Annotated in this window: 46 protein-coding genes; 17 read left to right on the top strand and 29 right to left on the bottom strand. The window is 50.4% G+C overall.

Going from position 1 to position 53,095, the window contains the following annotated elements; translation table 11 throughout:
• Positions 1-482 precede the first annotated feature (482 nt).
• The 5 genes from PsWM33_RS04660 to PsWM33_RS04640 form a co-directional block, all read right to left on the bottom strand.
• Positions 483-1,436, bottom strand: coding sequence for a branched-chain amino acid ABC transporter permease (locus tag PsWM33_RS04660; protein WP_063299396.1), 954 nt, complete (start codon positions 1,434-1,436; stop codon positions 483-485).
• Positions 1,436-2,323, bottom strand: a complete 888-nt coding sequence (locus PsWM33_RS04655) for a branched-chain amino acid ABC transporter permease (protein WP_063299395.1) — start codon at positions 2,321-2,323, stop codon at positions 1,436-1,438. The genes PsWM33_RS04660 and PsWM33_RS04655 overlap by 1 nt, the downstream gene beginning before the upstream one ends.
• On the bottom strand, positions 2,320-3,045 hold the full coding sequence (locus PsWM33_RS04650) for an ABC transporter ATP-binding protein (RefSeq protein ID WP_063296532.1): 726 nt from the start codon (positions 3,043-3,045) through the stop codon (positions 2,320-2,322). The genes PsWM33_RS04655 and PsWM33_RS04650 overlap by 4 nt, the downstream gene beginning before the upstream one ends.
• Positions 3,038-3,814 (bottom strand): ABC transporter ATP-binding protein, encoded by a 777-nt coding sequence (locus PsWM33_RS04645; RefSeq protein ID WP_063296533.1) that lies wholly within the window; start codon positions 3,812-3,814, stop codon positions 3,038-3,040. The genes PsWM33_RS04650 and PsWM33_RS04645 overlap by 8 nt, the downstream gene beginning before the upstream one ends.
• A gap of 115 nt (positions 3,815-3,929) precedes the next feature.
• Positions 3,930-5,135, bottom strand: coding sequence for an ABC transporter substrate-binding protein (locus tag PsWM33_RS04640; RefSeq protein WP_063299394.1), 1,206 nt, complete (start codon positions 5,133-5,135; stop codon positions 3,930-3,932).
• 346 nt (positions 5,136-5,481) lie between these two features.
• Here PsWM33_RS04640 and PsWM33_RS04635 point away from each other — a divergent pair, with 346 nt between their 5' ends.
• From PsWM33_RS04635 to PsWM33_RS04625, 3 genes are read left to right on the top strand one after another with little or no spacing between them, the layout of a single operon-like run.
• Positions 5,482-6,150, top strand: coding sequence for a helix-turn-helix domain-containing protein (locus PsWM33_RS04635; protein WP_063296535.1), 669 nt, complete (start codon positions 5,482-5,484; stop codon positions 6,148-6,150).
• 54 nt (positions 6,151-6,204) lie between these two features.
• A complete protein-coding gene (locus tag PsWM33_RS04630; protein ID WP_063299393.1) occupies positions 6,205-7,329 on the top strand; it encodes a cupin domain-containing protein in 1,125 nt (374 codons plus the stop codon).
• Positions 7,330-7,376: 47 nt separating this feature from the next.
• Positions 7,377-8,591 (top strand): aminotransferase class V-fold PLP-dependent enzyme, encoded by a 1,215-nt coding sequence (locus PsWM33_RS04625; RefSeq protein WP_063299392.1) that lies wholly within the window; start codon positions 7,377-7,379, stop codon positions 8,589-8,591.
• A 239-nt stretch (positions 8,592-8,830) separates the two neighbouring features.
• Here the strand turns inward: PsWM33_RS04625 and PsWM33_RS04620 are convergent, their stop codons facing one another.
• From PsWM33_RS04620 to PsWM33_RS04600, 5 genes are read right to left on the bottom strand one after another with little or no spacing between them, the layout of a single operon-like run.
• Positions 8,831-10,615, bottom strand: coding sequence for an IucA/IucC family protein (locus tag PsWM33_RS04620; RefSeq protein ID WP_063299391.1), 1,785 nt, complete (start codon positions 10,613-10,615; stop codon positions 8,831-8,833).
• The gene (locus tag PsWM33_RS04615) at positions 10,612-11,670 is read right to left on the bottom strand and encodes a GNAT family N-acetyltransferase (RefSeq protein ID WP_082826879.1); all 1,059 of its coding nucleotides are present in this window, start codon (positions 11,668-11,670) and stop codon (positions 10,612-10,614) included. Before PsWM33_RS04615 ends, PsWM33_RS04620 begins: the two co-directional genes overlap by 4 nt.
• On the bottom strand, positions 11,657-13,492 hold the full coding sequence (locus tag PsWM33_RS04610) for an IucA/IucC family protein (RefSeq protein WP_082826878.1): 1,836 nt from the start codon (positions 13,490-13,492) through the stop codon (positions 11,657-11,659). The genes PsWM33_RS04615 and PsWM33_RS04610 overlap by 14 nt, the downstream gene beginning before the upstream one ends.
• Positions 13,493-13,535: 43 nt before the next feature.
• A complete protein-coding gene (locus PsWM33_RS04605; RefSeq protein ID WP_063299388.1) occupies positions 13,536-14,876 on the bottom strand; it encodes a lysine N(6)-hydroxylase/L-ornithine N(5)-oxygenase family protein in 1,341 nt (446 codons plus the stop codon).
• A 22-nt stretch (positions 14,877-14,898) separates the two neighbouring features.
• Positions 14,899-16,080: an MFS transporter gene (locus tag PsWM33_RS04600; protein ID WP_063299387.1), complete on the bottom strand. Its 1,182-nt coding sequence runs from the start codon at positions 16,078-16,080 to the stop codon at positions 14,899-14,901.
• Between the two features lie 1,083 nt (positions 16,081-17,163).
• Here PsWM33_RS04600 and PsWM33_RS04595 point away from each other — a divergent pair.
• A complete protein-coding gene (locus PsWM33_RS04595; RefSeq protein WP_063299386.1) occupies positions 17,164-17,616 on the top strand; it encodes a hypothetical protein in 453 nt (150 codons plus the stop codon).
• A gap of 79 nt (positions 17,617-17,695) precedes the next feature.
• Here PsWM33_RS04595 and PsWM33_RS04590 read toward each other — a convergent pair whose 3' ends face one another.
• Positions 17,696-19,582 carry an ATP-binding cassette domain-containing protein gene (locus tag PsWM33_RS04590; RefSeq protein ID WP_063299385.1) on the bottom strand — a complete coding sequence of 629 codons (1,887 nt, stop codon included), beginning with the start codon at positions 19,580-19,582 and terminating at the stop codon, positions 17,696-17,698.
• A 503-nt stretch (positions 19,583-20,085) separates the two neighbouring features.
• Positions 20,086-21,212 (bottom strand): IS3 family transposase gene (locus tag PsWM33_RS04580; protein ID WP_153039898.1). Its coding sequence is split into 2 segments (ribosomal slippage): positions 20,086-20,948 and positions 20,948-21,212, totalling 1,128 coding nucleotides; the frame shifts between segments, so codons are not numbered across the junction.
• Positions 21,213-21,272: 60 nt separating this feature from the next.
• On the opposite strand from PsWM33_RS04580, the gene PsWM33_RS04570 reads away from it, so the two are divergent.
• The 11 genes from PsWM33_RS04570 (at position 21,273) to PsWM33_RS04520 (ending at position 33,510) form a co-directional block, all read left to right on the top strand.
• Complete coding sequence (locus PsWM33_RS04570) at positions 21,273-21,755, top strand: hypothetical protein (protein ID WP_208994394.1); 483 nt, start codon at positions 21,273-21,275, stop codon at positions 21,753-21,755.
• Positions 21,756-21,758: 3 nt separating this feature from the next.
• Positions 21,759-24,989 (top strand): efflux RND transporter permease subunit, encoded by a 3,231-nt coding sequence (locus tag PsWM33_RS04565; RefSeq protein WP_063299383.1) that lies wholly within the window; start codon positions 21,759-21,761, stop codon positions 24,987-24,989.
• Positions 24,990-25,361: 372 nt separating this feature from the next.
• A complete protein-coding gene (gene napE, locus PsWM33_RS04560; protein ID WP_057462105.1) occupies positions 25,362-25,541 on the top strand; it encodes a periplasmic nitrate reductase, NapE protein in 180 nt (59 codons plus the stop codon).
• A gap of 9 nt (positions 25,542-25,550) precedes the next feature.
• Positions 25,551-26,060: a ferredoxin-type protein NapF gene (gene napF / locus PsWM33_RS04555; RefSeq protein ID WP_063299382.1), complete on the top strand. Its 510-nt coding sequence runs from the start codon at positions 25,551-25,553 to the stop codon at positions 26,058-26,060.
• Entirely contained in the window at positions 26,053-26,391 is a 339-nt protein-coding gene (locus PsWM33_RS04550; protein ID WP_063299381.1) for a chaperone NapD, read from the top strand. The genes napF and PsWM33_RS04550 overlap by 8 nt, the downstream gene beginning before the upstream one ends.
• Positions 26,388-28,886 (top strand): nitrate reductase catalytic subunit NapA, encoded by a 2,499-nt coding sequence (napA, locus tag PsWM33_RS04545; protein ID WP_063299380.1) that lies wholly within the window; start codon positions 26,388-26,390, stop codon positions 28,884-28,886. The genes PsWM33_RS04550 and napA overlap by 4 nt, the downstream gene beginning before the upstream one ends.
• Positions 28,887-28,894: 8 nt before the next feature.
• A complete protein-coding gene (locus PsWM33_RS04540) occupies positions 28,895-29,356 on the top strand; it encodes a nitrate reductase cytochrome c-type subunit (protein WP_063299379.1) in 462 nt (153 codons plus the stop codon).
• Positions 29,357-29,367: 11 nt separating this feature from the next.
• Positions 29,368-29,958 carry a cytochrome c3 family protein gene (locus PsWM33_RS04535; protein ID WP_057462110.1) on the top strand — a complete coding sequence of 197 codons (591 nt, stop codon included), beginning with the start codon at positions 29,368-29,370 and terminating at the stop codon, positions 29,956-29,958.
• A gap of 570 nt (positions 29,959-30,528) precedes the next feature.
• Complete coding sequence (locus tag PsWM33_RS26670; RefSeq protein ID WP_153039897.1) at positions 30,529-31,620, top strand: YadA C-terminal domain-containing protein; 1,092 nt, start codon at positions 30,529-30,531, stop codon at positions 31,618-31,620.
• Between the two features lie 14 nt (positions 31,621-31,634).
• Complete coding sequence (locus PsWM33_RS04525; RefSeq protein WP_082826877.1) at positions 31,635-32,147, top strand: invasion associated locus B family protein; 513 nt, start codon at positions 31,635-31,637, stop codon at positions 32,145-32,147.
• A gap of 532 nt (positions 32,148-32,679) precedes the next feature.
• Positions 32,680-33,510, top strand: a complete 831-nt coding sequence (locus PsWM33_RS04520) for a methyltransferase domain-containing protein (RefSeq protein WP_063299378.1) — start codon at positions 32,680-32,682, stop codon at positions 33,508-33,510.
• A gap of 18 nt (positions 33,511-33,528) precedes the next feature.
• On the opposite strand, the gene eat is transcribed toward PsWM33_RS04520, so the two are convergent.
• From eat to PsWM33_RS04490, 6 genes are all read right to left on the bottom strand, one after another.
• Positions 33,529-34,896 (bottom strand): ethanolamine permease, encoded by a 1,368-nt coding sequence (gene eat / locus PsWM33_RS04515; protein WP_208994392.1) that lies wholly within the window; start codon positions 34,894-34,896, stop codon positions 33,529-33,531.
• Positions 34,897-35,105: 209 nt separating this feature from the next.
• The gene (locus tag PsWM33_RS04510; RefSeq protein ID WP_063299376.1) at positions 35,106-35,879 is read right to left on the bottom strand and encodes a class I SAM-dependent methyltransferase; all 774 of its coding nucleotides are present in this window, start codon (positions 35,877-35,879) and stop codon (positions 35,106-35,108) included.
• A gap of 298 nt (positions 35,880-36,177) precedes the next feature.
• Positions 36,178-37,926 (bottom strand): SulP family inorganic anion transporter, encoded by a 1,749-nt coding sequence (locus PsWM33_RS04505; protein WP_063299375.1) that lies wholly within the window; start codon positions 37,924-37,926, stop codon positions 36,178-36,180.
• 89 nt (positions 37,927-38,015) lie between these two features.
• Positions 38,016-39,689: a bifunctional protein tyrosine phosphatase family protein/NAD(P)/FAD-dependent oxidoreductase gene (locus PsWM33_RS04500; protein WP_063299374.1), complete on the bottom strand. Its 1,674-nt coding sequence runs from the start codon at positions 39,687-39,689 to the stop codon at positions 38,016-38,018.
• A 27-nt stretch (positions 39,690-39,716) separates the two neighbouring features.
• Positions 39,717-40,601 (bottom strand): MBL fold metallo-hydrolase, encoded by an 885-nt coding sequence (locus PsWM33_RS04495; RefSeq protein ID WP_063299373.1) that lies wholly within the window; start codon positions 40,599-40,601, stop codon positions 39,717-39,719.
• A gap of 148 nt (positions 40,602-40,749) precedes the next feature.
• A complete protein-coding gene (locus tag PsWM33_RS04490; protein ID WP_244276652.1) occupies positions 40,750-40,866 on the bottom strand; it encodes a YgaP family membrane protein in 117 nt (38 codons plus the stop codon).
• A gap of 365 nt (positions 40,867-41,231) precedes the next feature.
• Between PsWM33_RS04490 and PsWM33_RS04485 the strand changes: the two genes are divergently transcribed.
• A complete protein-coding gene (locus PsWM33_RS04485) occupies positions 41,232-42,437 on the top strand; it encodes a glycosyltransferase family 29 protein (RefSeq protein WP_208994390.1) in 1,206 nt (401 codons plus the stop codon).
• Between the two features lie 107 nt (positions 42,438-42,544).
• On the opposite strand, the gene PsWM33_RS04480 is transcribed toward PsWM33_RS04485, so the two are convergent.
• The 5 genes from PsWM33_RS04480 to PsWM33_RS04460 all read right to left on the bottom strand — a co-directional run bounded on the left by PsWM33_RS04480 (position 42,545) and on the right by PsWM33_RS04460 (position 46,951).
• Positions 42,545-43,213, bottom strand: a complete 669-nt coding sequence (locus PsWM33_RS04480; protein ID WP_063299371.1) for a Crp/Fnr family transcriptional regulator — start codon at positions 43,211-43,213, stop codon at positions 42,545-42,547.
• A 146-nt stretch (positions 43,214-43,359) separates the two neighbouring features.
• Complete coding sequence (locus tag PsWM33_RS04475) at positions 43,360-44,517, bottom strand: protein kinase domain-containing protein (protein ID WP_063299370.1); 1,158 nt, start codon at positions 44,515-44,517, stop codon at positions 43,360-43,362.
• A 245-nt stretch (positions 44,518-44,762) separates the two neighbouring features.
• Complete coding sequence (locus tag PsWM33_RS04470; RefSeq protein ID WP_063299369.1) at positions 44,763-45,536, bottom strand: crotonase/enoyl-CoA hydratase family protein; 774 nt, start codon at positions 45,534-45,536, stop codon at positions 44,763-44,765.
• 108 nt (positions 45,537-45,644) lie between these two features.
• On the bottom strand, positions 45,645-45,854 hold the full coding sequence (locus PsWM33_RS04465; protein WP_063299368.1) for a hypothetical protein: 210 nt from the start codon (positions 45,852-45,854) through the stop codon (positions 45,645-45,647).
• 215 nt (positions 45,855-46,069) lie between these two features.
• Positions 46,070-46,951, bottom strand: coding sequence for a hypothetical protein (locus PsWM33_RS04460; protein ID WP_063299367.1), 882 nt, complete (start codon positions 46,949-46,951; stop codon positions 46,070-46,072).
• Positions 46,952-47,247: 296 nt separating this feature from the next.
• Here PsWM33_RS04460 and PsWM33_RS04455 point away from each other — a divergent pair, with 296 nt between their 5' ends.
• Positions 47,248-48,270, top strand: a complete 1,023-nt coding sequence (locus tag PsWM33_RS04455; protein WP_063299366.1) for a GSU2403 family nucleotidyltransferase fold protein — start codon at positions 47,248-47,250, stop codon at positions 48,268-48,270.
• Between the two features lie 131 nt (positions 48,271-48,401).
• Here PsWM33_RS04455 and PsWM33_RS27280 read toward each other — a convergent pair whose 3' ends face one another.
• The 6 genes from PsWM33_RS27280 to cyaB all read right to left on the bottom strand — a co-directional run bounded on the left by PsWM33_RS27280 (position 48,402) and on the right by cyaB (position 52,999).
• Positions 48,402-48,632, bottom strand: coding sequence for a hypothetical protein (locus PsWM33_RS27280; RefSeq protein WP_193778361.1), 231 nt, complete (start codon positions 48,630-48,632; stop codon positions 48,402-48,404).
• A 461-nt stretch (positions 48,633-49,093) separates the two neighbouring features.
• Positions 49,094-50,170, bottom strand: a complete 1,077-nt coding sequence (locus tag PsWM33_RS04445; RefSeq protein ID WP_063299364.1) for an alpha/beta hydrolase — start codon at positions 50,168-50,170, stop codon at positions 49,094-49,096.
• Positions 50,171-50,410: 240 nt separating this feature from the next.
• A complete protein-coding gene (locus tag PsWM33_RS04440) occupies positions 50,411-50,695 on the bottom strand; it encodes a hypothetical protein (RefSeq protein ID WP_063299363.1) in 285 nt (94 codons plus the stop codon).
• A 144-nt stretch (positions 50,696-50,839) separates the two neighbouring features.
• Complete coding sequence (locus PsWM33_RS04435; RefSeq protein WP_063287863.1) at positions 50,840-51,103, bottom strand: hypothetical protein; 264 nt, start codon at positions 51,101-51,103, stop codon at positions 50,840-50,842.
• Positions 51,104-51,136: 33 nt separating this feature from the next.
• On the bottom strand, positions 51,137-51,874 hold the full coding sequence (locus PsWM33_RS04430) for a helix-turn-helix transcriptional regulator (protein WP_208994389.1): 738 nt from the start codon (positions 51,872-51,874) through the stop codon (positions 51,137-51,139).
• Positions 51,875-52,405: 531 nt separating this feature from the next.
• On the bottom strand, positions 52,406-52,999 hold the full coding sequence (gene cyaB / locus PsWM33_RS04425) for a class IV adenylate cyclase (protein WP_063299362.1): 594 nt from the start codon (positions 52,997-52,999) through the stop codon (positions 52,406-52,408).
• Positions 53,000-53,095 lie beyond the last annotated feature (96 nt).

Here is a 53,095-nt window from a genome sequence, read left to right as displayed (position 1 = left end):
TGTATCTGGTGCGGAGCCAATACGAAGTCCTTTTTGCTCAACAAGCTTAAGCAGGGCCTGTCCTTCCTTCAAAGAAAGAACAGACAGCTTTTCTGAATAAATGTGTTTGCCAGATTCGAGTATCTGGCGGCTTATGTCCTAGTGGATAGATTGGTCTCTTGGTCGACTACAATAACAATCATCGCTATCACGAGAGCCTTGAAAAGGTGATGTGGGCTGAGACCTATTTCTAACAAGATAGTTAGATTCGATAACACAGGCAAATGAATAAACGTCGAACACCCTGTTATTTGAATGCCAATCTTGTCAAACTTCATTTGATGGCGGACAGTTTAACTATGATGTGGAATTTGCTCTCTGGCTTTTGGCTGTTAAGTCAACATTTTCCTGAAGTGCTGCCGTTGATCACCAGCATTGGATGCTGCTGGTGATTGACTGTCGCGTTGATACCACGTTTTCTAAGAATTTCGACCTCCAGCAAGCTAAGAGCGTCTCAACTTGTCCAGTTTTGGCGCTCTTTCTGGTAGCAAGCCGGAGCGATATCGTTGCAGAACGAACTGCAGGAATAGGCCAATAAGCAGCATGCGCATGTAGGAGGATCGGGTTGCCCACTCAGAGGGGAGGAAGCCTGTTAGGATCTCTGTCATTGACCAGATCGCCCAAACGACCAGTGCCCCTGCAATGGCCCCTTTGTTGTTTCCACTTCCTCCGGCAATCAACATCACCCAAGCAAGAAATGTTATCAGAATTGGCTCAGTTGCGTCGGGGCTGAAATATTTGAAGTAGTGCGCACTCAGCGCTCCTGCCAACGCCATAAAGATTGCCCCGATTACAAACGTTTGCGTGCGGAAAGAGTGAGTGTCCTTGCCGATGGATTCTGCTGCATCTTCATTATCGCGGATTGCTCGCAAAACCCGGCCCCACGGACTTTTGTGGAGGCGCTGAGAAATGAAATAAGTCAGCAACACGATTATCCAAACGAAAAGAACAAAGACAATTTCGGCTGTTTGTCCTTTGAACATCCCTTCAAAGGGACGTGGGATGTTGGAAACTCCCAAACTCCCGTTAGTCAGCCACTCCTCGTTTACAATGACAAGCCGGATGATCTCTGCAATTCCAATTGTTGCCATGGCGAGGTAATCGCTTTTGAGAGAAACGCAAAGCCGTGCAATGCCCCAGCCAACAAGACCTGCAATGACAGCTGCAACGGCCATGCCTACAAAAATGGGTTGCTGTAACCCTCCAACATTGTTTGATGCTGCCGTGGAGGTGATAATAGCTGCTGAGTATGCGCCGATAGCGTAAAAGCCAGCAATCCCGGCATTAAACAAGCCGCCAAACCCCCATTGGATGTTAAGCGCAAGGCAAATTACAGCATAAATGCCAGCCATGGTGAGGAAGGAAACGAAATAGAAGAACAGCCCTGTGAGTTCCATCAAAGTACCCTTCCTTTTAGTAGGCCTTGCGGACGGAACAACAACAGCGCCAACATGATGATAAAGGCAATTGCGCTCTTATAACTGGGCGAGATGATCTCTATCTCCATGATTGGAAACGTGCAAATCTCTTCTGCAACGCCAATAATCAAGCCTCCCAGCATAGCTCCTAAGGGGCGGCCAATTCCGCCCAACAAAGCTGCTGCAAACATAGGTAACAGCAAGTTCCAACCCAGGTTTGTATGGATGTCCGTATCCAACCCCACAAACACACCACCAATGGCAGCCAGGCCACCTCCAATTAGCCAAGTCCATCGAATGATTTTTTCCGTATCCAGCCCGGCAATCCGCGCCAGTTCTGGGTCATCCGCAACCGCTCGCATGGATTTCCCCGTTTTAGAATAAGAGAGGAAGAAATGCAGCGTGATGGCAATAACGACTGTAAACGCGATGATTTGCATATGCCGAAGAGCGATGCGGAGACTATCAAAAAAGATAAGCGGTTTTTGAAAGCCGACCACATAGACTTGAGAGTCTGTGCCCCACAATAACTGGATGGCTGAACGCAAAATTAGAGCAACCCCAAAGGATGCGATGACAGTGTAGATGCTCGGTAGATCTCTCAGTGGTTTATAGAAGGCCTTATCCAAAAGCACTGCCACCAGAGCCGTCCCGACAACGGCGATCGGAATAGCGGCAAGTGCTGGAACACCAAGTGTCCAAACAGCAGTCAGCGCTATGTATGCGCCAGTCGTCATTAAGTCGCCATGAGCAAAGTGTGCAAAGCGCAGAATGCCAAAAATCATTGAGATCCCGACAGCGCCCAATGCATAAATGCTGCCAAGAGTTATGCCCGGTATGAGGTAATAGTTGATGAAATCAATCATGCTGGCAGCCCCCCACCGAGAAACGCATGCCGCACCTCATCATTGGCCAGAAGGTTTTTGCCCGTATCCGTATATCCGTTCTTGCCGTTCACCAGCACATATCCCATATCAGCGATGCGCAGGGCTTGTTTTGCGTTTTGCTCAACCAGCAACACAGAGATGCCGGCTTCGCGAATTTGCTGGATCAGATCAAAGATCCGTTCCAGATAAGCAGGCGACAACCCAGCTGTCGGTTCATCCAACAGCAACAGCTTTGGATCGCTCATCATCGCTCTTCCGATGGCAACCATTTGTCGTTGGCCACCAGAGAGCTGCCCCGCTGGCTGGTTCAGTTTTTCTCGAAGGTCTGGAAACAGTGTGAGGATCATATCCAATGTCGCAGCTGGATTTTTCGGTGGTGCTGCATACGTTCCCACCTGCAAGTTTTCACGCACTGTCAAGTTTGCAAATACATTGCTGGTTTGCGGAACGGCAGAAATGCCCATGGGAACGAGGTCCGCAGTTTTAACGCCAACAATCGATTGCCCCATGAACTCTACGGAGCCAGAAAAATACTTATTGAGTGCGAAGACTGATTTTAACAAAGTGGACTTGCCAGCCCCATTTGGTCCCACAATTACCACTATTCCTTTCAAATGAACGCACAAATCAACGCAATGAATAATAGGCGTTGCACCATAGCCTGCAGTTAGATTCTGGATGCTCAAAATCGGATCAGGCATGGGCACCCTCATATTTGCCGCCACCGAAGTAGGCCTCTACCACGCGCTCATCACGCTTAATTTTCTCGATGGTTCCTGTTGTTAAAACAGTGGCCTGTGCCAGTACGACAACCTCGTCGCAAAGCCGCGAGACGTAATCCAGATCATGTTCAATCAGGCAGAAGGTGTAGCCGAAATCGTCATTCAGCTGTTGGATCTTCACAGCGATCTTACTAAGTAGGCTGCGGTTTACGCCTGCGCCGATTTCATCCAGCAAGATGACTTTTGGTGTCTGCATCAAGGTTCTGCCAAGTTCGAGCAGCTTCTTTTGTCCACCAGAAAGGTTTCCTGCTAGTTCATCTTGCAGTTTCTCAATCTCCAGAAAGCGCAGTGTTTCCATAGCTTTATCGTATGCCGCATGCTCTTGCTTTTGAAAGATGGAGGGGCGGAAAATTGCATTGAACACATTCTCTCCGATGGAGCTATCCGCTGCGACCATCAGGTTCTCAACCACAGTCATACGTGAGAATTCGTGTGCTAGTTGGAAAGTCCGATAAAGCCCTTTGCTCTGACGTTTGTGTGCTGGCAAGGAAGTAATGTCTTCTCCATCAAGAAAAATTTGGCCGCTGCTTGGCTGAAGTAGGCCAGCTATCATATTGAAAACAGTAGTCTTACCCGCGCCATTCGGCCCGATGACTCCCGTAATTTGGCCCGTCGGAATTGAAAATGAGCAGTTGTGAACGGCAGTTAATCCACCAAATCGTTTTGATACATTCTCAAGCTGGATCATTTGTATTCCCAAAATCTCATTGACTGCACCATCATGACACGGTCCAACATGACCAGGCCCAGAAGAGCCCGGTCATTACTCGGTGAAATTCAACCTCTTGTGGTAGAGGTCTGAACTAATTGAAGATTTTGGTTTGCTTGTAGCTGTCGCCTTCGACGACATACTTGCCGATATAACCCGCTACATCTCCATTCTCATCAAACTCGTGGGCCCCAGAAACGCCCTCGTAATTGATGTCTTTGCCCGCAGAGATCAATTCACGGGCTTTCGCCCATTCACCCGGACCAACAATCTCACCTGGTGCATTGGCAACCGAACGAAGTGCATTTTTTACGGCGGCGCGATCGGTTGAACCTGCTTGTTGAATTGCCAACGCAATCAACATGGTAGCGTCATAGGCCTGATCAACAAATGGCTTGTCAGATCCGCCGCCAAATGTCTCGTCAAACCGAGCATGGAACGCTTCTGTAGCTGCATTTGAGCTCGGGGAACTTGGTGAGGTAAAGAAGGAACTGGCAAGAGCTTCTGCACCAATTTGCTGAATTAAGATGTCATCCCGTAGACCGTCTGTACCAATGAACTTCTCGAAGAAGCCATTTTCCAATGATTGCTTGACGATCTTCGCGCCACTGCCAGCTGCATAAGCAATGACGACAAGTGCATCAGCACTGCTGGATGCCAAGGTCGCCAACTCACCACGGTATGAGTTTTTCTTGTCTTCATGCTTGGAGAATTTGGTGACTACCCCTCCCAACTTCTCGTATTCAACCTTAAAAGTGTTACCTATGCCGACGCCGTAGTCATTGTTAACATATGTAATTGCAACCTTTTTAAAGCCTTCTTCCAGAACTGCACGCGCCAGCACTTTACCTTGATAGTTGTCGCTTGGAACAATGCGGTAGACATAGTCGTTGTCTTCCAAATTGGTCATGCTTGGTGCTGTCGCTGTTGGAGAAACCTGAAGCACGCCGTTTGGAATAGCAACCGCATTTGCCGCAGCGATGGTGGCGCCAGAAGACAGTGCCCCCATGATCGCAACAACGTTCTCAATGTTTACCAGTTTACCTGCAGCATCAACCGATGGCTGTGCAGATGCTTGACTGTCCGCAACAACAAGCTTCATGGTTTGCCCATCCAACAAACCGCCGCCTTTGTTCACGTCCGCCTCTGCCAGTTTTGCCCCGTTGAGGATTGGTGGAATAAAGTTGGCAAGAGGCCCCGTCACGCCCATCAATGCCCCAACTTTAATATCTTCGGCCCCAGCCAAACCTGCAAATGTTATGCATGCTGCTGTCGTCAGCATCAAAAGAGTCTTATTCATAAATCCCTCCCATTGCATTGCACCGTCGGAAGGCTTTGGCCTCATTGATTTCAGCTATCTCCTCCAATATCGGAGATTCTTACTGCTACAAACGGCGTAATACGTAAAAACACTTGCATATGCGCAAGATGCTGTCAATCACCTCTCCAGAAGTGCAAGTGTCCTCACAGACAGCTGTTTTCCTGTTTTGATGGTAGGGAAATATCATCAGAAGTCACTCACTTGTTCTGACCTCTGAGCCAAATACTATTTCATATTTCAATTATGAAATTCTCTTGCACTAATGAAATTAGTCATTCTATTGTGTGGCACAACACTTATATGCACGAACAAACAAGTAATCAAAATGAGCGAGGCGTTATCTATTTTGCGACGTGAAACAAGTAATACGGCAGCGATCTCTCGGAAGCCTACGAACGCAAAGAGGCAAGAGAAACTGCACATTGGCGAGCGTGTGAAAACCTTCCGCAAAGCATTGCAGTTATCACTCAGTGAGCTCTCAATACAGACTGGGATTTCAGAGGCGACATTGTCCCGAGTGGAGAATGATCAAACGCTGATGAGTGCTGCTAATCTTTATGTTTTGTCGCAAGCTCTCAATGTAGATATGTCTGCATTTTTTGAAAACCCGGCAAGTCCGGCTCGCAGTGGTATTCGCAGTATCACGCGCAAAGGGCAGGGCGTTTTTCTGGAGACAGAACGCTATAGTGCGCAGGTGTTGAGTAACGACATCACCAACAAAATGATGAACCCAGCCATTGATATTGTAGCAGGGCGAACTCTGGAAGAGGTTGGCGGATTACATGCTCATCCGGGTGAAGAGTTTTTGATTGTGCTGGAGGGAAACTTGCATTTGCATTCAGAACACTATGGCCCTCTGCTCCTGGAGGCTGAAGACTCCATCTATTTCGATAGCTCAATGAAGCATGCTTACGTTTGTGCAGGCGATACTCCGGCGCGTATTTTGGTAATCGCGACGATTGATGCCACACACCTCAAAAGTGAGGGTGAATAAGCACCACGCGTTCAATTTTATTTATCACATTTGAAATTCTGGGAGGGACGTCAAGTGGCACAATTAGAAACCAAGACAGATCATATTGCATCTGCTGAAATACGGTTGCCAACCAACGATCTAAAGGAGGACTTGCCGTTTTTCAGCAAGATCCTCGGTATGAAGCTGGATATGATTTTCCCAGCTGACAATCCTGCCATTGCGGTGATGTCTGGTCACGGTCTTCGGGTACGCCTGGAAAAAGGAGCATCAGAACAACCAGGAACACTGCGTTTGCTATGCAAAGAGCCTGCTGATTTTGCTGAAGGGCAAACCGAACTAATCGCGCCGAATGGCACTAAAATTGAGATTGTTGACGCCTCTCCAGCACTGGAAATGCCCAAAACCCAACACTCTTTCATAGTCAGGCATATGATTGACAATGATCCTTGGGTGATTGGTCGCGCTGGTATGCAGTATCGTGATCTGATCCCGGATCGTCTGGGTGGCAGTATTATTGCCTCTCACATCCGCATTCCAGATGCAGGTCCTGTTCCGGATATGGTGCATTATCACACCGTTGGGTTTCAGTTGATATTTTGCTATCGCGGCTGGGTCCGGCTTGTTTATGAAGATCAAGGTGAGCCATTTATCCTCAAAGCTGGTGACTGTGTTATCCAACCTCCAGAGATCCGGCATCGTGTACTGGAATCCTCTGGTGAGCTCGAAGTAATTGAAATTGGCGTTCCGGCAGAACATATTACCAGCATTGATCACGAGATGGACTTACCGAATGGAACCGTCAATCCAGAGCGTGAGTTTCAGGGCCAAAAATTTGTTCATCATCAATTAGATAGTGCCATATGGCAGCCCCATCGCCTTGACGGCTTTGAATGCAGAGATACAGGCATTGGCTTAGCAACTAAACAGGTTGCCAATGTACAAGTCGCCTGTGCAACGACGGGGCCAACTGGGGCTGTTACCAGTCACACCTCGGATATCTTGTTTTCTTTTGTCATGGAAGGCAGCGTTACGCTGGTCAATGAAGAGGGTAAAGCCCATCAACTCAAAGCTGGAGATGCGTTTGTCATACCACCGGCGATGAAAACATCACTGTTGAATGGTTCTGATGATCTCGAGATTTTGGAGGTTTCTTTGCCGGGAGGCTTTGAGACCAAGCTTCATGACGCTACCTCCTAAACGGCTTCGCTGCCTCCATACATCCTATTGTGAAGATTGGAAATTCAGTGAATTATCAAGATATTATAGCTCTTGACGACAATGATCCGCTCAAACACTGCAAGGAGTTGTTTGAAGAACGGCCTAGCGTCATACATTTAGACGCGAACTCTCTTGGATCTATGCCAAAGTCAGTTCCGGCGCACCTTGCACAGGTGTTTCAAAGTGAATGGGCTGATGAACGCAGCGCGAGTTGGGCAGCGGCCAGCTGGATGGCCCGGCCTATGCAAATTGGTGCTGCGATAAGTCGCTTAATTGGTGCTGCTCCAGAAGACACGCTTGCCTATGATAATACCACTCTAAACTTGTTTAAGTTGCTGACGGATGCGCTGAAGCTTAATCCGGATCGCCAGGTGATTTTGAGCGAGAAGACCACATTCCCTACCAATCTTCACGTAGCGCAAGGCTTGGAGAACGCACACAGCGACCAGCTGAAAGTTGCCTATGCGGACCCAGATTTGGACATTCTTGATGCCATCACTGAGGATGTTGCAGTCGTTTATCTGTCACAAGTGGATTACCGCTCTGGGCGTCGTTTCAACATGGAGCAAATCAACACCAAAGCCCGTTCTGTGGGTGCATTAACACTTTGGGATCTTTCTCATTCTGCGGGTGCTATTCCGCTGGATGTTGAGGGCACACAAACAGATTTTGCGGTTGGATGTGGTTATAAGTATTTGTGTGGCGGTCCCGGTGGTCCTGCATGGTTATACATCAACAAAAAGCATCAGAATAAGATTTGGCCGGAGATCTCAGGTTGGATCGGTCATGCAGATACATTTTCATTTTCTGAGCAATTTGAACCAGCTGAAGGTGTTCTACGCCACATGACCGGATCTCCGCAGGTGATTGCAAATGAGATTTTTTGGTGTGCAGCAGAGATCTGGAATTCGGTTGACCCGCATCAGGTTTGGGCTAAGCATCGTTCTTTGAGTGAAACACTGGTTACGCTAATCAAAGAACAATGCGGTGATTTTGGTGTCCAACTTGCGTCCCCTGAAAATTACGATGAACGCGGCGGGCATGTATGCGTTCGCATTCCGGGAGATGGGAGCAAAATCGTTGAAGCGCTTAAGAAGAAGAACATAACCTCTTCTTTCCGTTCTCCGAATGCAGTGAGATTTGGTCTGTCACCGCTCTATCATTCACACGCAGATTTGTGGGAGGCAACACAACAACTTCGTGCTGTTCTGGAAGAGCAGGCAATGGCTACGCAAGCCTGATTTGTAAGAGGGGCGTTTCTGCGAGACGACAATTTCGTTGATTGCAGCTCTCCTCTGATCGAGTTTGCTAATGTTTGATTACTGAGAAGAACAGTGTTCAGGCGGTGAGAACAGGTTATTATGATCAGCAAAGATCAACTTACCACAACAGTTATCTTGTTGGGTTCTAACAGATTTCTTCATTGTCAGAGATTAGGAAGAGAGGCAGCTCTATCAGATCGCAGAGCTGCCTTTTCTTCTTAGCAGAGTAGGGGATTACTCAAATCCATACCAAGCGCAGGCAACGGGCGTTCAGCGCTGTCACCATATCCAATTTCAAAGCGTACTTTGTTGATACACACTCTGGGAATGGTCGGCGCAAACAACTCAAATGTCTTAAAGCGTGCACTATATTCCGGGTTAGCGGCAATATAGCTCTTCAGCGTATCTGTAAGAATTTGGTAGAAACATGTCTCAGTCATCTGCCCAGCTTGTGCCAGCGAAGATGAAAGAAATCTAAGCACCGTGACGAAATGAGCAGTTTGAATGTCATGTACAATGTAAGCTGGTGGCTTTGCTGGTAGTAATGCGCGCAGTTCGTCACTTAGATCGCACTGTTCAGGGTAAATCTCATTTACGAGATCGACATCTCCTTGCAAATCCTTGATTGCCATACCGACAGGTACGTTGTCTTCTAGGACAACTGTTATATTCTGTCCGTGAGCAATAAAACCAAGCCCATATACGCAGAGCATGTGATAAAGTGGCACAACGGTAACTTCAAACAACTTTTGCAGCCAATCCGTTAAATCAAGATCTGCCTTTTGCGCGAGATGAGCAGCCAGGGGAACGCCTGAACCATCTTTGTGCAACAATGCAGCGTAAAGATAAGCTCTGCGATTTGGTCCCACTTTGTAGTCTGCAGGTTCCCGCCAGATTACACCCAGAGTTTCATCATGCTGATAGGGAATATCGCGAAGCTGCTGGTAAAACGGATGGCGATACCATACACCGCGTAGTTCTTTTAGAATGATAACCTTATTCTTCAAGTGATCATCTGCTTGAACGATGCCATCCAACCACTCAGACAAGTCAGATCCATGAGCGATGTATTTTCCAGGAATTCCTCGCCAAGCGGAAGTATTCAGGATCGTCAGAGCAACCTTTACATCCGGGCTTTCAGGACGATCCAGACTGGTGAGTGTCCGCAAAGATGGGCCAGAAACATAACGTCCGCCAAAACTACCGAGTATGATCAGATCTGCTGTTTGTAGATCATTGATGTACGTTTGCTGGAGCACGTGATCCCATTGCCAGGGGTGTACAGGAACGAGACAGTAGCTTTCTAAGGTACCTCCTTTGTTTCTCAGAGTGTCCATTAGATGCGTCATTTCTGTTGCGCCTAAGGTGTCTTTTAGAAAGCTTTTTTCTGTTTGGATATCGCTATCACTGATCTCGCAATTCTCACGGCGAGCAGCAAGCCATAATAACTCGATCGGTTGTCGGCTCTCCGGCGCAAAGCGGGCGACATCCTTAGCTCCCCAGCCAAGGCGCCCTTTATTCGCTACGGCTTTTGGGTGGCCTTCCAGCAGAGCGTGTAACTCATATGGCTGCATTTGGAGGAGTGTGTCAGCATCATAACCTTCGCAGGATTGCGCCAGAAATAAATCCTGACGCAGAGTGTTGGACATTTCACGCAAAAAGGTGGCCAGTGTTTCCGGTTTCATGCCAAGTTCGGCCTGTGCATCCACTGAGAATTGAAGAGGAGACAATGGAAGTGTCGATGCGGGAGCCCGGGTGATACGACCTGCATCCACCCAGAGGTTCCCCCAGATCATGGTTTGTGCCTGAAACGTGTAGAGGACACCAGAGGCAAGGCGTAGTTCAAAAGATTCACCGCCAGTATAAGTGGGGTCTAAAACCTCTTCATAAGTTAGCTCGCTAAGTAATTTTGCGAGCGCTGCCCTGCAGATTTTTGGCCACAAGGACGAGGGACTCGTCGCATCCGCCACCATTGTGCTGCAATACTGTTTGTCGAGGATCATAAGCGAAGCTCCTCAAAAAAACGCTCCCGCCGACAGCACATGAGTGCTGAGCGTTTATGCGGGAAATCGAATTCCATAAGTTTTTCATAGGCAAGAGAATCTGCGTAGGAAAGCAGTTTGGCGTTATCCACCCGAGGCTCACCCATTATGTTATTAGTCAACTGGCAATCCAAGAAAAGATAGTGTGTCAGCCCGCGCAACCAAGCGCCGGTTTTCACTTTGCCTAGGTGCCTGCGTTCGCCAATCAGGCCATGCCAGCCTCTGTCGTAACTTTGCGAGGCGTAATAAGGGCCAAGACGGTCCTCTCGCACCCAGTAAGTTTCGAAGTAGCCTGCTTCCTCACCATTAAAACAACCAATTAGTGGATAGGTGTGGGGTTTGGCCTGGAATGTTTCCAGGTATGCCTTCAGCTCATCTTTAGATTTTGCCAGCTCCCAGAAATATGCGACACGGCCATCGTTCATCCAGCGATGAAACCTGTCCAGATCACGGTCGATGTCAACGGCACGAAACGATACGACAACGTCAGCAACGGGGTCATAACGCTCGTAGCACAGCCCGGTTGGATGTGGTGGTCTTAATGGATGATCCCGACCATCTGGCCCTTCGACCAAACCGGTGCGAAGACGACCTGTGGATCTGTGAAGGAGCCAGAGCTGTGGGTTTTGATAGAAGCCGGAGCGATACACTTGATACTGCCCATTTGCTACCGCAAGAAATGGCAGGTCTCGCGGATCAATAGTATCTGCAGGAAGGCTGACTTTCAAAGTTTCTATCTCTGGATGCGCCGAAAAGCATGCCTCCAGACTCAGCAATACTGCCCCAAGTTTTTCTTCTTCAGAACCTTCCAAATAGAATGAAAAACTAAGGTTTGCCTCTGTCGCATTCTCCAGATGAGCACAAGCAAAAGCTTTGGTGTCTCGCAACACGGTTAGCTGTCCATTACTCCAATCTCCGGATGTAACAACGCGAGCAAATCTGCAATCAGAGGAGCCATCATGCGTTTCATGGGCAATCGAAAGTGATGAGCCAATAGGCATCCTATGCAATGTCATCGTTATTTCTCTTGTTACTAAATGGGTTGGCTATTTTGAAGAATGTTGCGAGCTGGCCAGCTCCGTCGCCTGATGCTTCGTTTACGTTGCTAAGGCTAGTGCGATAGTTACCCTTACTGACCAATGTTGGAGAGGTCAGCAGATAGTCATAAAAGGCTGGATCGCCGGTCGTACTTTGAGCTGTAGCTTTAAATCTTCTGCGGAGCGTGTCATAGGCGCGCGCCTCGTCCATCAAGCCATCAATCACCAGAGTGCTCACGGTATGGAGTAGGTTATTGACAATCACGTAATAGCAAAGAAGCTCATCACCAATTTCCGGGGGGACCACATTTTCGGCATTTTTGCCAATGTCAGGTACGTATGCAGATAGGACATCATGATGGGTCGTTAAGTGACCTGTCCCCTGACAATCCCTGACATAAAGATGAGCGGGCATGCCATCTTTCAGTGCAATCATCATATTTTGCTGATGAGAGCCGAACAGCAGACCATGTCTGGCGCGAATATCAAGCAGAGGCAGGATAGCCACTTGCATGAATGCATCCAGCCAGCGTTCTGCCAATCCCTGAGGGAAGAGCCCTTTTTGTGCCGCCTGCCTATAAATTAAGTCACCAAGTGGGGATGGAGCACCAAGTTGGGGTTCACATAAACTGGCGAGCATGGCGGGGCCGGTTTGTGTCGGTTCATGGAACGGATTGTCCCGCAAGACTACAAAACTATCCTCCAGTGCGCCGCCGTCTTCATCTTGCAGAGCAACATATCCGGGCTCAGTAAGGATGGTCAGATTTGGGAAATCATTTGCCAGCTTGTCCCCCAAGGCACCTGAGAGCAGTTCTGCCATCTGCACACCGCGTTCAACTTCCTTGCGAGCCAGTACTCTTTTTGAATTTGTCAGCCGCATGGAAAGTGAAAACTTAAGCATGTATGGCGCTTCAAAGGCGTGTACTCCGCGCATTGATGCGGTTGCCGCAAAAGGCTTGCCAACTGACCCATAAGGTTTAAGAAAACCCTCTTGTATCCATCGGATAACTTCAGGACGAGCCAATAAACGTTCTGCCTGCCATGGGTGCCAGGCAATGGGCACGTAACCCTTGTCAACTTTAGTCCGCAGTGTTTCCGGCAAAGTTTTATCGCTCTTGGCAAGCTCCAAGCACATGTCAAAAGCAGTTCTTTGCACACCAGAACCTGAAACTAGGATCGAACGATCTGCCAAAACCCAGAATAAAGGAAATTGCCCCTTTAATTCAGGCGATAACAACAAGGCATCGTCTTTGGTCAGCTCGTCTCTGCTACGCGGGTTTGGATGGGTCGGGTGGCCGGAAATAAGCGCCTGCTCAGCTTCCTGAAACCTCCAGTTCTCTGCAGGATGAGAAGTATTGTTAGCGTCCAGCTCATAAGCTCGCATCTGAGCCTGATGGCTATCTAACACCCTCGATAAAAGCGTAAACTGTTTTTCGCTGTGCTCACCGCTGATTGTACTATCTGTAATAAGTGTAGTCAGCGTACTCATGAGGCTGACAGGCTTGCAATGCCCTTCGCTGTTCCAGAGGTAAAAAGGCAGCTGTATTTCATATCGAGCGGCTGTATGGTGAGGGACTTGCAGCAACAAGCGATCATTGTTTTGCAGAGGAAGACAAACTGTGTCCTCACCAAAACATAAAAGCTCTTTTTGCTCATGTGATAGAAATGACCAGCCTGACCATTCGCGCAAGAGCGAATTTAAGAACGCACTTGCAGTGGCATGCTCAGCCCTTTGTAAAGGTGTCGGAGGCGCAGACAAAGGACGATTGTTTACCTGAGTGTAAACTAAGGTTTTGTTCATGGCGAACCTGAAGAATAGAGCAATTAATGATTTAATCAGCGGTTCAGGCTGGTATGACCTGATTTAAGATTTCCGCTCGTGGCACACTTGGCCAATCGATTAATTCACTGTCTTCTTCCAGATCGAAGAGAGGCTCTCCGACAACAGCATTTAATATGGTCGCACTCCTCCACGTCATGAGGCTCATTTGCGGATCCACAATGCCGTGAGAGGAAAGGCCGAGATTTAACCCAAAAATCTGAAGGTTTCTTGGTCCATCCCATTGCAGGCGGTAGGACGCATCCAATTCCGGCAGGCCATTTTCATCTAACGAAAGGCGCGGTAAGAGCGGCGTCATAAACTCCGGAAGCGCTGGCCTTGCCCCTGTCGCTAGTATGACCAGATCCGCTTGCTGCGTTTCCGTCTGACCGCTGATCGTAGAGCTTGAGGTCAACCGATAGCCGGTTCCCTGCTGTTCCATAGCTTTTACGTCCCGTCCCGGCAGTAAGGTGATGGTACAGGGATCCGCGCAAAGATGCTTACGACGATAGATTTCTGCGTAAAGCTCGTCGACTGTGCTTGGGGTTAGGCCATCACTTGCGAGCTTCTGGTTTACCACTTCTTGTTGCTGGCTTTGCTTGGGAAGAGTCTGGTAGCTCTGAACATAAGCAGGTGTGAAAACCTGATCAACAAACCCACCTTCTTCTAGGGGGGAGAACCGGGGTAAATTGCTGATCCACTGGACCTCCAATGGAGCTGCTTGTTTGCTTGTTAAAAGGTCCAGAACAATTTCGGCACCGGTTTGCCCTCCGCCAATTACTGCAATACGGTTGTTTTTTATCTGCCGTGCTTTGTTGAGGTAACTACTTGCGTGGAAACAATTTTCACCTAAGTAAGGGGTCGCCCACTGCGGTATAAAAGGCTTCATGCCTGTGCCGATAACAAGATTGGGAGTGTGCTCAACTCGTCCGTCTTCAAACGCCACAGATAGACGGTTGTCTTTCACCGAGACTTCCTGGGCAGTGTGGTTCCAATGAAGATGGTTCATCTTGCCAGCAGCCCATGCAAAATATTCATTAAACTCCACACGGGTTACTCCGGTGAAACGGCCAGCTAAAAAGTCATAGAACCTCTTCTTCTCAACCAGAAATGCCATAAACGAGTATGCACTGGTCGGTTGTACTGCTGTGACAAGGTCTTTCAAGAACGACGTTTGCAAAACAGATCGCGAAAACATCAATCCCTGATGCCAGCTGAATTCTGACTTGCTGTCAAAAAATGCAGCGCGAATGCGTGATGAGCTCTGTGCCAGTGCAGCAACGCTCAAATTGAACGGCCCTATGCCTAGTCCGATCAGGTCATAAACTGATTGCGTATTCTTCGGCATCTTGACGATCTGGGACATCTCAAGGCTCCTTTGTGTTCTGTTAAATATCAGAGGGACGCAAAGGTCGCGCAACTGGCTTGTGGCTGATCACGAACCCGGAGCCACCTACGCAAAAAACAAGTGCGATTAAGGTGGCAAATGAAAAAGTTAAGGTCAGACTCGCCTCTCCACCAAAGCCTCCAAGAAGGGAGCCTGTGGCTAATCCAGCAAACTGAGAACAGGAAAGAGTGGTCGAACCTTTTGCTTTGAGTGAAGCTGGCAATTGTTTCAGCAAATATACTGAATTAGTCGCCGAGAGCAGCGCTGCTGAGGCGCCAATGATAGCTGCACTCATCGCGATAAAAGGCAGCGTATGGGCTATGCAAAGCAGACTGAGGCCTGCCGTAAAGCTAATTGCGCTGGTGATTTGCACAATGCTTGTATGTTTGCGAAAGATTGGTAAGAGCCCCAATTGAGCAACCAATCCGCTTAGAACAGCAGCGGTAAGACAATAACTTGCAAAAGTGGTCGCCTCAGTTGAGTCCAGCTGCATGCTATCTTTTATGAGCGGGCCCAGCAGCACATATGTAGCACCAAGGCACAATTGTAGAGAAAATCCAATCAAGAGTGCAGTTTTGGGAAGTGTGATCTGGTCTTTTTGCTCGGTGCTTTTTTTGCATTTTATGGATGCCGGTGATGACTGCTTAAATGCGAAAAATAAGCAAGCCGCATAGACTGGAATTGGAGCAATAAGTGGAAGGGCTCCTCCAAGAAGCAAGAGCGGAGCTACAGCTGCATTTCCCGCAAGTCGTCCAAGACCTGTCATTGAACTCAAACGACCTATAGGAGCCAGAAGCTTTGAAGAGTTTTGCCTATTTCTTGCGAGTATGGCTTGAGTAAGCGGAAGGAGAGCTGGAACTGTAATGCTATAAGCAATTCGCGCCGTAACGAGTACAGCTAATCCGAGAAGAGGAGAGATTAAAGCATAACTGACTAGCATAAAGCTGATTGCAATTGCAGACACACTTAATACCGCGAAACTCAGTATGACCCTCAATGCACCGAGAGCTCCGATATATGCTTCTATTCGTCCCCAAGCAGGCAAACTGATTGCGGTTGCCATCAAGCCTGTTCCTACAACAACTCCAATCATACTGAGTGTCAGGTCAAAGACGTCTTGCAGCAACGGCACCATGACCACCAGACACGCTTGATGGAATGTACTCGCCGCAATGGCAGGCATAGTTATCGCAGGTTTAAACAATGGAGACCACTATTCTCAATACAATCAGGAGGTGCGTATTAAATATGAGTCATACATTCAACTATAAGTCTGTGACCGCCCTGTCAAGCTGATCCGTCAAATATTGCAGGGCTTTAAAGAGAGTGTTTTTCTTGAAATACAGAAACTACCGCGGTTGCATAGTTGAGATGCAGTTAAAGGTATTTAGCCAGGAAGCGACTTTCTATAAGTAGAGAACTGTCAGTGAGGAGGGAGGAGATTTGAGAATTGAATTTCTGTTTTTACTTGGTAAATTAACTTGAGATCGTACAAGCGCTTGTAGTTCTGAGTAATAACGATCATGTCAAAGATGCGAACAATAACCGTCAACTAACTACAGCTAATGAACTCTCTCATTTTCATACTTTAGATTTTAGCGGGCGACAAAATCTATAAACAAGTCTACGAAGATGATCATTCTTGAGAGTATATAATGCCTGCGAGCCTCTCTGGATTGCATCTACGGACGTTGTAGGTGGCAATGAAACCAAAGCTAATTCGACGAGGCGGTTTCTAAGCTATTCAAAAAGGCTGGATACTTATCTGTGAAATGATTGGCACAGATGTGTAACAGCATCGGCTTGACACCGCTTGGTGCAATAGCATTGCTTAGTGACAGAGTTCTAACGATCAAGCTGGTAAAGGCACACAATTAAAACGATTTCCAGTTCACCACCAGGAGCTAATATAGCAATAGTATTCCGGTTAAACCGGTGAACTTGGTTTTTTCGCCTGTCTGATGTGACCTAATTTTTTAACATGAGATCACCACCACCATCGAATACCCTAAACTCCGGAAACAAACCGACACCTGCCTGAAGCAAATCCTCCGTGATGATACGCTCGCCTTGTTGGACATCCTGCCCGAAACTGTGGAGCTGACAGGTTCGAAGAATGACCGAATGAAAGCTCTGTCAAAACTGGTTTCTGAGGCCTAACATGGTGTGAGCCGTTCACTTGAATCAGTTTGTGAAGCCGGTGAATCTGTATATTAGAAATTTCAATTAAGATATTGTGATCATTTATTTATTTGGAGAAAGTCTGATGAAGCAGCCGCTGGTGAAACTTGCGCTGTTGGTGTGTTTGCCAATTCTCTTGCATACTTTTGTCCCTATGCAGGCTTGGTGGCCTGCGCTCAGATATTCAAGTTCCTACAAGCAAGATGCTCAAGAGCGCACTGTTGAATTTGAAAAGCTCAGTCTCGAGGTTGCGGGTAAAGCGATCGTGGTCATGAACGAGCGCGACAAAAGCCATATCTTCAGTGAGCGCACATATTTAAAACTGCTTAAATTGCAAGGTGACAGGCGCGAGCCATCTCTGGTCGCGATGCATTGCAAGGGAAGTGTCTGCACCAACCAGTCAAGTGACGCTCTCTTCGCAACACTCATGTTAGCCTTGACTGCTTTGATCCTGGCCTTTGCCATGAAATTTGGGCTACGCCGATCCTTCCCGTTGGGGGAAGCTACCGACATAGGTATGTCTGACAGTGATGCATAAGGCGCTCTACACGTAGCAATAAAAAACCCGGCACTGTTTCCAGTCCCGGGTTCATAACGATATCACGAAAGCTCAAGGCCTAGCCGCCTGTCAGCTCTTCCAGTTCAGCTGACATCTTCAGCCAGTTCTCTTCGGTCTCTTCCAGCACCTTCACATAGGCGGCACGGCGGATGGCGTGTTGTTTCGCTTTGTCTGGTGCTTCGGTGTAGATGCGAGGATCGGCCAGCAGGGCATCAAGCTTTTTGATGTACTTCTGATACTTGGAGACCTCTTTTTCCGCAGCTTCAATTTTCTTCTTCAGCGGAGCGGTCTTAGTGCGGCGCTCAGCAGCTTCCTTGCGGCGAGCCTGTGCATTCGCTTTCTCGCTGTCCTCCTCAACCGCGACCCTGGACTTGGAGCCACTGTCGCCCTTAAGGATCAACTTGCGGTACTCCGCCATGTCGCCGTCAAAGTTTCTCACACCGCCATCAGCAACCAGCCACAGCCGGTCTGCACAGGCCTCCACCAGATGCCTGTCATGGCTGATGAGAATAACTGCACCGTCATAATCGTTGATCGCGTGCACAAGGGCTTCACGGCTGTCGATATCAAGGTGGTTGGTCGGCTCATCGAGAATAACAAGGTTCGGCCCGTGGAAGGTGGCAAGGCCCAGCAGCAACCGGGCTTTCTCACCGCCGGAAAGATCCTTGGCAGGGGTCAGCATCCGGTCTGTCGGCAAACCAAACCGGTCCACACGCGCGCGGATTTTGGATTCCAACGCGCCCGGCATCAGCGGACGCACATGCTCAATCGGGTTGCTTTCGGGCATCAGGTCATCCAGCTGATGCTGCGCAAAAAACGCAGTGCTCAGCTTGGTGGCCTTAGTCATATCACCAGACATCAATCCAAGGCGCCCGGCAATCAGCTTGGCGAAGGTTGACTTACCGTTACCATTGGCACCAAGAAGAGCAATGCGGTCGTCATGGTCAATGTTCAGCGTCAGGTTCTTCAGGATCACCGTGTCATCATAGCCAACAGAAGCTTGTTCCAGCTTGATGATCGGCGGAGAAAGCTTGGCCTCAGGCTGCGGAATATGCAGCTCCAGTCCTGAACCTTCATCCAACACGGAAATCGGCTGCATCTTCTCAAGCATCTTGATACGAGACTGCGCCTGTTTCGCTTTGGTAGCCTTCGCGCGGAAACGGTCAACGAAGCTTTGAATGTGCTTGCGTGCCTTTTCCTGCTTATCAGCCGCCTTCTTCTGCAGCAAAATGGTTTCACGGCGCTGACGGTCAAAACTGTCATAACCACCGCGATAGAAGGTGAGCTTACCACCATCCATATGCACAATGCTGTCGACCGCATTGTTCAAAAGGTCGCGATCATGGCTGATCAGAACAACCTGATACGGATAACGCGCAATGAAGTTCTCCAGCCACATCGTACCCTCAAGGTCGAGGTAGTTGGTCGGCTCATCAAGCAGCATCAGGTCTGGCTTGGAAAACAACAGGGCCGCAAGCGCAACACGCATACGCCAACCACCAGAGAAGTTGGCACACGGCTGTTGCTGCTCGTCGTAAGAAAAGCCCAGTCCGCTCAGGATCGCAGAGGCCCGCGCTTCAGCGCTGTGGCTCTCAATATCGACAAGTCGCGTATGGATCTCCGCAATACGGTGCGCATCTTCAGCGGTTTCGGCCTCAGCCAAAAGAGCGGTGCGTTCCGTATCAGCCGCCAGAACCACTTCCAAAAGCGTTTCCTGCGTGCCTGGCGCTTCCTGCGCCACCTGACCCACGCGCGCCTTTTGCGGCATGTGTACACTGCCGCTCTCAACGGACAGCTCACCGCACAGCAGTTTGAACAGCGTGGACTTGCCAACGCCATTGCGCCCGACAAGACCGGTTTTCGCACCACTTGGAATAGTAACGGAGGCATTGTCGATCAAAAGACGCCCGGCAATGCGATATGTAAGATTAGAAACCTGAAGCATGCCACGCTGTTTGCCCGTAAACCTCTTGTTTAGCAAGGGGCAAGCAATCCGATTCTAATGATTTTCTGATGATGGTGTGGCTTAAGAATGTGGGCTACTACTGATTACACGCAATTTTTTTATGATAATCTAAACAGTATTGAACTTGCTCGGGACTTACGATTGCATTGAATTCCCATGAACGAACGGTTCGCTCGAAGGACAGTTGAAAAATATCTGGTCTTTCTTCCGTGTCTCTTTGTCTCATTTGCCTGAGAAGACCCAAAATCTTAGATTTGAGTTTAGCTAATACGATCAATTCGTCTCGATAGCTATTCGCACAGAATACCAAGTCGTGCTTTTCATTAAAGGACGCGCTGGAATGTGCTTCTTGCAAGCCATGCATTATAGAGATGATAGCATTTGCAATGTGCTCATCACCATACTCCAGATAACCGCAAAGTGTATCCAGATAAAAATGTGGATCTTCTGATCAGCCCCACTTGAGTAGTCCGGTTTGAAAGTTAGTGCATGACTGGCCTTTGGTCTACTGGAATGATTACTTCAGGAGCCGGTGGGCGGAAGTTCAGCGCACTATGGGGGCGTTTGGTATTGTAGTGTATCCTCCACCTTTCGATGATTATTTGGGCTTCACGCAACGAGTAAAAGGTCTCACCATTCAACAATTCGTCTCGCATTCGGCCGTTGAAACTTTCACAGTATCCATTCTCCCAAGGTGAACCGGGTTCGATATAGGCGGTCTTGGCGCCGACCGCTTTAATCCAATCTCTAACGGCCTCGGCAATGAATTCAGGACCGTTATCCGACCTTATGTATGAGGGCACACCACGTAGGATAAACAGGTCAGTCAGCGCGTCGATAACCTCAGTCGAGTTCAGCTTTCGTTTTACGCGGATCGCCAGGCATTCCCGGCTATATTCATCCAAAATATTGAGTGTTCTGAAAGCCTTACCATCGTCGGTCCTGTGATGCACAAAGTCATAGGACCAGACATGATTGCGATATTTGGGCCGCAGCCGAACACATGATCCGTCGTTCATCCACAGCCGCCCTTTCTTCGGTTGTTTCATCGGAACTTTCAGCCCCTCGCGTTTCCACAAACGCTCAACACGTTTGTCATTCACCTGCCAACCAGCCTCTCTCAACAAGGCCGCGACCCGTCGGTAGCCATAACGACCGTACTGGCGCGTCAACTCAATCATATCTGCGATTAGACGCCCTTCATCAGCGCGGCCTTTCGGCAGCCGCCGCTGTGTAGAGCGGTGCTGACCCAAAACGCGACAAACACGCCGCTCAGACACTTTTAACTGGCAACGCACATGATCAATGCAGGCACGGCGACGCGAAGGGCTTAGAAGTTTCCCGAAGCGGCCTCCTTCAAGATCAGTTTATCCAGCGTCAGATCCGATACGGCGCGGCGCAGACGCTCATTCTCCCTCTGTAACCGTTTCAGTTCCTTAAGTTGCTCTGTGCCCATTCCACCGTACTTTTTCTTCCAGCGGTAATAGGTTTGTTCAGTAAAACTGATCTGTCTGATTGCATCAATCCGGGGCATGCCTTGCCCCATCAGAACTTCAACCTGCCGTAACTTCACAACAATATCTTCAGGTTTGGGGCGCTTGATAGCCATCTATGGTCCTCCGGTTTCCTAACTATAGGCGTGGACCACTTCAAAGGGGGAGGCTCACAGTTGGACATCACCGTCTCTCTGGACCAAGCCCAATGGAACCTGCTGGAAAAGGCGTGGCAGGAATTTCCGGCGAAGATCTATAATGCTGACAAGGAACTGGTCGGGCTTGCCAGAATCCAGCGCGGTGGCGGCTTCCTTGACCCTAAATCGCGCCGTTATCAGCTCTTCCTCGAGATCGTGAAATCACCGGAAACCACTGTTTTGCCGGGCGAGTTCGTGAAAGTTGAACTGCAGAGTAAAACAGTCAACGACAGCCTGAAATTGCCTGCGACTGTGCTCACTCAGGAAGGGTTCATCTGGTTCTTAAACAACAAGGACGAGCTGCAGCGCTTTGAAGCTTCTGTCGTGTTCCGCAATGATACAGACATCATCGTGAAGATGCCGAATGAGCTGCAAGAGATGGATGAGAAGCGCGTTGTTCAGCTGCCGATGGCCGCGTTCTTACCGGGCCAGCACGTCGCCCCAACTCCAGCGGGGCACTAGCACATGGCGTGGCTCACAAACTGGTTTATTCGAAACCCGGTCGCAGCAAACCTCATCATGGCGTTCATCCTGATTGTCGGGGTATCCTCTCTCATGAACATCCGCATTGAGGGCTTTCCCAAGCTGCCTGCGGATACCGTGACAATCACGACCGAACTGCCCAACGGCTACACGGAGCAGGTTGATAAACAAATCACCCGCAAGGTGGAAAAGGCGTTGGAAGGTCTGAGCGGCGTCAAAAACATCAGCTCAATTTCACAACCGGGTTCGTCTGTTGTCTCCGTTCAAAAGACAAGCGACACCAAACTCTCCACCTTGCTGGATCACATTCGCTTGAAAATTGATGGCATTTACAATCTGCCGAAGAAAGCGGAACGGCCTGTCATTGAAAAACAGAGCATGGATATGCCAGCCATGTTTGTGCAGGTCTACGGCGATGCAGATTTTAAAACCCTACAGCGTATCGCTCGTCAGCTGCGCAACAAGCTGCTGGCCAGCCCAGAAGTTTCCCGTCTCAAGCAATGGGGTTTGCAGACCGAACAGATCAAGATCGGTTTAGAGCCATACACGCTGGAACGTCTGAACCTGACCCCTGAGCAGGTCATGAACCGTATCCGCGAGTCTTCTCTTTACTATCAGGGCGGAACGCTGAAGACCGAAGGCGGCTATATCTCTTTGCGCGCAGATACTCAGGCCTATTATAAAGCCGACTTCGAGCGCATTCCGATCATTGAGTGGGAAGACGGCACCACAACCACTCTTGGCGACATTGCCAAGGTGGAAGACGCCTTTGCTGACATTGATATGGAAGCACGCTTCAACGGCAAAGAGTCCGTTGGACTGGAAGTGCTGATTGGCCGCAAAGACAACCTTATTCATGTCTCAGAGGATGTGCAGGCCATCATAGCTGACTTCCGCACAACTCTGCCGACTGGTGTACAGGTGGGAATTTGGGGCAATTCCAGTGATTACATCGAGGATCGCCTGAGCCTGCTCAGCTCCAACGTGTTTCAGGGTCTGGCTCTGGTGGTGTTGATCCTGTCGCTGTTCCTCAACATGAAGCTGGCCTTCTGGGTCGCCATGGGTATTCCAATCTCATTAGCTGGTGCGTTTGCTGTGGCGACAACTGGCTGGGTGGATTATTCGCTCAACGACATCACAACATTCGGTCTCATCATCGCGCTCGGCATTCTTGTCGATGATGCAGTGGTGGTCGGTGAAAGTGTCTTTGAGCAGCGCAAACGCTATGCAGACCCACGCAAAGGCACGGCTGCGGGCGTACACAAAGTAGCCGTTGCGACGATATTTGGCGTACTGACAACAACAGCGGCATTCTTCCCGATGCTGCTGATGAACAGTGAGCTGGGTAAGATCCTCGGCAGCTTCTCAGGCATTGTTATTCTGGCTCTGTTGTTCTCCCTTTTCGAGAGCAAGTTCATTCTGCCCGCTCACCTCGCTTACATCTCTTTGGAGGAGAAGAAGCAGAACATCTTCTCGCGAGGCTGGGGTAAGGTGCAGGGTGTGGCTCGTGGCAGCTTGTTCTGGTTCCGCGACACCATCTATTTCCCGGTGCTTAGATGGGCCATCCGGCACCGCTATGCAGTGCTGGTTGGCTTCATTTCTGTGGCAGTGCTCGTGTTTGGCCTGATGTGGAAGGGCAAAATCCACTCTGTCTTCTTTCCGGAGATTCCCGGTCAGTACATCGTGGTGAACATGGAGATGGATCCTCGTGCACCGTTCGACCTGACACAGAACAACATCTCCACGATTGAAAACATCGCAAATGCTGTTGACCGGCAATATGCCGAGCAGCAGCCGGACGTGGGCGGTGTGTTCCAAAACATCTTCCGCATCGTATCCGACAGCACAAATGCCACCATTTATGCTGAGCTGCGCCCATTGGACGAGCGCGGGGATGCAAAGACAAGTGACATTTTGCGCGACTGGCAGAACCGCACCGGTACTTTGGAAGGTATTTCCAAACTCACCTTCTCGGGCTTTGAAGAGATCGGTGGTGGGTTCAAGATCCGTTTGTTCGGCGAAAACTCTGAGCAGTTGCGACTGGTAAGTGAAGAGCTCATGGCAGAGCTTGGCAAACGGGCCGGTGTCAGCAACCTGCGCGACACGTTCAAAGCAAGTCAGCCAGAACTTCGCCTGACGCTGAAACCGGAAGCACGTCATCTCGGTTTCACACCAGAGCGACTGGCAAGTCAGGTGGCGCACCAGTTTGGTGGCGGGGAGGCACAGCGCATCCAACGTGGAGATTCAGAGGTTCGCGTGATTGTTCGCAACACGCTGGATGCACGTGATGCCATTGAGGACCTGTTGCAGTCCCGTCTGCGCGGGGCCAACGACAACTGGGTCACGCTGCAATCAGTCGCCAACATCGAAGCGCGTTATGTGCCCGGATACGTGCACCGCAGAAACGGCGATCAGGTCGCCACAATCGAAGCTGACATTAATAAACAGATCGTTGCTCCTGCTGAGCTGGGTCAGGATATCTTCACCTCCGTTGTGCCCCAACTACAACAGAAGTATCCCGGTGTTAAAATCAAGCAGGGTGGCGAGCTGGAGGAAATGGGTGAAGTTAAGGGCAATATGAACCGCGCCCTTCTCATCACCTGTTTCCTCATCTTTGTTCTATTGGCGATCCCGCTGAAGTCCTACTTCAAGCCGCTGATCATCATGTCCGTGGTTCCGTTTGGAGTGGTAGGGGCAATCCTCGGCCATGCCATCATGGGCATCCCGTTCAGCATGATGTCGATCTTCGGCTTGCTGGCTTTGATCGGCGTGATCGTTAATGACTCTCTCGTCATGGTCACGCACTACCTTCACCTGAGGGAGGACGGTGTAGAGCATATTGAGGCAACGGAGCGCAGCGGCGTGGATCGCTTCCAGGCGATCTTCCTGACAACGGCAACCACGGTCGCCGGTTTGATGCCGCTCATGAGCGAAACTTCCGAGCAGGCCATGTACCTGATACCAGCAGCCGTCTCTCTGGCATACGGAGAGATTTTCGGGACACTTATTACTTTAATCCTGATTCCAGTACTGGTCGCAATTGCAGAAGATATTCGCGTCTTTCTCTTCGGCAAACGCGATAAGGCATTGGAATATGCGCAAATGGAGCGAAAAGAGGCCCTGGAAGCAGAGGAAAAACACGCGATTTCAGAAAAATCCCCAGAGAATGACAAAGATACAAAACCTGAGGGTTTTCCTCTAGAAAAGGCCTAAACGGACCTTACGACACGGCCTCCCCTTGCGGAGGCCGTTTTTTGTTGAGGACTGCCCTAGCGAAATCTGCTAGTTAACCCACTGTGAATCCGCAGAATTCCAGTACTAAATATATATAAGAAATCACTTAAGTATTGAATTTTGATATATTCGAATATTCTAATGTAAATTATATATTAGAAATGCAGCATACACTTATATATTGCGGAATCTCAAAGAGAAAAAATCTACTAATCCGGAATTGATTGCACTCAATTTGTGCTTTTTACATTTACTCTAAGTTCCTGCGCGTACGAGCGGGCACGTATAACGTTACGGTGTCTGCTCCAATCAAATAGCTGCAAGAGGCAGCTGTTAGTACGGAGTACGCACATGGCTGGCTTAAGCCAAAATACCCAGACCACCACTCCAGCAGTGAGCAAAGGCCGCGAGAGAGTAGCATTCCTGTTTCTTGCAGTTGTTCTTGCGCCAGTTCTGATGACTGCAGCTGTTGGCGGATACGGCTTCCTTATCTGGATGTCGCAGATTCTGTTTGGCCCACCGTCCTTCTAAGAGGTAGTCGTGGCCAACTTATCCCGCAGAGCATTCTTTACCCGCTTAAGCGCTACCCCAGAGGTGGTGTCTCCGGTTCGTCCGCCATGGACAACGGAGCAGCGGATTGAAGACAAATGCACCGGCTGCTTTGAATGCGTCAAAGCCTGCCCGGAAGCCATTTTGTTCAGCGCGGATAATCGGCCTTACCTCAAAACCGGCGTTGGAGAATGCACGTTCTGCGAAGAGTGCGCAAAAGCGTGCCCAGAGGACGATCTGTTTGATCTGACTGCGGCACCCTGGAGGCTCACAGCAGAAATTCAGCAAGGGGCATGCCTGCTTGGAAAGGGAGTTTCCTGCCAGACCTGCACCGACAGCTGTGACCCAAGAGCCCTCCGGTTCGATATGCGTGTCGCACCTACAGGAAAGATTCAACTGGATGCAGACCAATGCAACGGCTGCGGAGCTTGTCTCATTTCCTGCCCAGTAGATGCGATCGCCATGAACGACCAGAGCCGAGAAAGTTTAGCAAATGCGTAATGCAACAACCGTAGAGCGCGAAGAAGAAGCCGGTGTCTGGCACATTTCAAGTGTGCTGCTCCAGGCCGACCCTGCCAAGCGAGAGCAGATATGCGCTGCGATTGAACAGATACCTTCTGCTGAAATTACAGAAGTATCTGACTCTACAAAGATAATTGTGACGCTGGAAACACCGAGCGAACGCGACCTCGCGAACGCTTTGAGTGACATGCAGCAGTTAGATGGCGTGGTTACGGCTTCGCTCATCTTCCACCAAACCGACACCACCGACCTCAATTCAATTGTGATTTCTGATCAGGGTGACATGCAACCCGAGGGGACTTGCTCATGATTAAACTAACAAGACGCGCTGTCATTAAGGCGCAGGCTGTTGCAGCGGCAACTGCCGCAGCCGGGGCAAGCCTTCCGGCGCAAGCAGCAAACATTGTAACGGATGCAAGCAAAACAGACCTGAAATGGTCCAAAGCTGCTTGCCGTTTCTGCGGTACCGGTTGTTCCATCATGGTTGCAACCAAGAATGACCGCGTTGTTGCAACACATGGTGATGCTCAGAGCCCGGTTAACAAGGGCCTGAACTGTGTGAAAGGTTACTTCCTTTCCAAGATCATGTACGGCAAGGACCGTCTTGAGCAGCCACTGCTGCGTAAAACCGACGGCAAGTACGACAAAGAAGGCGAATTCGAGCCAGTATCCTGGGACGAAGCTTTCGACATCATGGCTGTTAAAGCAAAAGAAGCCATGAAGAAGAACGGCCCTTACGCAGTTGGCATGTTCGGCTCAGGCCAGTGGACTGTTTGGGAAGGCTATGCGGCTGCAAAGCTCTGGAAAGCTGGCTTCCGCTCCAACACCATTGACCCGAACGCACGTCACTGCATGGCTTCTGCTGTGGGCGCATTCATGCGTACCTTCGGCATCGATGAGCCAATGGGTTGTTATGACGATTTTGAGAACGCAGATGCATTCGTGCTCTGGGGTTCCAACATGGCTGAGATGCACCCGGTTCTTTGGACTCGTCTTGCTGATCGCCGTCTGTCTAACCCGGATGTAAAAGTTGCTGTTCTTTCTACATACCAGCACCGCAGCTTTGACCTTGCTGACATCCCAATGGTCTTCACTCCACAGACCGATCTCGTGATTGCGAACTTCATCGCAAACTACATCATCGAGAACGAAGCCGTGGACATGGACTTCGTTAGCAAGCACACTAACTTCCGCCTTGGCAATCAGGACATCGGTTACGGCCTGCGCCCTGAGCACCCACTGCAGCAAGCAGCTAAAAACGCTGACAAAGCTGGTGGTTCTAAAGAAATCAGCTTCGAAGAGTATGCAGAGTTCGTTAAGCCATACACTCTCGAATACGCTGAGAAGATGTCTGGTGTTCCTGCAAACCGTCTGCTGGAACTGGCAAAGCTTTACGCTGATCCAGACAAAAAGGTTATGTCTCTCTGGACCATGGGTGCAAACCAGCATACCCGCGGCGTTTGGGTCAACCAGATGTTCTACAACATCCACCTACTCACCGGCAAAATCTCCAAGCCAGGGTGTGGTCCGTTCTCACTGACCGGTCAACCATCCGCTTGTGGTACAGCTCGTGAAGTTGGTACGTTCTCCCACCGTCTGCCAGCAGACATGGTTGTGAAAAACCCTGAGCACCGGAAAATTGCAGAGAAAATCTGGAAACTTCCAGACGGCACAATTCCTGCGAAACCAGGTTACCATGCTGTTCAGCAGTCCCGTATGCTCAAAGACGGCAAACTAAACTTCTACTGGACCCAGGTCACCAACAACATGCAGGCTGGTCCTAACGTTGTTGAAGAGATCTACCCAGGCTGGAGAAGTCCAGAGAACTTCATCGTTGTTTCCGACCCGTACCCAACAGTATCCGCTATGGCTGCTGACCTTATTCTGCCAACAGCAATGTGGGTAGAAAAAGAAGGTGCATACGGTAACGCAGAACGTCGTACCCAGTTCTGGCATCAGCTGGTATCTGCTCCGGGCGATGCAAAATCTGACCTTTGGCAGACCGTTGAATTCTCCAAGCGCTTCAAAGTTGAAGACGTATGGCCTGAAGAGCTGATCGCCAAGCAGCCAGAAGTACGCGGCAAAACTCTGTTTGACGTCTTGTTCGCGAACGGAAACGTTGACAAGTTCCCGCTTTCTGAAACCAGCGATGAATACAAGAACGACGAAGCAAACGAATTCGGCTTCTACATTCAAAAAGGTCTGTTCGAAGAATACGCAGACTTTGGCCGTGGCCATGGTCACGATCTGGCACCGTTCGAGCGCTACCACGAAGAGCGCGGCATGCGCTGGCCTGTTGTCAATGGCAAGGAAACCCAGTGGCGCTTCCGCGAAGGTTCTGACCCATACGTTGGCGAAGGCAAAGGCTTCGAGTTTTACGGTCATAAAGACGGTAAAGCACGCATCTTCGCGCTTCCATACGAAGCACCGCCAGAAATGCCAGATGAAGACTACGATTTCTGGCTCTGCACTGGTCGCGTGATCGAGCACTGGCACACTGGCACCATGACCCAGCGCGTTCCTGAGCTGTACAAAGCTGTTCCAAATGCTCTGTGCTACATGCATCCTGATGATGCAAAAGCGAAGGGTCTGCGTCGTGGTTCTGAAGTGCGCGTTGTTTCCCGTCGCGGTGAAATCACAACACGCATCGAGACCCGTGGCCGTAACAAGCCGCCAAAAGGCCTCGTGTTCGTGCCGTTCTTTGATGCAAGCCAGCTCATCAACAAGGTGACACTGGATGCAACAGATCCTCTTTCAAAACAGACCGACTATAAGAAGTGCGCAGTCAAGATTGTAGCCGTGTGAGGTACGCCATGAAACTTCTGAAACTCCTTGTAGCCAGCCTTATCGCTGTGTCTGTCTTTGGTGGAGCAAGCTCTTTTGCTGCTGACACCATCTCGCAAATGCGCAACGCGGACATCCTTACCCAGGATGCCGCACCGCGGATCCCAAAAGTTGTGAACTCTGACGAGCGTCAGGTGCGTAACTACCCTGAGCAGCCACCATTGATCCCTCACAAGATCGACGGCTACCAGATCGACAAGCGCCTGAACAAATGCATGACTTGTCACAGCCGGACGGCAATTGAAAAGTCTCAGGCACCGATGATCTCCATCACGCACTTTATGAACCGTGATAATCAGTTCCTGGCGTCTGTTTCCCCTCGTCGCTTCTTCTGCACCCAGTGTCACGTGCCTCAGACTGAAGCCAAGCCACTGGTTGAGAACACCTTCGTTGACGTTGATGACGTGCTCGAAGGTAAGACCGACAAGTAGGAGCACACCGTATGTTTTCAGCTATCAAACGGTTCTGGCAGGTTATCCGCAAACCTAGTGTCCATTACAGCCTTGGCTTCTTGACACTTGGCGGGTTTGTCGCTGGCATCATCTTCTGGGGTGGTTTCAACACCGCCCTGGAAGTCACCAACACAGAAGAATTCTGCATTGGGTGCCACGAGATGGAAAACACTGTCTATCAGGAACTTAAGACCACCATTCACTATACCAACCGGTCTGGTGTGCGTGCGACTTGTCCTGATTGTCACGTACCTCACAACTGGACCTCTAAGGTTGCCCGTAAGATTCAGGCATCCAAGGAAGTTTACGGCAAGATCTTCGGCACAATCAGCACACCGGAGAAATTCGAGGACAAGCGTCTTGAGCTGGCAAGCCATGAATGGGCTCGCTTTAAAGCCAACGACTCTCTTGAATGCCGTAACTGTCACAGTGAAGAGTCCATGGACTTTACGCGTCAGAGTGTGAGAGCTTCCGAGCAGCACGAGAAGTTCCTCGTGAGTGGTGAGAAGACCTGTATCGACTGCCACAAAGGCATCGCGCACAAGCTACCTGATCTGAGCCTGTTGAAAGAGGGTCACTAAGAGTGAAGCTTGCTTGATTGGTTACGGTCAAATCTCGCGAATTCACTCAAGCAAAGACTTTAGAACTCAAAGCGTGTTTGCAAGTGCGCGCGGCGAGTTCTAAGACCCATCACATGCTCAGACAAAAGAACCCCGCGGTTTGAAACCACGGGGTTTTTTCTTGTCCACATTTATTACATACTTTTATCAATTAAAATTATATGAAGTTTACTCCAGAGGGAGGTTTCCGAAAAATGCCTCAGAGTCACCGCGATTTAGCGAGAGTTTTCAAACATTAGCCATCTTATATTTGTCTGAATTTTTAAAGGTTTTTTCACTCTAAATATGCCCCAAATTTCCTAAGGGATATCCTCCAGCTTCGCACTGGTGCTATTTAACACATCAGGAAAAACGGGGGGCCGTATGCTCTCTGATAAGCGAGATTATTAGAGCGGTAAATTCATTAAGTCATTGATTTAATGAGCTAATAAACTCGTCCTCAATTCTGCTGTGCGACATCGACATCGCAGCTACAAAATTAGAACGGGTAGCGCAAAACAAGCGAGACCTCTCCGTAAAGGGCATAACAAGATGAACGCTTTGAAGCTTTCTGCTGCGATTGCAGCCCTCGCTGTAGGTATGGGCACGGCTCAGGCTGCCGAATTTAAGGTCTCCGACGGAGTCGTTGAGAGAACCAGTATTCCCCGTGGTGATGGCGAGTCAGATCCAGGTCCAGAAGTAGTGCGCGGCCAAACAGTTACCGTCGAAGACATCAAGATATCAGACCTTAGCAAACCTCTCCAAACCACAATAAACAATAAGGCAAGGCAGAGTTCTCTTAACGAAACAAATACACATCTCAATGGTGTAGATAAACGCCTCAAAAATGCAGAGGGCTCTATACAGCGTACAAAAGCAATTGCTGATTATAATTATGGTACAAATAAAGAGCAAAGCGGTTTAATTCACGCCAACACTGATAGAATTCAGGAAAATACAAAGTCCATCAAAGCCGTCGGCGAAGAAATCTCTGATGTAGCGGAGCAAGCTTTAGTTAATAGCTACGCTATTTTAGATAACGACTACAATATCGGAGTGAATAAGTTCAGAATAGATGACCTCTCGAGTGATGTTGAAAGAAATTTGGACTTGATCGATCATAATTATGACGATATTAGCGTAAACAAAGCAGAAATTGCAACAAACGCCAGTGACATCATAGAAAATACAAGTAACATCAATTTAAATAAAAGATACATTACTAGTAATGCAAATTTCATATTGAAAAATTCCGAGAATATTGTGACAAATACACGTGGCATCACCAAAAATACAGCATTTATTCTTGAAGACAGGAAGAATATTACCGCAAACAAAACCAACATCGCGACCAACACTGCAAATATCTCCTCCAACACTGATCGCATCGTCTCACTGGAACAGGATGTTGACGAGCTTCGCAGCGGTGTGGCCATGGCTGTGGCGATTGCCAATGCGCCTGTCCTTCAGGGTGGCAAAAACGGTATCTCCGTTTCCGGTGGTTTTGGACACTTCAAAGGCAAAGCCGCATCTGCTCTGAAAGTGGCCTTCCTGCCAACCGAGAACATGGCTGTTACAGCTTCTGTAGCCACGGACTTCAGCAACAACGTCACTGCTGGTGCTGGCCTGGGCTTCTCCTTCTAACAAGGATGTAGATCATGAAACCAATCTGGATCCTGCTGACAGCGGTAATGCTCTTTTTCTTTCAGGGTGTGAATGCGTACAGCACCACTGAGCCTTCCAATGAAGAGGATTGGTCAGTCAAATGCAGCAGTGACCTGTGTCAGGTCTATGCTGAAATCCGGCTTGAGAACGGTGCGCTGGTAAATTCCATCATGTTTCGCAAACTCGAAGCAGATGTGTATGCAGCTATTATCAAGCTGCCGCTCGGGATCCACATCCCCAGCGGTATCCAGATTGGCATTGATGATGATGCCTTGTTCAACGCAAAGCTGATCACCTGTCAACCAGACGGGTGTGAGGCAGCCTTTAACGCCAACAAGACCATCGTCAATTTCCTCAAGCGCGGCAAAGCAATGTCCATTGTGCTGACCAAGTCCAGTGACCGCAAAAAGCTGGCGCTGAACTACTCCCTGATCGGCTTCACTCGCAACTGGGAAGAATTCACCAAGCGCATGGCAGTCTTGCTGCCAGATGAGACAACCGGCTGATTTGCCCTGCCAAGACCCATGGTTGAAGCTTTAAGCTTTGAGGTCTATATTGAGGAAGATAGGAACGGGAGGCTCTCGCCCCCCATTCCCGTCGCTAGATGACTTTAATAAGAGCTCGGAAGAAGATGGTCAGTCGATTCCGGGCTCTTGTCATGCGCAGCTTAAACTTAAGCTTAATCGCAAGGTTCATCCAACATACCACCTCCTTACCAGGCCTTGCTACGATCGGAGTGCCTAACTCTCTCCGATTGCGCGGACTGACACGCACTGCTGCTTTGCAAGGAAGTGGCAGATAGCAGCCTAACAAGCCCACAAACACTGCGCGTCCCCAGATCATCTCCCGCACAAAACACCTAGCTTCATCTCTGGGTATCAGGTCTCATAATCTCATGAGGCTTCCCGATCACTACGCGCGAAAAGAAGCCATCGCTTAACGCTTTGTTTTGTCTGTCAGACCATGAAGTTTGCCCCTGCTGTACAGCGTAAACTAGGATTACACAGAGCCATAACACGCAGCAGGAAGGTGACGTCGTTGACCGACCGAGTGAAGAAATCTGAGCACCTCTCAAACATCGCGGCATTTTATTCTGAGAAGCTTGCGGACGCGAAGGGCAGAAACATCTTCCAGCAAGCACTTGCTCCTGATTATGATGCACAAGAGATCCCGGAGCACTTGCTTGGGTCCAGTTTCGGCTGTGGCAATCCGCTGGCTTTCTCGCATATAAAAGAAGGGGAGACGGTGCTTGATCTTGGCTCCGGCGCGGGGCTGGATCTTATCCTCACCGCCGAGAAGACAGGTCCGTCGGGTAAAGTCATAGGCATTGATGTCAGTGAGGATATGATCACGCTGGCCAAACGCAATTGCGTGCAGCATGGCCTCCAAAATATTGAACTTCATCAAGGCGTTATTGAGCATCTGCCATTCCCGGATCAGTCCATGGACTGGGTCATCTCAAACTGCGTTATCAACCTGTCTGCCGATAAAGCTGCGGTGTTTTCTGAGATCAACCGCGTGCTCAAGCCGGGCGGCAAGCTGGTTATCTCAGACATGCTGGCGGAGGATTTACCGGACTGGCTACATATGCATCAGGATCTTCTGTCCGTCTGTATTTCTGGCGCAGTATCTGAAGCAGCTTATTTGGAGTACGCAGGAAACAGCGGTCTCACTGCGCTGACAGTTCTGGACCGTATGACCTATGAGGATGCCGTTCTGAAACAGCTCATCAAAGACGAGCTGCCCGTTGCATTGGAAGAACTGGCCAGACAACTTGGGCTTTCAACAGATGCAATGCTGGACAAAGCAGCCAATGAGCTTTCAGGCAAGGTGAAGGCCATCAAGCTATACGGCGAAAAACCATCCTAAGGCTTCGGCTTGTGCAATTCAGGCTCTCTTCTGGCCTAGCAAAACATAGTAGCCGACACCCAGCCCCATGAGCGTCAAAGCAATTAGTGCGGCCACAAGATCGTATGCAAAGCACGACGTGAGCGCCAAAAGCGAAAGAACAAGTGTTACATAGGCTGTCTTTTGCCCACCCGGAGCACGATAAGGCCGGTGCAATTCTGCATAATCTCGTTTCAGCAAAATATAGCTGACGCTTTGCAGGGCGTAGGAGAGCGTTGCGCCAATCACCGCAATGTTGATCATCAGCTCGCCTTCTCCACTTACCGAGCAGATAAACCCGATCACTCCCGGAATGATCAATGCCCAATGCGGAACTTTTCGAGAGCTTATGGCAGACATGAAGCGGGGCAAATACCCTTCCCGCGACATGGCGAACACCAGCCTGCTGTATCCGAAAATAATGGAGAAGAACGAGGCGATTAGTCCGGCCAGTCCCACCAGATTAACAACATCCGCCAGCACTGACTCTTCACCAAATACATGCTTCAGCGCATCAACCAATGGCGCGCCATAATCGCCAACTTGCTGTGACGAGGCAGCCCCGGGAATAAACACCACAATCAAAACCGCACTCACCAGCAGAAAGAGCATGGCACCGATGATGCCTCGCGGCAGATCAACAGCTGGGTCCTTTGCTTCCTCTGCTGCAAGCGGCACACCTTCAACCGCCAAGAACAACCACATGGCAAACGGAAATGCAGCCCAGACGGACACCGCATCAAACGAGAACAAGTTCGGTTCTGTCGATGCGTTGTAAGAGGATGCGGCAAGATTGCTCAGGCTGAAATGAGGGCCAAGTGCCAGCAATGTCACGACAATTGCCAGCACGGCAAACACCGTCACCACCAGCATAAACCGCAGCGCTTCTCCCACCCCAACCAAGTGCACTCCGATAAAAACCACGTAAAACACTGCGTACACGAAAGGGCCGTTGATGCCCCAAAGCGCTTCAATATATTGCCCGATGAAGATGACAATCGCAGCCGGAGCGATGGAGTATTCCAGCAACACCGCCAGTGCGGTGGCAAAGCCCCCAGTATCCCCCATCACCTTTCGTGAAATCCGGTAGCCTCCCGCGGCACTCGGCAATGCGGCAGACATCTCAGCAAGGCACAGAACAAGGCAGAAATACATCAGCCCCATCAATGCCACTGCGATGACCATGCCGAACCAGTTCGTCACCGCAAATCCATAGTTCCACCCGGCAAAACTGCCCGAAATCACATAGGAAACCCCGAGTGTCGCCAGCAAAAACCAGCCTGCGGCTCCCTTTTGAAGCTGTGATTTCTCTTCGTGTGCCATTGCAATTGATGCCCATGAACGGAGCGAAAGCCTGGAGTAGGCCACCAGCTTACTACTCCTGCCCCAACACCCAACACCCGCTATTTCTCTCGGACTGCCCCTAAGCATCAGTTGGCGTAATGTTGACCCTCTCGCCTTTTCTGCATTAATTCCCATTCACGGGAATCTATTGAAACGAGCCGCCTGATCATTGGCGAGGATGCTCAGGCTCAGCTAGGTTTTTGGGATGACCTTTGCATTGGGAGGAGCGAAGCTCACTTAATCCTAGCGATTGTCAAATGGGTTTTGACTTGAAATGTCAGTTGACCCTCGCGATTAGCATGAGGCTGCAAAAGGGTCTTAAGTTCATTGTGAAAGTCTTGGCGGCGCGCTCCCAGCTTTGCCAGCGCGAAAGTATCACGCGAATGCTGGCACAAGATAAAGTCCTCAACGGTTTGCCGGAAAGGCTGCGAAACATACTCTTTGGTTTCAAGGAGATTGATATAGTCCAAATGTTTGGTTTGGGTCGCCTGCCATTTATTAGAATTTACCTCTTCACCTGTGATTTGAGACACCCATTTTGCCAAAAATTGTTGCCAATCATCTTGCCACGGCGGCTGAAACGCTGCATCGCCCTGAATGATTGCAAGAATATGATTTTCACTCACGTGCTTTGCAAGTTTAGGGAACAGCCTGCTTGGTTCCATCCAGTGGATGCTTGATGCAAAAGTGACTGTGTCAAACTTACCCGTTAATGGTGCTTCTTCGGCTGTCGCTTCCACCCATTCAAGGTTGTCTGTCCTACCGTTTTCCAAGGACCGGCCTAATTTGATCATGTTAGCGGAGGGGTCGACGGCACAAACCTGATCAAAGACTTGCGTCATTGGTCTGGCAATTTTGCCCTCGCCGCAGCCCAGATCCAATAAGCGGTGTGTTGCGGAAGACCGATCAATGATGCACTCGTAAATTTGGTGAGCGTAAGGAGGGCGGCGCGGGTAAAAACCCGCAACATCAGGTGCTTTGAATGTGGCCCCGGCAATGTCGGACAATGGAATTTCTCCGAAAAAGGCGCACCATCCCTAGCTTCGTTACCAAGAGAGAGCTGGTATGCTTTAAGTGTATGATTATACTCAATTGCCCTGCGCCGCTTGAGTGGTTCGACTTGAAGGTTAGTGCATAGTTGGCTTTTGGTCCACAGGCACGCTGCTCCTGCGAATGCCTGTGAGCTGATGAATGGCGGCAAGTAGGAGAGCTGGATCATCTCGTTGCTAACTACACCCCCGAACATAAAAACCCCGTGGAGGGGATCCGCGGGGTCTCTTAGGTCTGCCTGATAAGGGGGGTGAATCAGGCAGGCGCCTGAGCGGTTTGGCGGGTGCAGACGGAGGCGAGCTCTTCTTGGGCCTGATATTGAGAGAGGAACACTTTGCCCGTCAGCTCATCAAGGAAGTGCGAGCGTTGCAGGCGATCCATCACCGGGCCTTTCACCTCTGAAAGATGCAGCGTGATGCCTGCGTCTTGTAGTCGGTGATTGATGGCTTCCAGAGATTCCAGAGCACTCAGGTCCACCTCATTCACCGCAGAACATTGCAGCACCACATGTTTGAGGTGTTCGTCATCCACCGCGCGGTCGTAGATGTAATCTTCCAGAAAACGCGCATTGGCGAAGTAGAGGCTCTCATCAATGCGGATGGTCAGCAGCTCTGGCGTTGTCAGCACATCATGCCGATTGACGTTGCGGAAATGCTCGGTACCCGGCACCAGCCCAACCTCTGCAATGTGAGGTCGGGATGTCTTGTAAAGGTAGAGACCAATGGAGAGGATCACGCCTGCAGAGACACCTGTCTCAACACCGAAGCCGAGGGTCAGCAAAATGGTAGCAGCCACGGCTGAGAAGTCAGACTTGGAGTAGCTCCAGCTGTGCTTGAGAATGCTGAAATCCACCAGTGACAACACCGCCACAATAATGGTCGCAGCCAATGTGGCTTTGGGCAGGAAGAAGATGAGCGGTGTCAGAGAAACCGCAGCAATCGCCAGACCAACCGCCGTATAAGCACCAGCAGCCGGCGTTTCTGCACCTGCATCAAAGTTGACAACTGAGCGGGCAAAACCGCCCGTTACAGGGTAGCCACCTGTGAAGGCTGCACCAAGGTTGGCTGCGCCAAGACCAATCAGTTCCTGATCAGGGTCGATGCGCTGACGCTTTTTGGCCGCCAACGTTTGCGCCACGGAAACGGATTCCACAAAACCAATGATGGAGATCAGCAGCGCAGGAATAAACAGCGCACCGATTAGCTCACTGGAAAAGCTTGGCATGCTCAGCGGTGGCAGGCTTTGCGGCACAGCGCCCACAATCTTAACTCCGGCTTGCCCCAGCCCAAAAATCCACGTAACAGCCGTCGTCACCACCACTGCGGCAACTGGTCCGGCCTTGGTCAAAACATCTGCAAGACGAGGCTTCAGGCCCAAGTTCAAAAGCATCGGCTTCATGCCTTTGCGCACCCAGAACAAGAATAATGTGGCCGAAACACCGATTAGAATCGTCGCCAGATTGGCTTCGCCCAGATGCTCCCAGATGGAAAAGACAATCTCTACCAGCGTATGCCCTTTCGCATCCACGCCCAGAATGTGTTTGAGCTGGCTGCTGGCGATCAAAACACCTGAGGCCGTGATGAAACCGGCAATTACAGGGTGGGAGAGGAAGTTGGCAAGGAAGCCGAGTTTGAACACGCCCATCAGCAGCAAAATACCGCCGGACAGCATGGCAAGGGTCAGTGCAGCAATGGCATAACCTGCTGTGCCACTGTCTGCGATCTGGCCAATCGCGGCTGCCGTCATAAGCGAAACAACAGCGACAGGGCCAACCGCCAGTGCACGGCTGGTGCCAAAGATGGCATACAAAATAATCGGGAGAATTGACGCATAAAGCCCGGCTTCCGGCGGCAGGCCAGCAAGCAAAGCATAAGCAAGAGACTGCGGGATCAGCATGATCGTCACAATCACCGCTGCAATCATGTCATTAGAAAAACTGTCTTTATTATAGTTTCTGCCCCAAGTTAAAACGGGCAAATATCGCCGAAAGGCCGAGGAGAACATGGGTCTGCCTTCAAAGTGCATAGATTAATCCGGGGAAGCAGCTCCCCCGGACACATGATAGTAATTCAGCAAAGGCCGCAATGCTTATTTTAGCTTGCGCTAACCTTCTCAGGCTTGATCATCCATTCCTTGCCGCGCAGCATTGCCCACCAGTAAACCGGTGGCAGAATCTGCTCTTTAAGGATCCACGCCGCGCGGGTTGGTTTGGTGCCATCCAGCAGACATGTGGGGAAGCTTGGCAGCAAGGTTCCGCCATACCCGAACTCAGCCAGTACGATTTTGCCGCGCTCCACGGTGAGCGGGCAGGAGCCATAGCCGTTGTACATCGCTGGTTGTGAGCGACCTTCGATGTCTGCAACAAGGTTTTCAGCAACGATTGGTGCTTGCATGCGAGCTGCGGCGGCTGTTTTTGCATTGGGTGCGTTCATCACGTCACCCAGCGACCAGATGTTGCTGTGCGTTTTGTGGCGCAGCGTTATCTGATCCACATCCACCCATCCGGCAGCATCCGCCAGTGGTGACACGCGGATGAAATCCGGCGCGGATTGCGGCGGGCATACGTGGATCATGTCAAAGTCAACTTCCACCCGCTCAACTGGCGTGTCCGGCTTTGCCACGTCAAACCATGCCTTCTTTGCAGGGCCATCAATGGCGACCAGATTGTTGAAGAAGTTGAGGTCTGCGTTGTACAGGTCGATGTATTTTTCCAGCGCAGGCACATAGTCCTTCACACCAAACAGCACACCACCAGCATTGTGGAACTGGATGTCGATGTTCTTCAAAACACCTTGCTTGCGCCAGTAATCACCAGAAAGATAAAGCGCTTTTTGCGGTGCTCCGGCGCATTTAATTGGCATCGGCGGCTGGGTGAAGAGCGCACGGCCCTCCTTCATGTTGCTCACCAGTTGCCAAGTGTAGGGCGCCAGATCGTAACGATAGTTAGAGGTGACGCCGTGCTTGCCAAGCGTGGACACAAGACCCTCCACCTTGGGCCAGTCCAGCTTCAGACCCGGGCACACCACAAGGCGATCGTATTTCACGACGCGGCAGCCATCCAGAATGACCGCATTGTCTTGCGGTTCAAACGCAGCCACCGCGGATTTGAGCCAGTGCACGCCTCGCGGAATCAGAGAGCCCATGGTTTTAGCAGTCTGGGAGGCATTGAAGATGCCACCGCCAACCATGGTCCAACCCGGCTGATAGTAATGAATATCAGCAGGATCAATGACAGCGATCTCAAGATCGCTCTTTCGGGATTTTAAACTCGCCGCGACAGCGATACCCGCAGCCCCACCGCCAACAATCACCACATCAAACGAGGCATCTGCACGGTCTGTTGGGGTTTTGCCGCCATTGGCAATGCGGCGCACAACGCCTGCCATGTCATAGCCAGCGGACTTAGTGGCTGCCAGAATATCGGCCACAGTCAGCGTTTCAGCCTGGCTGAGAGACCACAGCGTGGCACAGCGCGTGCCAGTGCGGCAGTAAGCCAGAACAGGGCGCGGAATTTCGTTCATGGCCTTGCCAAAGGCCTCGGCGTCTTCATCAGACACCTTACCGGAAATAACCGGCAGATAGCGTGTTTCCAGACCCAGCTTTTTCGCAGCCGCTTCAATCTCGTCAAACACCGGTTGGTCTGCACCTTCCCCATCCGGACGGTTGCAAACAATACTGCGGAAGCCCAGGTCCGCGATCTTCTGAACGTCTTGCGCAGTAATCTGCGGACAGACAGAAAGTGATGAGCTGATACTCTTAATATCCATGATGTTTCCCCTCCTCACATCATCAGATCAAAGTGCGTTGACTGGCACTTTGAGCATTGGAACGCCGTCCTCATCGGTCGGCACTGCACCTGCACGCATGTTCACCTGCAAAGACGGAATGATCAGCTTTGGTACGTCCAGCTGTGCATCACGCTCGGTGCGGAATTTGATGAAGTCCTCGCGGGAATGGCCTTTACCAACGTGGATGTTGTGTTCTTTCTCCGCGCCCACTGAGGTTTCCCACTCAATGTCGCGGCCATTCGGGCCGTAGTCGTGGCACATGAACAGGCGCATCTCGTCAGGCAACGACAGTACCTTCTGAATGCTGTCATAAAGCGTTGCAGCATCCCCGCCCGGGAAGTCCGCACGAGCAGAACCGCCATCCGGCATAAACAGAGTATCGCCCGCAAACGTCGCATTGCCCACAACGTGAACCATGCAAGCGGGAGTATGACCCGGTGTGTGAATGGCAAACGCAGTCATGGTGCCGATCTGATAGCTGTCCCCGTCCTTGAACAGCTTGTCAAACTGGCTTCCGTCGCGCTGGAATTCGGTTCCCTCATTGAACACCTTGCCGAATGTGTCCTGAACCACGGTGATGTTCTCACCAATGCCGATCTTGCCGCCCAGCTTCTCCTGAATATACGGAGCAGCAGAGAGGTGGTCGGCATGAACATGGGTCTCAATCAGCCACTCAACCGTCAGGCCATTGTCCTGCACGTGTTTGATGATCTCATCCGCATTATCATAGGTGATGCGGCCCGCTGCATAGTTGATGTCCATAACGGAATCGACGATGGCAACAGAAGATGAGGCAGGATCCTTCACCACATAGCTGATTGTATTGGTGCCGGGGTCAAAAAAGGCCCTGACTTCAGGCTCGACAGCCATGTTCACGGGGTAGTTCGTCATAACTTCCTCAATAAGTTAACGCGTGCGCAGTGGCGGTCGATGGTACGTGCACTTGTTTGTTTTCGTGTTCGACCGCCTGCACAGCCGCCTAAGCATTTCTTATTATATTTTTTTGTCGGAAATCAGTTTGTGATCTCCGGAAACATGCTTAAACGCGGCAGGTTTTAATTCCAAAAATGGAGTAGAGCGGGCAAATCCGCACGGCGGAAACCAGCAGCATTACAATGCCAACAATGATTGCGCCATAAAAGAAAAGTGGCTGCATAAACAAAGAAATGTTGGTAGACAACGGCAGTGCAATCAGCACAACACCGACAAAAAACGAAGAATGCGATCAATAGTTCCAACGTTAGCCATCATAGTCTCGTCCTCCAGGTACGTGGCCTAACGGATAACGAGTCTTCGCAAAGGGTTCAGTGACGAAGTCACCAAACTCGGCTCCAAGCCCCTCTTTTCTTCGAAGCGCCTTAAAAATCAATGCGAAATGCCCAAAGGCCATAATGCCAGCTGGACATCCCAGAACAATCCATAGGTTTCAGAGACCTAATTTCTGGCTAGCATGGCGTTGAAGGGCACTGCGGGGAGATCCGATTGCCCAAAACGTGCGCCAGAAAGCAGTTGGGGTTCCAGTTGACCGAAGTTTCTGTAAAAAACCGCGAGCTTTACGCTCAACTTCATAGATCTAACCCCGGATACGGCACGTCTTCATCCTATATGATGGATATCATATTGCCGCTGGCTGCGGATGCTCAGCCCAAAACCATTCTCGATTATGGCTGTGGGAAAAGCTCACTTATTGATGACGTGGCAACACTTCTTAAAAGCGAAGCACACCGATACGATCCGTCAATTCCTGAGTATTGTAGCAATCCTCAAGGGAAGTTCGACCTTGTTCTGAATACCGATGTATTGGAGCATGTACCGGAAACTGAACTGGATCTTGTTCTTAAAGACATCAGAGCAAAATCAGCGAAAGTTATCTTTCACATCCCGACGCTCTATGCGACAGCTCTACTTCCAGACGGTTCGAACGCCCACTGTACAGTGAAGCCCTCCCCGTGGTGGCTCGACAAACTCTCTGAGTACTTCCCTTATGTTGACGTCCTTCGAAGTGCTACGAACGATCAGCAGTTTTACATCACCTGGCAGTTGTCTCAAAAGGGGCGTCAAGACCTGAAAAAGGTCTATCGTCAGCGAAGGCGCGCCAACTCACTTGCAAAGCGTAAACACATTTTGCGGCTGCTACGCATGAAGCTTTTTAAGGGGTATGTTTCCAAACAACAGCTGAGAGATGATATCGCTGGAAAACGTATCGCTGTTGTAGGAAACGCGCGTTCACTGAGCGAAAAGCAATATGGTGCAGAGATTGACGCACATGATCTTGTCATCAGGCTAAATCGCGGAGCAATACCTCATACGAGCAGCCATGGACAAAAACTATCCTGGGTCGCGACAAGCATGAGTGTTCCCAAGAGCTTCGTCTATAGCAAGCAAATACAACGGGTTATCTGGACACCTGCCAATAGGAGTTTTTCTCTTCCTCAGTGGTTGGTAAAACAGACCGACATCGTTTACCTGCTGAAAAAAACTGAGCTCAAACGCTATCTTAACCGCACCACCAGAAAGACAAGTACCGGCTTTGTGCTTCTTTGCCTCTTGGAGGAACTTGGCGGATACGGGCAGATAGATGTTTATGGGTTTGACTTTTTTGCTACCGCAACAAACACCAATCACATTGATCTGGACAAAGCACACCAAGACCATAACTATGAGCTCGAAAAGAAGTTCCTCGTAAAATGGATGGCTCGCGATCCGAGGGTTGCTCTTAAACTCTGAAGATTTTAAGCATGTCGCGTTTATGTGCATTCACGCACCAAGCTCTGAAGCCTTAATTTCACGCGTATTCTTATTCGAAAACCGGAACCACTTTTCGGGAATGCGCTCTAGGCTTTTGCCAGAACTTCCAGTCCGGCGCGGTCAACAATCTCGATGGTACCTCGGGATTGGGTGATCCAGTCACGGCGCTGGAACTCGCGCAGTTGGCGGGAGATGACCTCGCGCGCCGTGCCCAGTTCTGCTGCCATTTGCTGGTGCGTGGTGGCCACCCGCTTGCTGCTGCCAGCAAGTTCCAGCAGTTTTTGCGCAAGGCGGATGTCCATGCGTTGAAACGCAATCTCCTCGATCACCAGAAACAAGTCCGTGATGCGCTTGGAGTAGGCAGAGAACACAAAGCGGCGGAAGGTTTCGGATTGGGCAATGAGATCATCAAAAACCATGCGCGGAATAGCGACTGCCTGCGTGTCTGTCTCCGCAATGCCTTCTGCTGAATAATCCTCATAAGCCAGCAGACAGGCCGTCGTCAGCACGCAGCTTTCGCCTGCATGCACGCGGTAGAGAATGATCTCGCGTCCACCTTCAGAAAGTTGCTGTACACGCACGGAGCCCGAAAGCAAAAGCAGAAGATTTTCCGGGGCTTTACCAGGACCAAAGATGATGGTGTCGGCAGGCACAGAGACAATGGTGCTACGATTAACCAGAATGTCCCTGATGTGATTTTCCAGCTTGGAAAGGCCTTGGAATCGATCGATCCAATTGGCAGCAGCGGTTGTCATGGTTTCCTCCCGAAACGCCCCCAAAAATGCGTATATTCTTGGCATAGTGCATAAAAGTGTTTAGCGCAATCAGGGCCTTTAGCAGAAGAATAATCTAATGACCCTGTTCTACCAGCTGCATTCAGGAATAAATTTTCACTTCAGCCTTATTCTGCGCGTTCGCCGACAACACCCAAAGCCTCTTCAGCTGACAAGCGTTCTTCCGGAGATAGTTTCAGCAGGCCTTTAATCGCGCCCTTGATGTTGTCCGGTGTGCCATCCAACCGCGCTTCCAGCTTTTCATCCAGCAAAGATTGATCATTGCTGCTGCCACTGCGGAATTCCTGAAGTTCATCAATCAGCTCCTGCTGCGCATTTTTGCCAGCAGCTGCCGCAACAAGCACAAGACCACCTGCCCAGGAATCCACCTTAGAAGACAGCTCGACCCCATCAACAAACCGTTCAGGCGGCTGGTTGTTTGGCGTACCGCCAATCTCCATTTCAAAATGCTGGCCATCCTCACAATCAGCGGCAACACCCTCATGCGCCGTTGCATAGTCAAAGCTGGTGATCACCGGTTCTGTGCTGTCTTCCTCACGAAATTGAATGGTGTCGATGTTCAGATCCTGATGGAAGATGTTCCGCTTTTGCAAAAACGAAACTCCGGCCAGAAGGCCCCCGGCGAAGTCGTTGAGCGGCTCTTCATCCATGCCTTTGTCTTCTGGGAGACGGTCATCCAGTGACCCACCCTTCAGTTTTTCATGGATGGCGAATGGCTCCCCAAACTCTGTCAGGCCTGCGCCTTTCAGCTTCAGAATATTCTCACTGCCGAGCGCCTGATCAAACTCACCAAGTGCGGTGAGGATCTTAGCTTCGTGCACCAGCAGCTCAGCGCCCACAAAGGTTGGCGGGGAATCCGGTCCAGCGGAATACGCGTTTGGTCGCTTAATCACTGCATTTTCCATGTACGGATAGTCTTGCACCACGCCAGACGCGTCATAAGACAGCACATTTTCCGCATTGGCCGCACCGCCCGTTACAGGAGGACTGACCTTGCCTGTCACATCCATGGCATGCTCTTCAGAAATGCCAAACATGTTGCCATAGGGCTGTTTGCCACCATTTGTATTGCCGTGTTGAAAAGCTGAGGGCACGGAGTCCGGCTCAATGACCATGGTTCCATCTGGTTTGGTTTGCACCTTGATGGGGCTGTTATCCGGAGGCGTTTCACGTGCGCTTGCAGACCCCGCTGCAGCTTGAGCTGGCGGTAGATCAATGCTCAGGACTTTGGCAACAGCTCTCATCCACGTGTCATAGTCAGCCATTGTCACCTCGGAAAACCTCACAAGTCTTACAAACCACTCGTGATCTCCTCGTTTCAGCCAAGAGTTGGATGGAGTATCGTTTGTCGCCTGAACGGTGGAAAGTGATCAGCCAAAACAGCGTGTAAGCGGACCTACCAGAATGCAGAGAATTACATCTATCGCCGGCCCTCAATCAGAGCCAACGTCTGCTCAACAAGATCAGAAGAATTCCGGGAGGGAGGCTTTAGCTAAAGCAACGGGGCATGTCAGCTTTCCACCCCAACGCCATGCCGCCCTTTGCTGTGACTGAAAGCCGTTGCGCCGGAAACAGTCTCTCCGCTGGAGATTACTGAAAGGCCGCGCCGCATCTCATTCCTGATCGCCTCTCCTTCTGTCATGTCCCACTGCTCAAACATGGAAAGCCGGTCACTGCGCATGCACATTTGCGGAAATTGCGCCATATGCGCCGCCAATTCTTTCGCCTTGGTGAGAGCCTCCCCGTCTTCCACGAGGCGATTGACGAGGCCAAAGGCCACGGCTTCCTCACCGCTCACACTGCGCCCTGTCAGGATCATATCTGAAGCACGGGATTGGCCGATCAAACGCGGCAGGCGGATGGTACCCATATCAATCAATGGCACACCAAACCGCCGGCAATAGACGCCAAACACCGCAGATTTTCCGGCAACGCGCATATCCGCCCAAAGCGCCAGCTCCAGCCCGCCAGCCACTGCATGGCCCTCAATCGCCGCTATCACTGGTTTTGAAAGCCGCATTCGAGACGGGCCCATCGGCGCGAAATCGCCTTCCTCTTGCAGGGTATTAAGCTTGCCTTCTGAAATGGCTTTAAGGTCAGCCCCCGCGCAGAACGTGCCTTGAGACCCGGTGAACACGGCAACGGAGAGGCTGTCGTCCTCATCAAAGCGAGTAAAGGCATCCACCAGCAGCTGCGCCGTCTCCCCATCCACCGCATTGCGCCGTTCAGGTCTATCCAGCGTAATAACCGCCGTCGTCCCCTCAACCTCAAAACCAACCGCCATAAACCCCTCCCCTGAAATTCAGGAGAAGCCTAACAGAACTTGCCAAGCCCCGTCAGCCATTCAAAGGTGGAGTATGGGGCTCTATTTATCAGTGCGTTTATGGGGGATTTATTGCTTGGGCTTTCTTCTGAAGATACGCCCAAGCACGACATCTAAGACCTTTTCGAGAGCAAAGAAGGCTGCACCTGTTCCCAGTATTATGAGGATGGGAATGCGTGTGAGAAAATACAGAAACTCCCAAATGACAAGAAGCCAGCCAAGTATGCCTGTAACCACAAGTGTTTTACTAGGCCTCTTCTTTCCGCCTTCATTTTCCAATAGCTCCTCCCCTCTTCCCGACCTAAACAATATTTGGGGAGAGGAGCCAATATTGCAAGTATAGGTTGTTTCTACACTCACAGCATTGGGGGGATTTGGGAAGATTGGTCATGTGGCTATTGGTATAGACATTCTCAAATCAAAATGTCTATACCAATTCTGAGCATCCAGATCTTCAGAGCTGCGCCAGCAGCAGGCGCAGCTTCTCCAATGTTTTACAAGCTAAAGGACGCCAGAGCGCTTGGAGATGTCGCATTGACCAATGAGAAAACCTGTTTGGCGAGCTCAGTCTGAACGTGCTGCGCTTTCTCGCGCGCCAGATCTAAATTCATGTCCTTGTTAATTTCCGCCGCAACTTCAGCATCAACAGGGCCTTCTGGCTGGGACAGCAGCTCAATCTGAGCATCACGAGCAGAACCGATACTGTCGTAAACATCCTCAAACGCAGCGTTCCAATTGATGAATGCCTCTGCCAGAACGCTTACAGCCACGTCGGCAGTATCACCTGCCAACATCTCTGAGAAATCAAAGGTGAGAACGTTGATCCCTGCCATGCCTGCATTTTCTGCAGCTTCTCCATTGAGGATCCAGGTCAGGGTGTTTGTCTGATCGTTTGGCTCACCATCCGTGCTGCCCGGAAAAATGCTCTCCAGTTGCTCACGAATGTCATCATTCTCGAGATACGGGTTATCAGGATTAAACTCGATGCCATCTGCAAGTATTGCCTGAACGTTTTCTTGAAACTTGGAAAGCTGATCAACAAAACTCGAATAATCACCAGATCTGTTTGCTATCTCCGCATGTGCCTTCATCAAAATAGACTCGATACGAAGAGGCATCAGCTCCATGTTAAGTTCAGAAGCATCAAATATAAGCTTTTCCTCTGACCAATCTCTTTCAAAGATCTCAGCGTAAACCTTGTCTGCAGCTTCTGCATCCAGGGGAGCAGGCTCAAAGATGCCTTTAGCAGCGTCAACCCGAAAGCTCTTGAAGCTTTCATCTGCTTCAAAATAGGCCAGAGTCGAACTAGGTCGCTCTACAGGGTTCTGTGTTTCGAACAGCTGAACACTGCTAGTATTTAAATCAACAGAATTCATGCTTCTGTCCCTCTCTGGAAATAATGGGACATCTCGGTAAATCCGAGTCTGCAGAAGAGCATCATGCACTTTCATCGAAAGTCTGCAGCAAACCTGACAACGGAATCTATTTCAAAGAAAACAACGCAATCAAAGCTGCAAGTATTCTATCACAATACATGCATAATTCACATGAATTATAATAAGTCATGCAATTCACTACTTAGGAAAATCGATTTCATTAGGTCCAGCCTCAACACACCTGGAACTATATATTGGTATAGACACTTTAAGAACAAACTGTCTATACTGCCTACATGACAGATCTTCCTCTCGCCTATCAGAATCTCGCCGCCGATTATATTCAGAAAACGCATGATGACAGCAGGGCTTTGCGGGGCTCGGTTTATCAGCAGGCGAAGGGCAATGTGGAGAACGTATTCGTCAAGATGCCGGTCGGAGCCGGGCGCAAGAGCCTGTATGTGGGGCCAGCATTGCAGCCGGAAACGCAGGCGAAGGTCGAGCAGATCAAGTATGCCAGCGAGCGGGCGCGAGCGCGGCGTAAGGACCTGAGCGTACTCAACAAAGTCGGCGTGCTATCGACACACAGTTATGCGGGCCGTGTGCTGGATGCCATGACCTATCATGGCCTGTTCCGCAATGGCGCCATTCTGGTGGGCACACTGGCCTATCAGTGCTACCCGTTGCTGTTAGGGTGTACGTTACCATCCACGCAGCTGGCGACGGATGACGCAGATCTGGTGGCTGCCTCACTGGCCATCAAGGCAGATGAAGGCATTGATATGCTCTCGATCCTGAAAGACGCCGATCCGAGTTTTGAGCCTATTCCGGAACTGGATGGGCGCGCCAAGCCGTCCCGTTTCCGCTCTCGCATCGGGTTTGTGGTGGACTTGCTAACCCCAACCCGCAAGCGCGGCGAAAAGCAACCGCTGGAGCTGCAGGGGCTGGATGCGGGAGCCATGAGCCTGCAATATCTGGCTTGGTTGATTGACGAGTCCACACCTGCCGCCCTGCCCTTCGGGGCGGGCATTCCGGTGTATGTGCCACGACCAGAACGCTATGCCGTGCACAAGCTCATCATCTCACAAAAGCGCGCGCATACAGCGACAAAGGTGACGAAGGATCTGGCACAGGCCAAAGCTCTGATCGAGGTCATTGGGCGCACCCGCCCCGGCATGATCAGCGACGAACTGCTGGCGGCACAATCCCAAGGCAAGCAAGGTTGGAGCGATCCCATCGTGAAAGCCATGAAAGCCCTCTGGCCCGACGGCTCCTGGCAGGAACGCCCTGAATTTGAGGAGTTTGTAGAGGGACTGTAGGCCCACTTTCAAAACTCACGCCATGAACAGATTGCTAATGTTGCAGTCTTGCGAAAGATGCCCCTTCTCCCAAATGGAATAAACAATATTCCCAGCAGTATTGAGGACAGAAGGCCCCAACTCATTTCCGTTCATATCAACGGCACAAAATGAAACTGCTGAGAAGTGCTTGTACCGCCCCTATCAAAAATCCGATAGCACATATCCGGCTTCAGCTCTCCGTCCATCTGTCCTTTGATAAACGCGGTTTCCAAATACCCGTAGCTATCAAACTCACCATTTCCAACCCACATAACACTCCCCCTAGTATTGGCCTCACCTGCATCAAAGCTGAGAGTATCGCCTGCATACATACTGAGCATCTCTGCCTTTATAGGGAGCTAAAGTCACGGTGGCAGCACAACGACCTCTCAGCATTCAGGGGGCCTACTGCCCCTCAGATTTCTTGAAGGCTTAAGGAAGACGCGTTATATTAGGCAAGTGGAACGGGAAGCGCTAACTCCCCGCTCCTTTCGTTAGGTTACCCTAAAGAGGGCCCGAAAGTAGACTGCCAGTCGTCTTCGGGCTCTTTTTATCTTGAACCTCAATTCAAATCTCACCTAACCACCACCTCCTTTGACCAGGCTTTGCTTCTGTCGGAGTGCCTAACCTCTCCGATTGCACGGACTGGCGCGTGCTGCTGCTTCGCAAAAAGGTGGTATAGGAGAGCGTATGCTGACCGGAACAGACCGACAACATTATGATTTATCTAACTTATTATCACTGGTTTATTTTAAAGGGCGAGATCTACTAGTTTTGAGCGCCACCTCAGTTCGCCCCGCCCTTAACTCGCCTCAGTCACACTCACATGCTTCATCAGGAAAGCATGGAACACCGCGTCGAACTCCTCCGGCTTTTCGATGTAGGCGGTGTGGCCGCAGTTCCTGACCACATAACGCTCAACGCTTCCGCCATTTGCCTCATAGCGGTCCAGTGCTTCGGAGGTTTGGGTGACCATCGGTTGGGGCGGGAAGACCTCTTCGCCAGGCCAGCTGGGGAGGAAGCCGAGTTTGCCTAATGAGCCCAGATCGAACATGGATGTATCAGAGACGACGAGATCATCCGCACCATGCACCCAAAGCACAGGCGGTTTGGCATCAACATCACAGAACCCCAGAGGGTTTGCCTGACGGGTGGGTACAAGCGCATTGGTGCTGCCATAACGGCCCGGCGCGACACCCGGCCAATTGGGCGAGGGCACCACATCCCCCGGATAGGATTTGTCGCCGATATGCTGCGCAAACATTGTTGCCATGTAATCGCCTAGCCGCTTAGGCTGGAAGGGCGGCTTCCAGACAAACGTGTTGAGGATATTGCGCGGAGAAAAATCGCTCCTTGTACTGCTGTCTTTGCCCATAAGCAGCTTTACAAACTCAGGATTCACTGCTGCAGCCCCGCTGCCTGCTCCGTCTTCAAAACACGGCGAGCCATCCGCTTTGCAACACCCAAAGCCAAAGGGAGAGGACGGGCTGACTTGCGTGAGCGACAGCACCCGTTGCGGATAATCGGCAAGAAACTGCCAGAGCACGCCGCCGCCGAGCGAGTGGCCAACCATATGCGCGGCCTTGATACCCAGCTCGTCCATCAGCGCGGCAAGATCATCGGAAAAATCCTTGGTGCCACGGGTTGCATCCACCACGGCGGCAGGGTCAGCGCCTGCATACCCACGCAAATCTGGTGCAATGGCACGAAAAAACTTAGGCAAGCGCTGCATGGTCTCTTCAAACCATGTAGCAGCAGAAAGACTGCCATGAATGAAGAAGATCGGCACACCGTCTTCAGGGCCAGAAAACAGCACCCGCGTGGTCAATCGCTTAGACTGAACAGACCGCGCTTCGAGAAGTGTTGGAATCTCAATCATCTTCACCCCAATGCTTTGGTGCACGTTACGAGCTGGCCCAAGAAAATGCCTGGGACAAACACGCAGGACCAACGGCTTAAAGCAGTTTCGTTGCCCTCAAATAAAGGCAAACCACCTCAAATAGCTAAAATTTGAAGAATGATGGCGGCGCGAATGCACCAATGTCAAGATACCACGCCATGCACGTATGGTGGGCAGAAACGGGAGAGCAGGCGACAAAGCAGAGGCGTGCGGTTCCCGTCACCGTGCCCGCTTGGCAGGTGTCGCGAGGGCTTTGATTTCCAGCAGGGCTTTTACTGCGATTTTGCGACTGGTCAGGCTGAGTTGCCGCTGCCAGGCGTCTTCATGACGCGACCAGCGGAACGCATTGCTCTTTAAGATCCGGCAGATCTCCTCGCTGGGTTGCTCATCAAACACAAACTGAATGCGGTTGATACGCGGGTTTTCTCTCACCGTCAGCCCAGAAATACGAATGCTTCCCGGTTCAACCAGTTGCTGTTGTTGCCGAGGGTTGTCTTGGGGCATAGCCTCGATCCTTTTTCTATATGCTATTCCTGAACATACAGAGACAGGATGCCAACGGGCAGGTCTGGTCTGATGCCAGTTATCTGACCCGTTGAACTCCCTCTCCGCATCACCCGGCACAGGGGTGTGGTGCTGCGATCACCCTCAATCTACGTAGGTAGGGTCACCTGAATGTTGAAGCAGGGCAAGAACCCGTAGACTGCGATCCTGTAGGTCCTCATTGTGTCCCATAATTGCGTGATTGATAGTGAGCAGCATGTCGTATTCCCGTGTGTGCTCCAGCCGACTTGTCAAAACGATGTTCAGAGCTTCCACGAGGTTCTTCAATTGGCAGGATGCAAGTTGAAGGCCTTCTAATTCCTGATGAAAAGAGGTTTCGTCCTCTCTGATAATATTCAATTCCGACATTCCACCTCACCCCGTATTTTTTAAACTAATGACTTATTCCGTGTTTTTATTATCCCGCGAATGCCTCCGGTATTTTGCAGGAGACACCCCAAACTGCCGCGTGAACGCGCTTATGAAATTGTTGTAGTGGCGATAGCCAATGTGCTGCGCGATTTTGGAGAGCGAGGCATCGCTCTGCTCAATCGTTTTGCGTGCAATCTCCAGCCGCTCGTTGCGGTAGACCTCAAAAACCGTCCCTCCAAAAATCTTCTTAAACCCGCTGTTCAGACGCTTCTCACCAAGGTTCACTTTGTACGCCAGGTCACTCAAAGACAGCGGCGTGCTGAGGCTGCCCATCAGCAGCTTGTAGGCTCGTCGAACACTCGCCACTTCGTACTCATTGAGCATTCCGCCAGCAGACACCTGATTGCTGAGAAAGTTGGCTTTCAGTGCCAGCAGCTGCAGCACGGCTCCTTCAATAAACAGGTTCCGCATGGTCCCAACCAGCGGACTGCTGATCATCGAGCGCACGAGCCGCCGCATTTCCGGCGTCGGTCGAAACTCCAGCAGGTGAAACTCCTGCTCGCTTGGTTTCAGAAATGGTAGAAACGTTGCCGGAACGTCATCTTCGAGTGCCCCAGCAAGGAACTCCTCCGAAATGGAATAGGAGAGCATTTGCAGATCTGTGCCGCGCGCGATCTGAAATTTGGTGGTAGACGGCCCGTACTTTACAAAATTAGCCCGGTCCGCACTCAGGCTGAACTGTCCAACATCAGAAACTGTTGCAATCAATGAACCCTGCAAAAGAAAATTTCCAGATATCGTGCAAGCTTCGCTTCTAAAAGATGTATAACAGGCGCTGAAATCACGTTTTGGTAGTATTTTTGCAATCCGAACTTGAAGATCTCTATTGTATTCAATGTTGCTGATTATAGCAGATACGTTTTCATTGTTTATATAGAGTGGGGCAGATGCATCAAAGTACTTTCTGAAATGTCCATCTTGTATATGGGACCACTCTGACTGCATTAAATATTCCACTCATAACTATTCCAAAAATAAATTCATTATGCATTTATACCTAGCGCATATTTTCAGTAGCAACTCAACTACTCAACTTAACCCCAATATTACCGTTGAGAATATTTTTGCCTCTCTAGAATAGTAATAAGAATTAACTGAAGTGTCTCTGCGTGATTACAAGCGGTTATACCCGGAGTAAATCCAGTCAAAGCAAAGAAAAGATGCAATCTACATAAGTAGTGATCTCTGGATGGACTCAACAACAACGATACACTTAATGAAACGACGCTGGCGTGAGCCTTAAGCCTTTTTCAAAGCCTGCTGCATGGTGCGGTAGGATTGGGTTTGCAGGGCGTTTAAGGAGAGGTTGAAGCTGTCGGCCAGTTCGCCGATCTCCTGCTCGTGCTGAGATAGCATGTCGGCGTCATCTGTCATGATGGCCAGTTCAACAAAACGGCCAAGGTCAGGCAGCTCGTCCAGCGTGACGTGGAACTTGCCGAGGAAGTAGATGTCGCGTTTCTTTTCCAGCCGCTCGACCTCCTCAAACCCCAAAGACAGGATCATGGCGTTCGTCTGATCTGCATCTGCCATATCCATAGAGATACATTTGTCCGGCCCCGGCCCTTTGCTGATCCAGAGTGCCCGGCCTGACGGGTGCATGACACGCAGCACGTGTTGCTGGTTGTTGTTGGCAAGGCGCCTGTCTGCAAGATCATAAAAGATGTCTTGCTCGGTATTGCCAAGGGTGAAGGGCACGGCTCCACGCGCTTCCAGCTGACTGCGGATCACCTCAAGATCGGCAACAGCGTATTTGCGCTCCACTTCATAGATACCGATGAAGTGATCACCCGGATCACACAGCATGCCTTTGGTTTGAAGATCGGTCCCAGTCATCACAGGCTCCCTAAGCTCATAAGAGTATCCTTAAAAAGCGTTTGAGAGGGATGCAAGGGTGGAAACATCACGGACCACTGTTACGTAGCCCGTGAT

Source organism: Pseudovibrio sp. WM33 (genome assembly GCF_001623165.1).
Classification (GTDB): domain Bacteria; phylum Pseudomonadota; class Alphaproteobacteria; order Rhizobiales; family Stappiaceae; genus Pseudovibrio.
This window is presented reverse-complemented; position numbering and strand designations above follow the sequence as displayed.

Bases quoted from the DNA above. Each gene is read 5' to 3' on its own strand.
- PsWM33_RS04635 (WP_063296535.1), top strand. From the start codon at position 5,482: ATGAGCGAGGCGTTATCTATTTTGCGACGTGAAACAAGTAATACGGCA.
- cyaB (WP_063299362.1), bottom strand. From the start codon at position 52,999: ATGACTGGGACCGATCTTCAAACCAAAGGCATGCTGTGTGATCCGGGT.
- PsWM33_RS04495 (WP_063299373.1), bottom strand. From the start codon at position 40,601: ATGACGAACTACCCCGTGAACATGGCTGTCGAGCCTGAAGTCAGGGCC.
- PsWM33_RS04600 (WP_063299387.1), bottom strand. From the start codon at position 16,080: ATGCCTGCCATTGCGGCGAGTACATTCCATCAAGCGTGTCTGGTGGTC.
- PsWM33_RS04535 (WP_057462110.1), top strand. From the start codon at position 29,368: ATGTTTTCAGCTATCAAACGGTTCTGGCAGGTTATCCGCAAACCTAGT.
- PsWM33_RS04610 (WP_082826878.1), bottom strand. From the start codon at position 13,492: ATGAACAAAACCTTAGTTTACACTCAGGTAAACAATCGTCCTTTGTCT.
- PsWM33_RS04475 (WP_063299370.1), bottom strand. From the start codon at position 44,517: ATGGCTGACTATGACACGTGGATGAGAGCTGTTGCCAAAGTCCTGAGC.
- PsWM33_RS04460 (WP_063299367.1), bottom strand. From the start codon at position 46,951: ATGAATTCTGTTGATTTAAATACTAGCAGTGTTCAGCTGTTCGAAACA.
- napE (WP_057462105.1), top strand. From the start codon at position 25,362: ATGGCTGGCTTAAGCCAAAATACCCAGACCACCACTCCAGCAGTGAGC.
- PsWM33_RS04455 (WP_063299366.1), top strand. From the start codon at position 47,248: ATGACAGATCTTCCTCTCGCCTATCAGAATCTCGCCGCCGATTATATT.
- PsWM33_RS04435 (WP_063287863.1), bottom strand. From the start codon at position 51,103: ATGTCGGAATTGAATATTATCAGAGAGGACGAAACCTCTTTTCATCAG.
- PsWM33_RS04650 (WP_063296532.1), bottom strand. From the start codon at position 3,045: ATGCCTGATCCGATTTTGAGCATCCAGAATCTAACTGCAGGCTATGGT.
- PsWM33_RS04620 (WP_063299391.1), bottom strand. From the start codon at position 10,615: ATGATCCTCGACAAACAGTATTGCAGCACAATGGTGGCGGATGCGACG.
- PsWM33_RS27280 (WP_193778361.1), bottom strand. From the start codon at position 48,632: ATGCTCAGTATGTATGCAGGCGATACTCTCAGCTTTGATGCAGGTGAG.
- PsWM33_RS04480 (WP_063299371.1), bottom strand. From the start codon at position 43,213: ATGACAACCGCTGCTGCCAATTGGATCGATCGATTCCAAGGCCTTTCC.
- PsWM33_RS04445 (WP_063299364.1), bottom strand. From the start codon at position 50,170: ATGATTGAGATTCCAACACTTCTCGAAGCGCGGTCTGTTCAGTCTAAG.
- PsWM33_RS04590 (WP_063299385.1), bottom strand. From the start codon at position 19,582: ATGCTTCAGGTTTCTAATCTTACATATCGCATTGCCGGGCGTCTTTTG.
- PsWM33_RS04440 (WP_063299363.1), bottom strand. From the start codon at position 50,695: ATGCCCCAAGACAACCCTCGGCAACAACAGCAACTGGTTGAACCGGGA.
- PsWM33_RS04595 (WP_063299386.1), top strand. From the start codon at position 17,164: ATGAAGCAGCCGCTGGTGAAACTTGCGCTGTTGGTGTGTTTGCCAATT.
- PsWM33_RS04490 (WP_244276652.1), bottom strand. From the start codon at position 40,866: ATGCAGCCACTTTTCTTTTATGGCGCAATCATTGTTGGCATTGTAATG.
- PsWM33_RS04500 (WP_063299374.1), bottom strand. From the start codon at position 39,689: ATGGATATTAAGAGTATCAGCTCATCACTTTCTGTCTGTCCGCAGATT.
- PsWM33_RS04525 (WP_082826877.1), top strand. From the start codon at position 31,635: ATGAAACCAATCTGGATCCTGCTGACAGCGGTAATGCTCTTTTTCTTT.
- PsWM33_RS04660 (WP_063299396.1), bottom strand. From the start codon at position 1,436: ATGGAACTCACAGGGCTGTTCTTCTATTTCGTTTCCTTCCTCACCATG.
- PsWM33_RS04550 (WP_063299381.1), top strand. From the start codon at position 26,053: ATGCGTAATGCAACAACCGTAGAGCGCGAAGAAGAAGCCGGTGTCTGG.
- PsWM33_RS04605 (WP_063299388.1), bottom strand. From the start codon at position 14,876: ATGTCCCAGATCGTCAAGATGCCGAAGAATACGCAATCAGTTTATGAC.
- PsWM33_RS04470 (WP_063299369.1), bottom strand. From the start codon at position 45,536: ATGGCGGTTGGTTTTGAGGTTGAGGGGACGACGGCGGTTATTACGCTG.
- napA (WP_063299380.1), top strand. From the start codon at position 26,388: ATGATTAAACTAACAAGACGCGCTGTCATTAAGGCGCAGGCTGTTGCA.
- PsWM33_RS04540 (WP_063299379.1), top strand. From the start codon at position 28,895: ATGAAACTTCTGAAACTCCTTGTAGCCAGCCTTATCGCTGTGTCTGTC.
- PsWM33_RS04640 (WP_063299394.1), bottom strand. From the start codon at position 5,135: ATGAATAAGACTCTTTTGATGCTGACGACAGCAGCATGCATAACATTT.
- PsWM33_RS04655 (WP_063299395.1), bottom strand. From the start codon at position 2,323: ATGATTGATTTCATCAACTATTACCTCATACCGGGCATAACTCTTGGC.
- PsWM33_RS04615 (WP_082826879.1), bottom strand. From the start codon at position 11,670: ATGACATTGCATAGGATGCCTATTGGCTCATCACTTTCGATTGCCCAT.
- PsWM33_RS04645 (WP_063296533.1), bottom strand. From the start codon at position 3,814: ATGATCCAGCTTGAGAATGTATCAAAACGATTTGGTGGATTAACTGCC.
- PsWM33_RS04565 (WP_063299383.1), top strand. From the start codon at position 21,759: ATGGCGTGGCTCACAAACTGGTTTATTCGAAACCCGGTCGCAGCAAAC.
- PsWM33_RS04505 (WP_063299375.1), bottom strand. From the start codon at position 37,926: ATGTTCTCCTCGGCCTTTCGGCGATATTTGCCCGTTTTAACTTGGGGC.
- PsWM33_RS26670 (WP_153039897.1), top strand. From the start codon at position 30,529: ATGAACGCTTTGAAGCTTTCTGCTGCGATTGCAGCCCTCGCTGTAGGT.